This window comes from Lelliottia wanjuensis (assembly GCF_030238365.1).
GTDB classification, from domain to species: Bacteria; Pseudomonadota; Gammaproteobacteria; order Enterobacterales; family Enterobacteriaceae; genus Enterobacter; species Enterobacter wanjuensis.
On sequence record NZ_JASSOT010000001.1, the window covers coordinates 169,391 to 227,061 of the forward strand.

50 protein-coding genes and 1 pseudogene (1 of these 51 cut by a window edge) are annotated in these 57,671 nt (G+C 55.4%); 26 read left to right on the plus strand and 25 right to left on the minus strand.

All coding sequences use genetic code 11. From position 1 onward, the window contains the following. On the minus strand, positions 1-1,269 hold the 5' portion of the coding sequence (locus QQF33_RS00835) for a methyl-accepting chemotaxis protein (protein ID WP_282492955.1). Its footprint begins 267 nt before the window's first position; 1,269 of the gene's 1,536 nt are visible here — the first part of the coding sequence; its start codon is at positions 1,267-1,269; its stop codon lies beyond the left edge, outside the window. 1,042 nt (positions 1,270-2,311) lie between these two features. On the opposite strand from QQF33_RS00835, the gene QQF33_RS00840 reads away from it, so the two are divergent. From QQF33_RS00840 to QQF33_RS00895, 12 genes and pseudogenes are all read left to right on the plus strand, one after another. Beyond that, a complete protein-coding gene (locus tag QQF33_RS00840) occupies positions 2,312-3,313 on the plus strand; it encodes an LLM class flavin-dependent oxidoreductase (RefSeq protein ID WP_285148871.1) in 1,002 nt (333 codons plus the stop codon). Then, positions 3,310-4,431, plus strand: a complete 1,122-nt coding sequence (locus QQF33_RS00845; protein WP_285148870.1) for a M20 peptidase aminoacylase family protein — start codon at positions 3,310-3,312, stop codon at positions 4,429-4,431. The genes QQF33_RS00840 and QQF33_RS00845 overlap by 4 nt, the downstream gene beginning before the upstream one ends. 16 nt (positions 4,432-4,447) lie before the next feature. Then, positions 4,448-6,710: pseudogene (locus QQF33_RS00850) on the plus strand (NtaA/DmoA family FMN-dependent monooxygenase). Between the two features lie 9 nt (positions 6,711-6,719). Beyond that, the gene (locus QQF33_RS00855; protein WP_285157209.1) at positions 6,720-7,229 is read left to right on the plus strand and encodes a GNAT family N-acetyltransferase; all 510 of its coding nucleotides are present in this window, start codon (positions 6,720-6,722) and stop codon (positions 7,227-7,229) included. Positions 7,230-7,238: 9 nt separating this feature from the next. Next, positions 7,239-8,162 carry an amino acid ABC transporter permease gene (locus QQF33_RS00860; protein ID WP_282492959.1) on the plus strand — a complete coding sequence of 308 codons (924 nt, stop codon included), beginning with the start codon at positions 7,239-7,241 and terminating at the stop codon, positions 8,160-8,162. Then, positions 8,146-8,919, plus strand: coding sequence for an amino acid ABC transporter ATP-binding protein (locus tag QQF33_RS00865; RefSeq protein ID WP_095282096.1), 774 nt, complete (start codon positions 8,146-8,148; stop codon positions 8,917-8,919). Before QQF33_RS00860 ends, QQF33_RS00865 begins: the two co-directional genes overlap by 17 nt. A 9-nt stretch (positions 8,920-8,928) precedes the next feature. Continuing rightward, positions 8,929-9,816, plus strand: coding sequence for a transporter substrate-binding domain-containing protein (locus tag QQF33_RS00870; protein WP_285157210.1), 888 nt, complete (start codon positions 8,929-8,931; stop codon positions 9,814-9,816). A gap of 37 nt (positions 9,817-9,853) precedes the next feature. After that, positions 9,854-10,471, plus strand: coding sequence for a glutathione S-transferase family protein (locus QQF33_RS00875; RefSeq protein WP_285157211.1), 618 nt, complete (start codon positions 9,854-9,856; stop codon positions 10,469-10,471). Between the two features lie 35 nt (positions 10,472-10,506). Continuing rightward, positions 10,507-10,737 carry a tautomerase PptA gene (gene pptA / locus QQF33_RS00880; protein ID WP_095282093.1) on the plus strand — a complete coding sequence of 77 codons (231 nt, stop codon included), beginning with the start codon at positions 10,507-10,509 and terminating at the stop codon, positions 10,735-10,737. A gap of 197 nt (positions 10,738-10,934) precedes the next feature. Beyond that, a complete protein-coding gene (locus QQF33_RS00885; RefSeq protein WP_285157212.1) occupies positions 10,935-11,168 on the plus strand; it encodes a type II toxin-antitoxin system Phd/YefM family antitoxin in 234 nt (77 codons plus the stop codon). Positions 11,169-11,196: 28 nt separating this feature from the next. Next, complete coding sequence (locus tag QQF33_RS00890) at positions 11,197-11,532, plus strand: type II toxin-antitoxin system RelE/ParE family toxin (protein ID WP_285157213.1); 336 nt, start codon at positions 11,197-11,199, stop codon at positions 11,530-11,532. 186 nt (positions 11,533-11,718) lie between these two features. Next, a complete protein-coding gene (locus QQF33_RS00895; RefSeq protein WP_285157214.1) occupies positions 11,719-12,594 on the plus strand; it encodes an MBL fold metallo-hydrolase in 876 nt (291 codons plus the stop codon). 101 nt (positions 12,595-12,695) lie between these two features. On the opposite strand, the gene QQF33_RS00900 is transcribed toward QQF33_RS00895, so the two are convergent. Beyond that, positions 12,696-12,995 carry an ArsR/SmtB family transcription factor gene (locus QQF33_RS00900; RefSeq protein ID WP_103945957.1) on the minus strand — a complete coding sequence of 100 codons (300 nt, stop codon included), beginning with the start codon at positions 12,993-12,995 and terminating at the stop codon, positions 12,696-12,698. 160 nt (positions 12,996-13,155) lie between these two features. Here QQF33_RS00900 and fusA point away from each other — a divergent pair, with 160 nt between their 5' ends. Beyond that, positions 13,156-15,258 carry an elongation factor G gene (fusA, locus tag QQF33_RS00905; protein ID WP_285148864.1) on the plus strand — a complete coding sequence of 701 codons (2,103 nt, stop codon included), beginning with the start codon at positions 13,156-13,158 and terminating at the stop codon, positions 15,256-15,258. A gap of 21 nt (positions 15,259-15,279) precedes the next feature. Here the strand turns inward: fusA and QQF33_RS00910 are convergent, their stop codons facing one another. Next, positions 15,280-15,852 carry a flavin reductase family protein gene (locus tag QQF33_RS00910; RefSeq protein WP_285157215.1) on the minus strand — a complete coding sequence of 191 codons (573 nt, stop codon included), beginning with the start codon at positions 15,850-15,852 and terminating at the stop codon, positions 15,280-15,282. Between the two features lie 174 nt (positions 15,853-16,026). Here QQF33_RS00910 and QQF33_RS00915 point away from each other — a divergent pair, with 174 nt between their 5' ends. Together QQF33_RS00915 and nhoA are read left to right on the plus strand one after the other, a co-directional pair. Further along, positions 16,027-18,951: an HD domain-containing phosphohydrolase gene (locus QQF33_RS00915; RefSeq protein ID WP_390888456.1), complete on the plus strand. Its 2,925-nt coding sequence runs from the start codon at positions 16,027-16,029 to the stop codon at positions 18,949-18,951. Between the two features lie 87 nt (positions 18,952-19,038). Next, the gene (nhoA, locus tag QQF33_RS00920; RefSeq protein WP_285157217.1) at positions 19,039-19,884 is read left to right on the plus strand and encodes an N-hydroxyarylamine O-acetyltransferase; all 846 of its coding nucleotides are present in this window, start codon (positions 19,039-19,041) and stop codon (positions 19,882-19,884) included. Positions 19,885-19,978: 94 nt separating this feature from the next. Here nhoA and narI read toward each other — a convergent pair whose 3' ends face one another. From narI to QQF33_RS00950, 6 genes are all read right to left on the minus strand, one after another. Next, positions 19,979-20,659: a respiratory nitrate reductase subunit gamma gene (gene narI / locus QQF33_RS00925; RefSeq protein ID WP_282495162.1), complete on the minus strand. Its 681-nt coding sequence runs from the start codon at positions 20,657-20,659 to the stop codon at positions 19,979-19,981. Next, positions 20,656-21,351: a nitrate reductase molybdenum cofactor assembly chaperone gene (gene narW, locus QQF33_RS00930; RefSeq protein WP_285157218.1), complete on the minus strand. Its 696-nt coding sequence runs from the start codon at positions 21,349-21,351 to the stop codon at positions 20,656-20,658. Before narW ends, narI begins: the two co-directional genes overlap by 4 nt. Beyond that, entirely contained in the window at positions 21,351-22,895 is a 1,545-nt protein-coding gene (narH, locus tag QQF33_RS00935) for a nitrate reductase subunit beta (RefSeq protein ID WP_285144404.1), read from the minus strand. The genes narW and narH overlap by 1 nt, the downstream gene beginning before the upstream one ends. After that, positions 22,892-26,632, minus strand: a complete 3,741-nt coding sequence (locus tag QQF33_RS00940) for a nitrate reductase subunit alpha (RefSeq protein ID WP_285157219.1) — start codon at positions 26,630-26,632, stop codon at positions 22,892-22,894. Before QQF33_RS00940 ends, narH begins: the two co-directional genes overlap by 4 nt. Before the next feature lie 69 nt (positions 26,633-26,701). Continuing rightward, complete coding sequence (locus QQF33_RS00945; protein ID WP_282495166.1) at positions 26,702-28,093, minus strand: NarK family nitrate/nitrite MFS transporter; 1,392 nt, start codon at positions 28,091-28,093, stop codon at positions 26,702-26,704. Between the two features lie 211 nt (positions 28,094-28,304). Beyond that, a complete protein-coding gene (locus QQF33_RS00950; RefSeq protein WP_285148853.1) occupies positions 28,305-28,880 on the minus strand; it encodes a TetR family transcriptional regulator in 576 nt (191 codons plus the stop codon). Between the two features lie 115 nt (positions 28,881-28,995). Between QQF33_RS00950 and QQF33_RS00955 the strand changes: the two genes are divergently transcribed. Continuing rightward, entirely contained in the window at positions 28,996-30,483 is a 1,488-nt protein-coding gene (locus QQF33_RS00955; protein WP_285148851.1) for an MFS transporter, read from the plus strand. A 509-nt stretch (positions 30,484-30,992) separates the two neighbouring features. Here the strand turns inward: QQF33_RS00955 and QQF33_RS00960 are convergent. The 9 genes from QQF33_RS00960 to QQF33_RS01000 all read right to left on the minus strand — a co-directional run bounded on the left by QQF33_RS00960 (position 30,993) and on the right by QQF33_RS01000 (position 39,054). After that, complete coding sequence (locus QQF33_RS00960) at positions 30,993-31,880, minus strand: hypothetical protein (RefSeq protein ID WP_285148850.1); 888 nt, start codon at positions 31,878-31,880, stop codon at positions 30,993-30,995. An 11-nt stretch (positions 31,881-31,891) separates the two neighbouring features. Next, complete coding sequence (locus QQF33_RS00965) at positions 31,892-32,371, minus strand: Hcp family type VI secretion system effector (protein ID WP_285157220.1); 480 nt, start codon at positions 32,369-32,371, stop codon at positions 31,892-31,894. Positions 32,372-32,603: 232 nt separating this feature from the next. Continuing rightward, positions 32,604-33,830: a Zn-dependent hydrolase gene (locus tag QQF33_RS00970; protein ID WP_285148849.1), complete on the minus strand. Its 1,227-nt coding sequence runs from the start codon at positions 33,828-33,830 to the stop codon at positions 32,604-32,606. Continuing rightward, positions 33,827-34,309 carry an L-2-amino-thiazoline-4-carboxylic acid hydrolase gene (locus tag QQF33_RS00975; protein ID WP_282495173.1) on the minus strand — a complete coding sequence of 161 codons (483 nt, stop codon included), beginning with the start codon at positions 34,307-34,309 and terminating at the stop codon, positions 33,827-33,829. The genes QQF33_RS00970 and QQF33_RS00975 overlap by 4 nt, the downstream gene beginning before the upstream one ends. 17 nt (positions 34,310-34,326) lie before the next feature. Further along, positions 34,327-35,484, minus strand: a complete 1,158-nt coding sequence (locus QQF33_RS00980; RefSeq protein ID WP_285148848.1) for a branched-chain amino acid ABC transporter substrate-binding protein — start codon at positions 35,482-35,484, stop codon at positions 34,327-34,329. Positions 35,485-35,512: 28 nt separating this feature from the next. Then, on the minus strand, positions 35,513-36,232 hold the full coding sequence (locus QQF33_RS00985; protein WP_285157221.1) for an ABC transporter ATP-binding protein: 720 nt from the start codon (positions 36,230-36,232) through the stop codon (positions 35,513-35,515). After that, positions 36,225-36,992 carry an ABC transporter ATP-binding protein gene (locus QQF33_RS00990; RefSeq protein ID WP_285157222.1) on the minus strand — a complete coding sequence of 256 codons (768 nt, stop codon included), beginning with the start codon at positions 36,990-36,992 and terminating at the stop codon, positions 36,225-36,227. Before QQF33_RS00990 ends, QQF33_RS00985 begins: the two co-directional genes overlap by 8 nt. Beyond that, a complete protein-coding gene (locus QQF33_RS00995) occupies positions 36,989-38,095 on the minus strand; it encodes a branched-chain amino acid ABC transporter permease (protein ID WP_285157223.1) in 1,107 nt (368 codons plus the stop codon). Before QQF33_RS00995 ends, QQF33_RS00990 begins: the two co-directional genes overlap by 4 nt. Positions 38,096-38,103: 8 nt before the next feature. Further along, positions 38,104-39,054, minus strand: a complete 951-nt coding sequence (locus QQF33_RS01000) for a branched-chain amino acid ABC transporter permease (RefSeq protein ID WP_285157224.1) — start codon at positions 39,052-39,054, stop codon at positions 38,104-38,106. A 171-nt stretch (positions 39,055-39,225) separates the two neighbouring features. Between QQF33_RS01000 and QQF33_RS01005 the strand changes: the two genes are divergently transcribed. Next, the gene (locus tag QQF33_RS01005) at positions 39,226-40,164 is read left to right on the plus strand and encodes a LysR substrate-binding domain-containing protein (protein WP_285157225.1); all 939 of its coding nucleotides are present in this window, start codon (positions 39,226-39,228) and stop codon (positions 40,162-40,164) included. On the opposite strand, the gene QQF33_RS01010 is transcribed toward QQF33_RS01005, so the two are convergent. From QQF33_RS01010 to QQF33_RS01035, 6 genes are all read right to left on the minus strand, one after another. Then, positions 40,154-40,594: a GFA family protein gene (locus QQF33_RS01010; RefSeq protein WP_282495180.1), complete on the minus strand. Its 441-nt coding sequence runs from the start codon at positions 40,592-40,594 to the stop codon at positions 40,154-40,156. The two genes, QQF33_RS01005 and QQF33_RS01010, sit on opposite strands and share 11 nt — an antisense overlap. Before the next feature lie 79 nt (positions 40,595-40,673). After that, on the minus strand, positions 40,674-41,747 hold the full coding sequence (gene ompC, locus QQF33_RS01015; RefSeq protein WP_282495181.1) for a porin OmpC: 1,074 nt from the start codon (positions 41,745-41,747) through the stop codon (positions 40,674-40,676). A gap of 622 nt (positions 41,748-42,369) precedes the next feature. After that, on the minus strand, positions 42,370-43,248 hold the full coding sequence (yddG, locus tag QQF33_RS01020) for an aromatic amino acid DMT transporter YddG (RefSeq protein ID WP_285144418.1): 879 nt from the start codon (positions 43,246-43,248) through the stop codon (positions 42,370-42,372). A 70-nt stretch (positions 43,249-43,318) separates the two neighbouring features. Next, positions 43,319-43,744, minus strand: coding sequence for a glutaredoxin-dependent arsenate reductase (arsC, locus tag QQF33_RS01025; protein ID WP_285148838.1), 426 nt, complete (start codon positions 43,742-43,744; stop codon positions 43,319-43,321). An 11-nt stretch (positions 43,745-43,755) separates the two neighbouring features. After that, positions 43,756-45,045: an arsenic transporter gene (locus tag QQF33_RS01030; RefSeq protein WP_285148837.1), complete on the minus strand. Its 1,290-nt coding sequence runs from the start codon at positions 45,043-45,045 to the stop codon at positions 43,756-43,758. 44 nt (positions 45,046-45,089) lie between these two features. Next, positions 45,090-45,410: a metalloregulator ArsR/SmtB family transcription factor gene (locus QQF33_RS01035; protein ID WP_282495185.1), complete on the minus strand. Its 321-nt coding sequence runs from the start codon at positions 45,408-45,410 to the stop codon at positions 45,090-45,092. Positions 45,411-45,639: 229 nt separating this feature from the next. On the opposite strand from QQF33_RS01035, the gene fdnG reads away from it, so the two are divergent. From fdnG to fdnI, 3 genes are read left to right on the plus strand one after another with little or no spacing between them, the layout of a single operon-like run. Beyond that, entirely contained in the window at positions 45,640-48,687 is a 3,048-nt protein-coding gene (fdnG, locus tag QQF33_RS01040; protein ID WP_285148836.1) for a formate dehydrogenase-N subunit alpha, read from the plus strand. An 11-nt stretch (positions 48,688-48,698) separates the two neighbouring features. After that, positions 48,699-49,583, plus strand: a complete 885-nt coding sequence (gene fdxH, locus QQF33_RS01045) for a formate dehydrogenase subunit beta (RefSeq protein ID WP_282495187.1) — start codon at positions 48,699-48,701, stop codon at positions 49,581-49,583. Then, the gene (fdnI, locus tag QQF33_RS01050) at positions 49,576-50,232 is read left to right on the plus strand and encodes a formate dehydrogenase-N subunit gamma (RefSeq protein ID WP_285144423.1); all 657 of its coding nucleotides are present in this window, start codon (positions 49,576-49,578) and stop codon (positions 50,230-50,232) included. The genes fdxH and fdnI overlap by 8 nt, the downstream gene beginning before the upstream one ends. Positions 50,233-50,415: 183 nt before the next feature. Here fdnI and QQF33_RS01055 read toward each other — a convergent pair whose 3' ends face one another. Beyond that, positions 50,416-51,057, minus strand: a complete 642-nt coding sequence (locus QQF33_RS01055; protein ID WP_285144424.1) for a winged helix-turn-helix transcriptional regulator — start codon at positions 51,055-51,057, stop codon at positions 50,416-50,418. A 483-nt stretch (positions 51,058-51,540) separates the two neighbouring features. Between QQF33_RS01055 and QQF33_RS01060 the strand changes: the two genes are divergently transcribed. The 6 genes from QQF33_RS01060 to QQF33_RS01085 all read left to right on the plus strand — a co-directional run bounded on the left by QQF33_RS01060 (position 51,541) and on the right by QQF33_RS01085 (position 57,635). Continuing rightward, positions 51,541-52,065: a fimbrial protein gene (locus tag QQF33_RS01060; protein ID WP_285148835.1), complete on the plus strand. Its 525-nt coding sequence runs from the start codon at positions 51,541-51,543 to the stop codon at positions 52,063-52,065. Positions 52,066-52,142: 77 nt separating this feature from the next. Next, complete coding sequence (locus QQF33_RS01065) at positions 52,143-52,820, plus strand: fimbrial biogenesis chaperone (protein WP_285157226.1); 678 nt, start codon at positions 52,143-52,145, stop codon at positions 52,818-52,820. Between the two features lie 84 nt (positions 52,821-52,904). Then, the gene (locus tag QQF33_RS01070) at positions 52,905-55,442 is read left to right on the plus strand and encodes a fimbria/pilus outer membrane usher protein (protein WP_285148833.1); all 2,538 of its coding nucleotides are present in this window, start codon (positions 52,905-52,907) and stop codon (positions 55,440-55,442) included. Between the two features lie 89 nt (positions 55,443-55,531). Next, on the plus strand, positions 55,532-56,497 hold the full coding sequence (locus tag QQF33_RS01075; RefSeq protein ID WP_285148831.1) for a fimbrial protein: 966 nt from the start codon (positions 55,532-55,534) through the stop codon (positions 56,495-56,497). A gap of 55 nt (positions 56,498-56,552) precedes the next feature. Then, positions 56,553-57,086, plus strand: coding sequence for a fimbrial protein (locus tag QQF33_RS01080; RefSeq protein WP_285148830.1), 534 nt, complete (start codon positions 56,553-56,555; stop codon positions 57,084-57,086). A 42-nt stretch (positions 57,087-57,128) separates the two neighbouring features. After that, a complete protein-coding gene (locus QQF33_RS01085; protein ID WP_285148828.1) occupies positions 57,129-57,635 on the plus strand; it encodes a fimbrial protein in 507 nt (168 codons plus the stop codon). Positions 57,636-57,671: the final 36 nt, after the last annotated feature.

The window sequence follows — 57,671 nt, forward strand, 5'->3', positions numbered from 1 at the left end:
GTTGACGCTGGCGACGTTCTTCTCGATCAAGGTTTTGATCTCTTTCGCCGCCGACGCCGAATGCTGGGCCAGATTGCGCACTTCTGCGGCCACGACCGCAAACCCGCGGCCCGCTTCGCCCGCACGCGCCGCTTCCACGGCGGCGTTGAGCGCCAAGATATTGGTCTGGAAGGCGATGCGGTCGATCACGCCGATGATATCGACGATCTGGCTGTTATCTTTCGACACCGACTGCATCATACCGATGGTCTGCTTCATCGCCGTTTCACCGCTGTGGGCGCTGCTGCTGGTGCGATCCGCCATGTGGATCGCTTCCCCGGCGGTTTGCGCCGTTTGCTGTACGGCGCTGGCGATCTCCTCCACAGCGGCAGCGGTCTGCTGCAGATCGTCGGCGGTCTCTTCGGAGCGCGCCTGTAACGCCGCACCTTCTTTCGCCACCTGCTGGCTGATGGTGCTGATCCCGGCAATTTGGGTTCCCACATCATCCACCAGAGAATTTAAATTCAGCCCCGACTGATTCACCAGGCGCATCATCATGCCCACTTCATCGACGCGATCGAAATGGAAATAAGCGGGTTTCCTTCCGGAAACGACGTGCTGCATCTGATGGACAATCTTTTTCAGTGGGCGACAAATCTGGGCATTAAGATAAAACCCAAGCCCAATAAAGAGGGCAAGCAGCGCGCTGATTTGCAGAGCGCCTTGCGGTAATAAAAATGTAATAACAAAGACCAGCAGGGCGGTGGTCACTATTGCGTAATTGACTCTTTTTGCGGTGCTGATTTTTTTAAACAGCGAAAGAAAAGAAAATAAACCCCGACGGACCAGTAATCCTTTATAAAAACGATGACGGGTGAGCTGGTTATTTCTGACCCGCTGATAGAGATTTTCACTGGCTTCTATCTCGTCGCGCGGTGGGATATTCCGCACGGAAATATAGCCGGTCAGCGTGTCGTTTTGATACACCGGGGTGACGTTAGCGCGAACCCAGTAGTGATCGCCGTTACCCCGACGGTTCTTGACCAGCCCGGTCCAGCTCTGGCCCTGCTGTAAAGTGAACCACATATCGGCAAAAGCTTCGGGCGGCATATCCGGGTGACGAATGACGTTATGCGGTTCGCCAATTAGATGTTCTTCTTTATAGCCACTGGCTTCAATAAACGCCGAGTTGGCATAGGTAATATGGCTTTGCGTGTTGGTGGTCGACATCAGCGTCGACCCTTCGTTAAGTAAAAACTCGCTTTGTGTAACAGGAGTGTTATTTCTCATGAAAAACTCCATGGTGATGTCAAAAAAATAGAGAAGCCGCCCGAAAAATATTCAGGCAAGACAAAAGTTATTGTTGTGTTTATTACGGCCTGCGCATTCTTCCACAAAACAGGGTGAACAAGAAAGCACCTAAATTAAATATTTTTTATCTATTAAACTTTGCTTATGTAATGAAATTGAAAACAATTAGAGTCTTTATTTTTAATGGCGAATTTAATTTTTCCCTTAAGTTAAATATTAAGTGAGATATGAATATGACAGGGGCGCTGGGGAGCTGAAATGTCGTTTCATTAACATGAATGGAACGCGGTGTATACCCTATGCAGATTCAGAGGAATCGTTCCGTTCACTTCCAATTCTCTGCTTCCGGTCCATCTCTCTGCGGTGAACGTGTAAAGGGCGCTCGCCGCCGCGCCCTTTACAATCCCGGCTCCCGGCAAAGAAAATCGCCGCTTCGCGGTGCCCTCAGCTTATTCCTTACGGCTTTCGGGTCGGGCGCGATCCTGCATCCATGCAGGTCGCACCCTCTCGGCGCTTCCCTGCGCCTCGACCCGGCCTCCAGGAAACGCTTCGGCGATTTTCAGCCGGACTCGCGATCCCTCAACCTTCCTCACCGTATTCTCAACGGTCTGAATGTGGCACCGGTGTGGGTCCCCGCAGAAATCGGCGAACCGGAGGCCAGATGACAAGGGCTGGGCGCCAGGGATGGCGACCAGAGGCGAAACGAGACAGGAAGTCGAGTTGAGCCGACCGCAGGCAGATGGCCGGGAGGTGAGCGTAGTGCGAAGCACCGATTTCATGGCGGGGCGCGGGGATTGATAAGGGGGCCGCGCAGCCCCCTTATCACGTTCACAGGTTGTGAAGCGATTATATTCTGCTGAATATAAGGTGAACGGAAAAACCTCCGATGCTCAACATATCCCCCCAAACAAAAAGACCACCCATTTCTGATTTCCGGCAAACCAAATGTAAATTAATTGTTTCTCAGAGGTGAAATCCCCCTTTAATAATGACGACATGTTAAGTCAAACGAGAACACAACATGTCCTGGCGAATCAGCATTCTGGATAAAAGCCCCGTCGCGGTAAACGAAACGGCAGCCGATGCGCTGGCGCGCACCTTAAGTCTGGCAAAACAGGCCGAAGCGCTGGGTTTTCACCGCTTCTGGATTGCCGAGCACCACAATACCGCTCAACTGGCCAGCCCTTCTCCTGAGCTGCTCATTGCCTGGATTCTGGGACAGACAAAGCACATCCGCGTCGGCTCCGGCGGCGTGATGCTCCAGCATTACAGCCCCTATAAAGTGGCGGAAAATTTCAACGTGCTGGCATCACTTGCCCCAGGACGCGTCGATCTCGGTGTCGGCAAAGCGCCCGGCGGCTTGCCGCTCTCCACCCGCGCCCTGCAGGTGGGTTTGCATCAGGATGAGAAGGGCGATTTTGCCGATCAGCTGACTCAGCTGAATCACTGGCTCACGCCGTCGGCGGATGAGCAGGACGACAGCGTCAAAGCGACGCCGCTCCCGTCTGCGCCAGCGGAGAAATTCCTGCTGGGTGCCAGCGTGGAAAGCGCGCTGCTCGCCGCGAAACTCGGCTGGAACTTTGTCTTTGCCGCGCACCTCAACGGGGATGTGAATCTTCTGCGCGAGGTGCTGGAAACCTGGCGCGCCCACAGTGCGCTGAGTGTGACCGTGGCGGTGCAGGCGATCGTCGCACCGACCCAGGCGCAGGCCGATGCGCTGGCGGAAAAAGTGGAAGTGTGGGGCGTGGAGCTGGCGAACGGCCAGCGGGTGACCGTCGCCAGCGAAGAGCAGGCCTACGCCTTTGCGCGTCAGGCGGGAAGCGAACCGCTGCGGATCGCCCGTCGCGCCCAGTCGCTGATCAAAGGCACGGCGGAATCGGTACTCGACGAGCTGGAAACCCTGCATCAGACCTGGGGCATCGACGAATTTATTATCGATACGCCCGTGGCGGACGGCCTCGCCCGCACGCAATCCCTGCGTCTGCTGGCGCAAGCGAAATTCGCCGGGGAGGTGCTGGCATGAGCCTAGGACAACAGCTGATTGACTGGCGACGTGAACTGCATCGCCATCCTGAACTGTCAGGACAGGAAGTCGAAACCACCGCCCGTCTGCGCCAGTGGCTGTCGGACGCCGGGATCACCGTCCTGCCATACGATCTTCACACCGGCATTGTGGCTGAGATCGGCAAAGGGCAGAAACAAATTGCCCTGCGCGCGGATATTGATGCGCTGCCAATCGAAGAGCGCAGCGGCGTGGAATTCAGCTCGCAAAACCCAGGGGTGATGCACGCCTGCGGCCACGATATTCATACCAGCGTCATTCTCGGGGCGGCGTTGCAGCTTAAGGCCCGCGAAGCCTCGCTGCCCGGTCGCGTGCGTATTCTGTTCCAGCCCGCCGAAGAGAATTTTGGCGGTGCGAAAAGCCTGGTCCGCGCCGGGGCGTTGCAGGACGTGAGCGCCATTTTCGGGATGCACAACGAGCCGGGCCTTCCCGTCGGCGCGTTTGCCACGCGCGGCGGGCCGTTTTACGCCAACGTCGACAGGTTTGTGATCCGCGTGACGGGCAAAGGCGCCCACGCCGCTCGTCCGCATGAAGGGTCAGACGCGATCCTGCTCGCCAGCCAGCTGGTTACCGGCCTGCAAAGTGTCGCCAGCCGGAACGTCAACACGCTGGATTCCGTGGTGCTGAGCGTGACGCGCATCGAGGGCGGCAATACCTGGAACGTACTGCCGGAAAGCGTCGAGCTGGAAGGGACGCTGCGCACCCATCGCATCGAAGTGCAGCAGAACGTCAAAGCCCGCGTCGGCGAGATCGCCGCCGGGTTTGCCAGCGCTTTCAACGCTCAGATTGATATCACCTGGTACGCCGGACCGACGGCGCTGGTCAATGACGAGCGCTGGGCCGATTTTGCCACTTCGGTCGCGCGTGAAACCGGCTATGAAACCCAGCACGCGGAGCTGCATATGGGCGGCGAAGATTTTGCCGTCTATCTCCAGCATATTCCTGGCGCGTTCGTCAGTATCGGGAGTAACAGTCCTTTCGGTCTGCATCATCCGGGCTTTAATCCGGACGAGGCATTGATCGAACCCGCCGCGCACTATTTCTCGCAGCTTGCAGAAAAAGCACTCCATCAAATTTAACCACTAAGAGGTGAATATGTCTGCAACACGACAATTGCGTCTGGGAACGATATTGCATGGCGCATCCGGAAATATGTCCGCCTGGCGTCATCCGGCGGCTATCGCTGATGCGAGTATTAATTTTGATTTCGTCAAAGAGACGGCGTTAAAAGCAGAAGAGGGCAAGCTCGACTTTTTATTCGTTGCTGACGGCCTTTATATTAACGAGAAATCGATCCCGCATTTTCTTAATCGCTTTGAGCCGCTGACAGTCTTATCGGCGCTGGCGAGTCTGACCTCCCGACTTGGCCTGGTCGGCACGCTATCGACCTCTTACAGCGAACCTTTCACCGTTGCGCGCCAGTTTGCCAGTCTCGATCATCTGAGCAACGGCCGTGCCGGCTGGAACGTGGTGACCTCGCCGCTGGAAGGTTCGGCGAAGAACTTCTCTCGAGAGAAACACCCGGAACACGCCCTGCGCTATCGCATCGCCGACGAATATCTCGACGTGGTGAAAGGGCTGTGGGATTCCTGGGAAGAGGACGCTTTTGTGCGTAACAAACAGAGCGGACAATTCTTTAATCCAGAGAAATTACACACTCTGGATCATCACGGTGATTTCTTCCAGGTCGCCGGGCCGCTGAATATTGGCCGCACCCCGCAGGGACGTCCGATTGTATTTCAGGCGGGCGCATCGGATGACGGAAAAAAACTGGCGGCGAAACATGCGGACGCCATTTTCACCCATCACGACACATTAGAAGAAGCTCAAGCCTTTTATCGTGACGTGAAATCTCAGCTGGAATTACATGGCCGCCGTGCCGATGAACTGCATATATTCCAGGGCGTCAGCGTGATTGTCGGAAAAGATGCGGCGGACGTGGAGGAACAATATCAAACCACCGCCACGCTGGTGTCGATTAACGATGCGCTGAACTATCTCGGGCGCTATTTCGAACATCATGATTTTAGCCAGTATCCCCTCGACGAAGCGTTCCCGGATATCGGCGATCTCGGGCAGAACAGTTTCCGCAGCACCACCGATGAGATCAAACGCAACGCCCGCGAACGGAACCTGACTCTGCGCCAGGTGGCGCTGGAAGCAGCTTCTCCGCGCCCGCGCTTTTCCGGCACAGCGGAAGAGGTGGCCGATGGCCTGCAACAGTGGTTTGACGCCCATGCCGCCGACGGTTTCATCATTCAGGGCGGCACGCCGGACACCTTCCCGCGTTTTGTCGACAGCGTCGTTCCCGTTTTACAGGCGCGCGGCCTGTTCCGCACGGAATACCCCGGCACCACGCTTCGCGAAAGTCTGGGCTTAGACCTGCCAAAAAACCAGTTCACACAACAATAAGAGAAAATACGCTATGCAGAAATCATCGCTCGTTCTGGCGCTCGCGCTGGCCTTTACCCCTGCCGTCTGGGCAGAGAATGTGAATATTAACGGCACCGGTGTGAGCATCGAGGCCAATAAAACCCCGGTGAATACCACTAAAAACGGCGATGCCGTGGCGCAGTTGCCGAAGGATTATCGCTTTGCGGTGCCTGGGAAATTCACCGTCGCCGTGGCGGGGCTGAACCAGCCGCCGCTGACTGTTTTTTCAGATGACAACAAAACCCTGCTCGGCAGCGAAGTGGACGTCGCGCGTCTGGTGGCCGACAGCCTCGGGCTCGAGCTGAACGTGGTTCCGACCTCCTGGGAAGACTGGCCGCTCGGCGTGGCTTCCGGGAAATATGACGCGGCGATCAGCAACATCACCGTGACCAAAGAGCGCAAAGAGAAGTTTGATTTTGCCACCTATCGCAAAGATTCCCTCGGTTTCTACGTCAAATCGACCAGCCCGATAAAATCGCTTGAGAAGGCGGAAGACATCGCCGGGCTGAAGATTATCGTCGGGTCGGGCACCAATCAGGAAGCGATCCTGCTGGCGTGGAACGCCGAAAACCTCAAAAAAGGCCTCAAGCCGTTCACCCCTGTTTATACCAAAGACGACGCGGCTCAGACTCTGGCGCTCCAGTCCGGGCGCGCTGATGCCTACTTTGGGCCAAACGTGATTGGCGCGTGGAAAGCGGCGCTGACGGGCAAAACCAAACTGGTGGGCAGCGTGGACGGCGGCTGGCCGAAAGCGGCGCACATCGCCGTGACGCTGAAAAAAGGCTCTGGGCTGGTTGAACCGGTACAGACCGCGCTTAACGGCGTGATCAAAAACGGCGATTACGACAAAGTGCTGAACCGCTGGGGCGAAGGCGTCGAGCGTATTCCGAGCTCTGAAGTGAACCCGGCCGGACTCGGCGACTAAGGAGGCCACATGAGCGATCTTTTTCGCGACGTATCGCCGGAAGACGCCGATCTTCAGCCCATCATTGATGGGCTGTTCGGAGAGTACGCGGCGCGTTATGGCGATTACTTTTCCAAAGACGCCGAAATCGAACTGACCGAGTGGTATCTCGCACCGCAGGGGCTGTTTATCGTCCTGGAGCGCGACGGCGAGATCATCGCCACCGGCGCCTACAAACCCTTTGACGAACAGACGGCGGAAATCAAACGCATCTGGACCAATAAAACCCTGCGCCAGCAGGGGCTGGCCGCACGTGTGGTGCAGGAGCTGGAGCGCCGGGCGGTGCTGGCGGGTTACAGCGGTATATATCTCACAACCGGTTTTCGTCAGCCGGAGGCGGTGAAGTTGTATCTGAGCCAGGGCTACGCGCCGCAGTTCGATCTCGAACGCGACCCGGAAGAGTACAGCCAGCCGCCGTTTGACGGGCGTCTGCGCTTCACCAAAACGCTGGTACGCGAAGCGTTCAGTAAAACCGCATGAGGAACGACGATGAACAACAACGTTGAAACCATCAAAGTGGTCCCGGCGCGCTACCCGTGGCGCACCGTCGGGGCGATTGCCGCGCTGTTTGTGCTGGCCGTCGTCGTTCAGTCGGTGGCCTTTAATCCGCGCTGGGAATGGGGCGTATTCGCGCGCTGGTTCTTCGATCCGGTGATTCTGGAAGGGGTCGGGCAGACTCTGCTCCTGACCCTGATCGGCACGGCCCTGAGTGTGGTGCTGGGCGGGATGTTAGCCCTGGCGCGGCTGTCCTCGTCGTGGCTGTTGAGCAGCCTGGCGTTTGGCTACATCTGGCTGTTCCGCTCGCTGCCGCTGATCGTGGTGTTGATCATCCTCTATAACTTTTCATATCTGTACGACACGCTCTCACTCGGCGTGCCGTTCACCAGCATCACCTGGGGCAAATTTGAGACCATCAACGTGCTGGGGCAATTTTCCACCGCCGTGGTTGGCCTGACCCTGGTGCAGAGCGCCTACACCGCCGAGATCATCCGCGGCGGCTTTTTGGGCGTCGATCACGGGCAGTACGAAGCGGCCGCTGCGCTGGGTTTACCGGCCTGGCGTCGTACGCTGCGCATTATCCTGCCCCAGGCGCTGCGCACCATTTTACCGTCAGGGTTTAACGAGATTATCAGCCTCGCGAAAGGCACTGCGATGGTGTACGTCCTCGCGATGCCGGAGCTGTTCTACACCATTCAGATGATCTACAACCGCACCCAGGAAGTGATCCCGTTATTAATGGTCGGTGCGGCCTGGTATCTGGTCATCACCACCGTCTTATCCGCCATTCAGCATGTGGTAGAGCGCGGCCTGGCCCGCAGTGAACGCCGCTCGGCGGTGAATCAGTCTCGCGCCAGCGCACGCACCCGTTCCGTTACCCCAGCACAGGAGCCAATCCATGCCAGCCTCTCCTGAAGGACATATTTCGATTACCGGTGTCAGTAAGTTCTTTGGCCGCCACAAGGCGCTGGATAATGTCTCGCTCGAGATCCCGCCCGGTTCGGTGACGGTGATCCTTGGGCCCTCCGGTTCCGGTAAATCGACGCTGCTGCGCACCATTAACCATCTGGAGCGCGTCGACGAAGGGTTTATTCAGATCGACGGGGATTACATCGGCTATCGCCGCCAGGGCGACAAGCTGTATGAGCTGAAAGAGAAAGAGATCCTCAAACAGCGCGTTAACGTCGGATACGTGTTCCAGAACTTCAACCTGTTCCCGCATCTCACGGTGCTGGAGAACCTGATCGAGGCCCCGATTGCGCACAAACAATTAAGCCGCAAAGAGGCGGTCGAGCGGGCTTACGGCCTGCTGGATGTGGTGGGTCTGCGCGAAAAAGCCGACGCCTGGTCGCGCCATCTTTCCGGCGGGCAGCAGCAGCGCATCGCCATCGCCCGCGCGCTGGCCCTGCGACCGCGCGTGATGCTGTTTGATGAACCGACGTCGGCGCTCGACCCGGAGCTGGTGGGCGAGGTGCTCGACGTGATCAAAAAGCTCGCCCGATCCGGCACCACGCTGGTGGTGGTGACGCACGAGATCGGCTTTGCCCGCGAAGTGGCGGATCAGGTGGTGTTTATGGTCGACGGCAAAATTGTCGAGCAGGGCAGCAGCGACGAGGTGTTAAACCGTCCATCCCATGCGCGAACGCGCCAGTTTCTGTCGAAAGTGCTGTAAGGAGAGGGTATGAAATACGGATTTCTGGCGCTGCTGGGCGTCGTATCAGTAAGCCAGGCGAGTATCGATTTAAAAGCGAACGAGCAGCCGCTGCCTGTCGCCATCGATCGGGCGGCGATCGCGAAGATCCCGCGGGGGTATAAGTTTGTTGAGCCGGGCACATTGACGGTGGCGATTTCCGCCCTGAACTCTCCGCCGCTGGCGCTGCTCGCCAGCGATAACCGCACCCGCATTGGCAGCGACCCGGATATCGCCCGGCTGCTGGCGGGTAGCCTCGGGTTAAAACTCAAACTGGTGCCGACGGCGTGGGAGGACTGGCCCCTCGGGATCAGCTCCGGGCGCTACGACGTGGCGCTGGTGAATATCGCCGTGACCGAGCAGCGTAAAGAGAAGTTTGATTTCGCGACCTATCGGGTCGATTCCCTGGCCTTTTCGGTGAACTCCACCAGCGACGTGCAGTCGATCAAAAACGCCGAGGATCTGGCGGGCAAAAAAGTGATCGTCGGCTCCGGGACTAATCAGGAGCGCATCCTGCTCGGCTGGAACGAGGAGAACAAGCAGGCCGGGCGCGAGCCTGCGCTGCCGGTTTATCTGACGGATGACGCCTCAGGGAATTTGTATATCCAGTCCGGGCGGGCGGACGTGTTCTTTGGCCCGCAGTCGGTTTCGGCTTATAAAGCGGCGCTGACGGGTAAAACCCGCGTGGTCGGTTTGGGACCGAAAAAGGCCTACGTCGCCACCACGACGAAAAAGGGCAACGAGCTGGTGTATGCCCTGCAGGCGGCGCTCGACGGGGCGATTCAGCGCGGGGAGTATCAGCAGGTGCTGGCGCGCTGGGGCGAGCAGGGCGAGGGGGTGGCGCAGTCCGAGGTCAATCCGCCGGGCATCACCTACTGATGTTCTACACTTAGAATTTGTTCTGAGTGGGGGGAGTATGATTAACCTGTACGGCGTACCCGGCTGGGGATCGGCCATCAGCGAAGTGATGCTCACCCTGGGCGATATTCCCTATCGGTACATCAATGTGGAGGGGTTTGACTCGCCCGGCCCGCAGCGGGTGCTGCTGGAGAAGCTCAATCCTCTGTGTCAGGTCCCGACGCTGGAGCTGGAAAACGGCGCGGTGATGAGTGAAACGGCGGCCATCGGGCTGATGATTCTCGATCGTTGCCCGGATCTCGCGCCACCGGTGGGCCACCCGGACCGGGCGCAGTTCCAGCGCCTGCTGATCTGGCTGGTCGCCAATGTCTATCCTACCTTCACTTACGCCGACTACCCGGAACGCTGGACGCCCGACGCACCGGACCAGCTGCGGGAAAACTGCATGGCGTATCGCAAATTACTCTATCTGTGGCTGGATAACCATCTCAAAGCCGCGCCCTGGGCGTTCGGCGAGCAGCTTACGCTGATTGACGTCTACATCGCGGTGATGCGCACCTGGGGCCCGCGCCATGAATGGTTTGCCGCCAACACGCCGCATATTACCGCTATCGCCGATTCCGTCTGTCAGCTGCCAGAACTGCACAAGGTGTTAAAGGCCAACGACATTATCTGATATGTTGAAAAGCTCATCACAACAGGAGCCTGCACATGCCACACGTCGATATCAAATGTTTTCCCCGCGATCTGAACGAAGAACAAAAAACCGCCCTGGCAGCGGACATCGCCGAAGTGATAATTCGTCATTTCAACAGCAAAGACGCTTCCGTTTCCGTTGCCCTGAACCAGGTGCAACAGGAAGACTGGAAAGCGCAGGTCTGGGATACGGAGATCGGCCCGAAACTGGATGAGCTGATCAAGAAACCTGGGTATTCGATGTAAGATTTTTGCCGGGTGGCCTACAAAATCATCGGACCCGTAGGCTGGGTAAGGCGCAGCCGCCACCCGGCAAGGTTTTCAGATCTGCGCGACTGCTTCCAACACCGTTCGCGATATCAAAGTATCTTACTGTAGCGTCAATTGAACGCGGTCTATATATGGTCTATATTAAGACTTCATTGACGCACTAAGGACGGATCATGAAAGTCGAAACGATCAGTTTTATTAAGAAAAACGCGGCAACGCTGGATCTCTCGGAGCCCATTTTGGTGACTCAAAATGGCGTGCCCGCGTATGTAATTGAATCATATGACCAACAGCAGCAAAGAGAACAAGCCATTGCGCTGCTCAAACTGCTTACTCTGTCAGAAAAAGATAAATCAGAAGGGAACGTGCTTTCTAAGGAGCAGTTACTGGACGGTCTCGATAACTGAGTTCGACTAACGGATGAAGAGGTATGTGATGGATAACAACCAAAGAGTTTTCGAGTACACGCTGACAGCAAAACATTGCATAGATGATATCGTCAGTTTTTTGCGACGCATTGATGTTAAGCCACGTCCTGTCATTGCAGGCATTCTGGAGCAGTTCGAAAATACGGTCGGTCAGTTTCCACAGGGAGCACACATTTGCCCAGAACTGCTGAAAATTGGATGCGCAAAGTATCGCGAATTTAATACGCAGGATGGCTACAGAGTGCTGTATTCCGTCGAAAATTTAACAATTACGGTGCACGCCGTTCTGTCGCAACGCCAGGATATACAGCAATTGCTGTTCAGGCGTTTAGTTCTCGCCTGATCTTCGTTTCTCTTACCTCACCTGCAACAACGCATTCTCCCATCCGGCATTGTGAACGCAGAATTTTGTCTGCTCTCATCTGCAATAACGTTATCTCATTCGATAATAGCCTGAAACACATTTGCCACTTTTTATCGCCTCGTCAGAGGGTTATGCTGATCTGATTCACATTTTCGAGGTCACAACATGACGTTACTTCAGACATTTCAGGCACCCATGGTTAACCGTAAAAAAATTGGCAATATGCTGGTGACTATGCTCAGCGATGGGTATCTGGATGCTTCATTTGAACTTTTGTCGGGAATCGATGGTTCCAGAGCCGAAGCACTCCTTCAACAGCGTGGCGTCTCTCAATTGCCGCGCATAAATATCAACGTGTACGTTATTCAGACTGGTAATCAAACGATCCTCGTGGACAGCGGCGCCGGGAATTTTAAAGGCTGGGGCGGACGTTTGCCGGTCGCGCTGGCGGCGGCAGGGATTGACCCTCTGCAAATAGACACCATCCTGCTCACCCACGCGCATCCCGATCATATTGGTGGGATAGCCGGCCCGTTAAATACGCCACTCTTTCGCCATGTTGAAAGGGTGTATATCCACGAGAAAGAGATGGCCTTCTGGCGCAATCAAACGGTCCAGGCGAGTGCCCCTGGCGCGTTTAATCCTTCCTTCGCGCTTGCCCAGAATGCGCTTGCTGCTTACGAGCAGAAACTGGTGCCGTTCTCTCAGGAGGATATTGTGACGGGGATTCAGGCAGTTCCGTTACCCGGACACACCCCAGGCCATACCGGGTATCTGGTCGGTAGCGGTCAGGAGTCATTATTAATCTGGGGCGATATTGTACATTTCCCACATATCCAGGTTGAGCATCCAGAAGTGACCATTGCGTTTGATACCGATCCAGCCACCGCTGCGGCCACCCGTAAACGCCTGCTGGAAAGGATTGTCTCAGATAATATAAGCGTAACGGGCATGCACTTTAATTCACCGGTTACAGGTAGCGTGAAAAGAGATGATTCACATTTCACGCTGCAATATGACGGGTGGTCTCCAGAAGTTTAAAGTGGCAATTAAAGCCGGGTGGCGCTGACGCTTACCCGGCCTACAAATTCATCGGATCCGTAGGCCGGGTAAGGCGCAGCCGCCACCCGGCATAAAAACGGCTACATCACCCGCAACAACGTATCTAACAGCCCCGGAAAACGGGCGTCCAGGTCTTCTCTTCGCAACGAAATCATATTCTCGCGTCCCTGCGGGCGCTGCCAGATCACGCCGCTGTCACGCAGGACGCGCCAGTGGTGGGTCATTGTCGATTTGGCTATTTCTTCCGGACGCAGGGCGTTGCAGCTCAGTTCGCTGCCGTCGGCGAGCAGGCGGAGGATTTCCAGTCGCAGCGGGTTGCCGAGGGCTAACAGCACATTTTCCAGCGTGATTTGTTCAGGTTCGGGGTGGTTGGCAATCATAGACTTCCTGGGTTAGCGGGAAGGTGAGCTATCTTAATGATAGGCCCATCCTTAAAAAAATAGTTCGTATATACTCGTACAATAGGACTATTATAGCAGACGAACACACAGACGACCATTCCGGTCGTTCTACTCAAGTCAAACTGACTAAGGATTTATCATGCCCCGACCCGTCCCCCTCGAACGTTATCGCAACATCGGTATCTCCGCGCATATCGATGCCGGTAAAACGACCACCACCGAGCGCATTCTGTTTTACACCGGAATGAGCCACAAACTGGGTGAAGTCCACGATGGCGCGGCAACAACAGACTGGATGGCGCAGGAGCAAGAGCGCGGAATTACCATTACGTCCGCCGCCGTGAGCGCTTTCTGGCCAGGCATGGATCGTAATTTTGAACCGCACCGGATCAACATTATCGACACCCCAGGGCACGTGGATTTCACCATCGAAGTGGAACGCTCCATGCGCGTCCTCGACGGCGCGGTGATGGTCTATGACTCCGTCGGCGGCGTGCAACCGCAGTCGGAAACCGTCTGGCGGCAGGCGAATAAATATCACGTCCCGCGCCTGGCGTTCGTCAACAAAATGGACCGCCCGGGAGCGGATTTCTTCCGCGTGGTACAGATGATGATTGACCGCCTGAAGGCCAATCCGGTGCCGATTGTCATTCCTGTCGGTGCAGAAGAGCACTTCACCGGCGTGGTCGATCTCATCAAAATGCGCTCTATTTTATGGGACGACGCGACGCAGGGCATGACCTTTAGCTACGGGCCGGTGCCGGACGACCTGCTGAGCACCGCGAAGATCTGGCGGGAAAAAATGGTCTCCGCCGCGGCGGAAGCCACTGACGCGCTGATGGATAAATACCTGGAAACGGGTGATCTTGATGAAGCCGAAATCATCGACGGCCTGCGCCAGCGCACCATCAAAGGCGAGATCCAACCGATGCTGTGCGGCAGTGCCTTTAAAAACAAAGGCGTGCAGCGCATGCTCGACGCGGTTGTCGAACTGATGCCGTCGCCCCTTGACGTTCCGGCCATTGATGGCGTGGATGAAAAAGGGCAACACGCCGAGCGCCATCCGAGCGATGACGAACCCTTCTCGGCGCTGGCGTTCAAGCTGATGACCGACCCGTACGTCGGCCAGTTGACCTTTATCCGCGTCTATTCCGGCGTGTTGAGAAAAGGCGATGCGGTCTACAACCCGGTGAAAGGCAAGAAAGAGCGTATCGGGCGTATCGTGCAGATGCATGCCAACGACCGTCATGAAGTCGATGAACTGCGCGCGGGGGATATCGCCGCCTGCGTCGGGCTGAAAGATGTCACGACGGGCGACACCCTGAGCGATCCGGATCACCTGATCACGCTTGAGCGCATGGAGTTCCCGGACCCGGTCATTTCCCTGGCGATCGAGCCGAAAACCAAGGCCGATCAGGAGAAAATGGGGATCGCGCTGCAGCGTCTGGCGGCAGAAGATCCGTCGTTCCGCCTGCACACGGACGAAGAGTCAGGCCAGACGATCATCTCCGGGATGGGCGAGCTCCATCTTGAAATTATCGTCGATCGCATGAAACGCGAGTTTGGCGTCGAAGCGAACATTGGCCGCCCGCAGGTGACCTATCGCGAGACGCTACGCAAAGCGGTGAAAGAGATCGAAGGCAAATTTGTGCGCCAGTCCGGCGGGAAAGGGCAGTACGGGCATGTGGTTCTGAGCCTGGAACCCCTCGAGCCGGGCAGCGGCTTTAAATTTGAAGATGCCACCAAAGGCGGCGTGGTGCCGCGCGAGTACATTCCATCGGTGGAAAAAGGCCTGCGCGAAGCGATGAACAGCGGCGTGCTGGCGGGTTATCCGGTGGTGGACGTGAAAGCGACCCTGACGTTTGGTTCGTATCACGACGTCGACTCCTCGGAAATGGCCTTCCGCATGGCGGCGATCTTCGGCTTTAAAGACGGCGCGCGCAAAGCAGACCCGGCGATTCTGGAACCGGTGATGCACGTCGAGGTGGAAACGCCGGAAGAGTACGCCGGGAACATTATGGGCGATCTCTCTTCTCGTCGCGGAATGGTGCAGGGCATGGAAGAGCGGTTCGGCAGCCAGATTATTCGCGCTGACGTCCCGCTGGCTGAGATGTTTGGTTATGCGACCACATTGCGATCCATGTCGCAGGGCCGTGCAACCTACAGTATGGAGTTCCACCATTACGCCGAAGCACCGCGCAACGTGGCGGACGACATTATTGCCAGTCGCGCGAAAGGGTAGTTGTTATCTCAGCGCCGGAGTTTACTCCGGCGCTTTCACCATCTTCCCGCTAGTGACAAAAGTTCCCGCCCCCAGGTGATGCAAGGTATTCCGGCTGTCACTGTTGAACTGCCAGCGTCCGGCGACGAACGCCATTTCATCTGCGGCCGCGGCCACCACTTCGCCAAACAGCGTATCGTATTTCTCGGCGGCAGAGGTCGCAGGCAACAGGCGGCACTCCATCCACGCCAGACACTTCTCTTCAATCACCGGCAGGCCCAGCACCGGGCCATTCATCGCCGGTATTCCGTAGGCATTGAACTTGTCTTCATCGCGACCGCTGATGCTGCCGACGGCGTAGGTCCAGTTCGCCGCAGCGACACCCGGGATCACAATCCCAAACATCCCGCTGCGTTCAATCAGCTCACGGGACCACGCGCTTTTATCGACCACAATCGCAATCCGCGGTGGTTCAAATTCGACAGGCATTGACCAGGCGGCAGCCATCACGTTGCGTCGGTTTATGGTCTCGTCGCGGCTGGTGATCAACACCGTAGGGCCGTGATTCAGAAGGCGGCTCGCATGTTTTAATTCGACGGGGCGGAAGTGGCTCACAGGAACTCCTCAGACTGGGGCGATAGGGCATTAAACGACTGAACCGAGGGTGAAAGCAAGCGGCATCCGGTGTGCGCGGCTGAGAACAGAATTATCGCGGATCTACGACTAGCATATTTCCGGGTTATGCCATACTGATCAATGAGAAACACAGTTTCAGGACGCCCGGATATGCTGCCAGATACACTGTCCCGCCTGAAGTATCGCCATCCTTTGCATCTCCAGATTGCGACGCTTTTTACCCTGCTGATTGTCATTATTGGCTCGGTCATCGTTATGTTTAGCTACAGCCAGCTGACTCGCCTGACGGAAAACAGCACCAACCAGCAATATCAGAAAACCGGTGAGGCCGTTGCGACCGAACTGGATGCCGTGACGCGCGGGATGATGATGTCCGTCAATCTGCTTGCCGGTACGACGATCGCCGACGCCATCTCGCCCGAACAGCGCATGCTGTCCGTCGGGAAGTTGATCGACATATTGCGCCAGAACGACTACGCCAGTTCGGTTTATGTGGCCTGGCCTGACGGGGATTTTTTTATGTTGCGGCGCATAACAGAAGCCAATCGCCGCTTTTTCCAGGTGCCCGATAATGTGCAGTGGCTGGTGCAGAGCAACAGGCTGGTCGCCGGGAAATCTGAAAAGCGCTTGATGTCCCTCAACGAGCAGCTGCAGGTCATCGGCACGACAACGGTCGCTAACGATCCGTTCGATCCTCGCACACGTCCGTGGTTTATTCAGGCATCTAAAACCTCAGATCTTATCACCTCTCCCAACTACCGATTCCATAGCACCGGCGAGACCGGGTTTACCTACAGCAGGCGGGTGGATAACCAGCAGGCGGTGCTCGGGCTGGATGTCTCCCTGGCTTCTCTGTCTCAGTTTTTGAAACAGCAGGGATTACCCGCAGGCAGTCAGGCCGCCATTGTCAACGCGTCCAATGAAATGATCGCCAGCCAGCCGCCGCTCAACGGCGGTGAAAAGGGGTTCAATCAGCTGGAACGCTCGCCGGTGTTAAATACGCTTTCCGGCTTGCCCGCTGAAAATGCGGGTAAAAGCAGGCAGTTTAACGTCGACGGCCAGGACTGGTACGGTTCGGTGGTGAATATTGATAACAGCGGAAATCACTACCGGCTGATTATTGCCACGCCGTCTGCGCTTCTGACGGCAGACGCGAACGCGATCCGCAACAACGCCACCCTGATCGCCTTTGTTCTGCTGCTGCTCAGCCTGCCGGTAGTCTGGTACTTCTCCCGGCGGATCTCCAGGCCGCTGATCCGGCTGTGCAAAGATGCCGAAGCCATCAGTACGCTGACCTTCAATGAAGGTGACGCTGAGCATTCCGTCATTGAAGAGGTGGATGATTTGCACCGGGCGATGGCAAAAATGAAGCGCACCCTGAATCAATTTATCTCGATGGGCAACATCCTGTCGGCCAGAGATAATTTTCCGCAGCAGATGCAGGGGCTGCTGAATGAAACCACGGAAATCGCCGCCATGAACGGCGGGATTATTTATCTGGCGGATAAAACGCAGCATATCTTCACGCCCGTCGCCGTTAATCGCGAAAGCCAGACGTTGACTCAGCCAGAGATGGAGGCGATGCAGTTCGATGAGCGGGATACGCCTGCGTTCGCGCAAATCCGCGAAGGCCAGTCTGTCTGCGGCGTTTTTGATCTGCAATCAAATCCCACTGCCATGCCCGCTCCGCTGCGCGCCTTTTTGCAGTCTTATCATCGGGTCTCGTACATTGCCGTACCCATGCAGACCCACGACGGCCACCTGCTGGGATTCCTGCTGCTGCTCAACTTCTACGAGATGAACGCAGAACGCCAGGCGAAAAAAATGCAGCTGGTCAACGCCCTGATCGGCAGTATGTCTGTGGCTATTGAAACCCAGTACCTGCTGCAGGAGCAAAAGCATCTCCTGAATGCCTTTATCGAGCTGATCGCCGGTGCCATCGACGCCAAAAGCGCCTATACGGGCGGCCACTGTCAGAGGGTTCCTGAAATTACCAAAATGCTCGCCCGCGCTGCCGTGGAGGCGAAAGAGGGGCCATTTGCCAGTTTCACGCTCTCCGAAAATGAGTGGGAGGAGCTCCACACGGCCTGCTGGCTGCATGACTGCGGGAAAATCACCACCCCGGAATTTGTGGTGGACAAAGCTACCAAACTGGAGCTGATTTACGATCGCATCCATGAAATTCGCATGCGCTTTGAGGTGCTAAAACGCGAAAAAGAGATCGCCTCGCTGCGAAGCCGCATTCCGGACGCTTTGCTGGCAGAACCGGATCGACAGCTGGAAGAAGCGCTCCGGAAACTGGATGAGGATTTTTACTTTATTGCACAGTGCAATATTGGCGGCGAGTTCCTGCCTGACAGCGCTCTGGCGCGCATTCAGGAGATTGCCGGTTATCGGTGGACGCGAACCCTCGACGACACCGCGGGCGTTTCCAGCGCCGAGCTGGCGCGCAAAACCCGCCAGCCCGCACAACCGCTGCCCGTGCAAGAGCCCATCCTTGCCGATAAAGAAGAGCACGTGGTTTACCGTGATACCAAAAGTCATCTGCCAGAAAGCTACCAGTTCCGGCTGCGGGAACCCGAGCATCTCTACAACTACGGTGAGATTTACAACCTGTCGATCCGCAGAGGCACGCTCACGGACGAGGAGCGTTACAAAATTAACGAGCACATCATGCAGACCATCATCATGCTCAAAAAACTGCCTTTCCCACGAGCGATGGCCAATGTGCCGGTGATCGCGGGTGGCCATCACGAGCGCATGGACGGGAAAGGGTATCCTTATCAGCTGCGCGAAGAGCAGATGAGTATTCCGGTCAGGATGATGGCGATTGCCGATGTGTTCGAAGCGCTGACCGCGGCCGACCGCCCATATAAACCGGGGAAACGACTTTCAGAGGCGCTGAATATTATGGTGATGATGGTCAACGAGAATCATCTCAACCGGGATCTGTTTATTCTCTTCCTGCAATCCGGGGTCTGGAAAACCTACTCGACGGCCTTTTTGCAGGGAGCGAACGTGGATGAAGTCGATGTCGGGAAATTGCTGGATAAGGTGGAGCTCAGGATGGCAGTGTGACGGGGATAAAGATGAAAAGCACTTTTGCACCAGTGGATGCGCGAAAATAGTTTATAAACAGGGAATATCTCTATAAGGAACCCCACTATGTCCCCATTTCTGAGCGCTTATTTTGCCCGTATCGGCTGGCAGCAGCCGGTCTCCGTGCATATCGAGACCCTGCGGGCGCTGCATTTGAGCCACAACTGCGCAATTCCGTTTGAGAATATTGACGTGGTCATGACCCGCGAGATCCAGCTCGACGATCAAAGCGTGATGGACAAGCTGGTTTCCGCGCGCCGTGGCGGCTACTGCTTTGAGCAGAACGGATTATTCGAGCGCGTGCTGCGCGAAGTGGGCTTTGAGGTGCGCAGCGTGCTCGGGCGCGTGATTCTGGCGAATCCGCCGCAGATGCCGCCTCGTACGCATCGTCTGCTGCTGGTGGAACTCAACGGCGAGCGCTGGATTGCGGATGTCGGATTCGGCGGCCAGACGCTGACCGCACCGATTCGTCTCATCACCGGGGAAGAGCAGGCCACGCCGCACGGCGTTTACCGCCTGATGAATGAGAACAACGACTGGGTGTTGCAGTTCCGCCATCATGAGCACTGGCAGTCGATGTACCATTTCGACCTGGCGACGCAGTATTTCACCGATTACGTGATGGGTAATTTCTGGTCCGCCCACTGGCCGCAGTCCCATTTCCGCCACCATCTTCTGATGTGTCGCCATCTGCCGGACGGCGGCAAGCTGACGCTGACCAACTACCACTTTACCCACTGGCAGGGCGCTCGCGCTGTGGAAACGGTCAATTTGCCGGATGCCAGTGCGTTGTATACCGTGATGCAGGAGCGTTTTGGGCTGGGCGTGGACGATCCGAAACACGGGTTTTCATTGACGGAATTAACAGCGGTGATGGCGGGGTTTGATACCCATCCGGAAGCGGGGAAATAACGGTCAATGTCGGGTGGCGGCTTCGCCTTACCCGACCTACAAAACCGGACAAACTAAACCGTAGGCCGGATAAGCGCAGCGCCATCCGGCGCAATCAGCGCCGCGATCTCACCACCTGATACCGTCGCGTCAAATACTCCACCGGTGCGCTCCAGACGTGCACCAGCCTGGTGAACGGGAACAGCAGGAAGATGGTCATCCCGAGTACCAGATGCACGCGGAAAATATAGGCCACGCCGTCGAGATGCGCCGATGCGCCGCCGTGGAAAGTCACCACCGCCTGCGCCCAGTCGACCAGTTTCAGCATTTCACTCCCATCCGGATGCTGCGCGGAGAACGGAATCGTCGCCAGGCCGAGAATACACTGCACCAGCAGCACGCAGAGGATCAGGATATCCGCCGTCGAAGAGGTCGCGCGGATACGCGGATTGGTTAAACGCCTCACCAGCAACCCCGCGCCGCCGACCAGCGTCAGCACGCCGCAAACCCCGCCGAGGATCATCGCCATCAGCTGTTTCTGCGACATCGGCAGGAACCACGAATAGACCCAGTGCGGCGTCAGCATCCCGAAGGCGTGGCCGAAGAAGATCCCCAGAATGCCGATGTGGAACAAGTTCGACCACAGCACCATCCCGCGTTTATCCAGCATCTGGCTGGACGACGCACGCCAGGTGTACTGCCCGTAGTCGTAGCGCAGCCAGCTCCCCAACAGGAACACCGTCCCGCACAGGTACGGGTAGATGTCGTAAAAGAAGACGTTCAGATAGTGCATCATTTCGGGCCTCCGGCGCTGACGTCCACGTACTGAGGCGCGACGTCCTGGCTAAAGCGTCGTTGATATTGCTGCATCGGCGAGCTGTCGCACGCCGTGGCGTTGTCCTCGATAAACTTGACCTGTTCCTCTTCCCACACGGCGTCCAGCGCCTGACGGGTGTCATCCCGCTGTTCCGTCGCTACCTGTTTCGTGACGCTGTCACTTGTCAGTTTGCTGGCCGCAAGCGCCAGCAGAGCGTCAAACAGCTGATACTGCGGCACATCGCGCTGCTTCAGCCGCCCGCCGATCAGCGCCAGAATCGGCGCGACATTCTGCAAACCCTCGCGCGCCTCGTCGTCAGGAATGATGCTCAGATACTCCAGATAGAGCGGCAGATAGTCCGGCAGCTCACGGCAGTCGAGGGCTAAACCGGCTTTCTCGTACTGGCCCATCAGATCGACCATCGCCTGGCCGCGATCGCGGGACTCGGCGTGAACATGCTCGAACAGCAGGAGCGACGTCGCGCGCCCGCGCTCGAACACCTCACACCACTGCGCCTGTTTATCGAGCAGCGCCGCGCCAAGATGCTGCTGCGCAAACGGCAGCAGCTGCGGCGCGTCCTGGGCGATCAGGGAGAGGGCTTCGTCGCGACTCTCCCAGAGCGCCTCGTCCGGATATTCAATGAGCAGGGCGATAATTTTCAGAATGCGCATTACTCTCCCTCCCCGTGTTCACGCACCTCGGAAATATTGATGGCGTCAATGCGCTGGCTGTTGAACAGATTGAATTTGGTGTCGGAGCCGTGGCAGCCGTCGCCGAAGGTAAAGCCGCAGCCGTTTTTCTCCGGGAAGGCATCGGCGGCCATTTCACGGTGGCTGGTTGGGATCACGAAACGGTCTTCGTAGTTGGCAATCGCCAGGTAGCGGTACATCTCTTCCACCTGTTCCACGCTCAGGCCCACTTCGTCGATGGCGCGGGTATCGGTCACGCCTTCCACGGTTTGCGAGCGTTTGTAGTGGCGCATCGCCATCATGCGTTTCAGGGCGCGCAGCACCGGGCCGGTATCGCCCGCACTCAGCATATTCGCCAGATACTGCACCGGAATGCGCAGGCTTTCGACGGCAGGCAGAATGCTGTCGGTCTGCGGCAGACCACCGGCGTCGGCGTAGGACTGGATCGGTGACAGCGGCGGCACATACCAGACCATCGGCAGGGTGCGATATTCCGGATGCAGCGGCAGGGCCAGCTTCCAGTCCATCGCCATTTTGTAGACCGGCGAGCGCTGGGCCGCTTCGATCACGTTCTGCGGGATACCCTGTTTCAACGCTTCCTCAATCACCGCCGGATCGTTCGGGTTCAGGAATACGTCGCACTGACGCTCGTACAGATCCGTTTCATGCTCGGTGCTGGCTGCTTCTTCAATGCGATCCGCGTCGTACAGCAGCACGCCAAGATAGCGAATGCGCCCGACGCAGGTTTCCGAGCAGACGGTCGGCTGACCGGACTCAATGCGTGGATAGCAGAAAATGCATTTTTCCGACTTGCCGCTCTTCCAGTTGAAGTAGATTTTTTTGTACGGACAGCCGCTGATGCACATGCGCCAGCCGCGGCATTTGTCCTGGTCGATCAGGACAATGCCGTCCTCTTCGCGCTTATAAATCGCGCCGCTCGGGCAGGTGGCGACGCAACTCGGGTTCAGGCAGTGCTCGCACAGGCGCGGGAGGTACATCATGAAGGTGTTTTCGAACTGGCCGTACATCTCCTTTTGCATCTTGTCGAAGTTACGGTCGCGGGCGCGTTTCTCGAATTCGCCGCCGAGCAGCTCCTCCCAGTTCGGGCCGCCGACGATTTTGTCCATTCGTTTACCGCTAATCAACGAGCGCGGACGCGCGGTCGGGAGATGATCGCCCTCCGGCGCGCGGTGCAAGTCCTGATAGTCAAAGGTGAAAGGCTCGTAATAGTCGTCGATGCCTGGCAGCGACGGGTTGGCGAAGATTTTCGACAGCACGCCCACGCGTCCGCCGAGGCGCGGCGTCAGTTTCCCGGTGATCCCGCGCACCCAGCCGCCTTGCCACTCCTCCTGGTCTTCCCAGTTTTTCGGATAGCCGATGCCCGGTTTGGTTTCGACATTGTTAAACCACGCGTATTCCATCCCTTCGCGCCCGGTCCAGACGTTTTTGCACGTCACCGAGCAGGTGTGACACCCAATGCATTTGTCGAGATTCAGTACCATGCCGACCTGTGAGCGTATTTTCATTTTTTCGCCTCCTGTACCTGATCCCGACCTTCGCCATCCAGCCAGTTAATGTTTTTCATCTTGCGGATCATGATGAATTCGTCGCGGTTCGAGCCGACGGTGCCGTAGTAGTTAAAGCCGTAGGCCAGCTGCGCGTAGCCGCCAATCATATGCGTCGGTTTCGGGCAGACGCGAGTGACGGAGTTGTGGATCCCGCCGCGCCGTCCGGTCACTTCCGAGCCCGGTATGTTAAGAATGCGCTCCTGGGCGTGATACATCATGGTCATGCCCGGCGGCACGCGCTGGCTGACGACCGCGCGGGCGGTGAGGGCGCCGTTGGCGTTGAAGGCTTCGATCCAGTCGTTGTCTTCAATGCCTAACTCGCGGGCATCCGTTTCGCTGATCCAGACGATCGGCCCGCCGCGCGACAGGGTCTGCATCAGCAGGTTTTCGCTGTAGGTGGAGTGAATGCCCCATTTCTGGTGCGGCGTCAGGAAGTTCAGCGCTTTTTCCGGGAAACCGTTCGGCGGAATTTCGCGCATGTGGGTCACGCTGCGGGTGTCGATCGGCGGACGATAGGCCACCAGGCTTTCGCCAAAGGCGCGCATCCACTGGTGATCCTGATACAGTTGCTGACGCCCGGAGAGGGTACGCCACGGGATCAGCTCGTGGACGTTGGTGTATCCGGCGTTATAGGAAACATGCTCGCTCTCGATGCCGGACCAGGTCGGGCTGGAGATGATTTTGCGCGGCTGGGCCTGGATATCGCGAAAACGAATCTTCTCGTCTTCTTTGTTGATCGCCAGATGGGTATGGTCGCGTCCGGTAAATTCGGCGAGGGCTTTCCAGGCTTTGACCGCCACGTGGCCGTTGGTTTCCGGGGCAAGCGACAGGATCACCTCCGAAGCGTCGATGGCCGTATCGATCAGCGGACGCCCTTTGCACGGGCCATCGAGCTTGACGTAGTTCAGCTTGCCGAGGAAATCGACTTCGTCCTGGGTGTTCCAGGAAATACCTTTCCCGCCGTTGCCGAGCTTGTCCATCAGCGGCCCGAGCGAAGTAAAGCGCTCGTACGTTTCCGGATAATTACGCTCGATAACAGCGATGTTCGGCGCGGTTTTACCGGGGATCAGATCGCATTCACCTTTGCGCCAGTCCTGAATATCAAAGGGCTGCGACAGCTCCGCCGGGGAATCGTGCTGCAACGGCTGCAATACCACGTCAGTTTCTGTACCCAGATGGCCGACGCACACTTCGGAAAACACTTTGGCGATGCCTTTGTAGATATCCCAGTCGCTGCGCGATTCCCACGCCGGATCCACGGCTGCCGAGAGCGGGTGAATAAACGGATGCATATCCGAGGTATTCATGTCGTCTTTCTCGTACCAGGTCGCGGTCGGCAGGACGATGTCCGAGAACAGACAGGTGCTGGACATGCGGAAATCGAGGGTCACCAGCAGGTCAAGCTTGCCTTCGATGGCCGCAGTTTGCCACTCCACCTCTTCCGGTTTGACGTCGTCGGTCGAGCCGAGATCGTCGCCCTGAATCCCGCTCTCGGTGCCGAGCAGGTATTTAAGCATGTACTCGTGGCCTTTCCCGGAGGAGCCGAGCAGGTTTGAGCGCCAGACGAACAGATTGCGCGGGTGGTTTTTGCCGTTGTCGGGCTGTTCGCAGGCAAAGCGCAGATCGCCCGATTTCAGCGCCTGCACCGTGTACTCCTGCGGGGACATTCCGGCGGCATCGGCGCGGGCTTTGATGTGCAGCGGGTTGAGCGACAGCTGCGGGGCGGACGGCAGCCAGCCCATCCTCTCGGCGCGCACGTTAAAGTCGATCAGGTGCCCGGTGAATTTCGACGGATCCGCCAGCGGGGAGAGCAGCTCCTGGGCGGTGAGTTTTTCGTAACGCCACTGGCTGGCGTGGTTGTAGAAGAACGAGGTGCTGTTCATCTGGCGCGGCGGGCGGTTCCAGTCGAGGGCAAACGCCAGCGGCAGCCAGCCGGTTTGTGGGCGCAGCTTCTCCTGACCGACGTAGTGCGACCAGCCGCCGCCGCTTTTGCCGACACAGCCGCAGAAGACCAGCATATTGATCATCCCGCGGTAGTTCATGTCCATGTGATACCAGTGGTTCACCCCCGCACCGAGGATGATCATCGAGCGACCGTGGGTTTTGTGAGCGGTATCGGCGTACTCGCGGGCGATCTGCTCGATATGACGACGCGGCACGCCGGTGATCTGCTCGCCCCAGGCCGGGGAGTAGGCTTTGATTTCGCTGTAATCTTTAACGGCGTTGGCATCTTCCAGACCGCGATCGAGGCCGTAGTTCGCCAGAATCAGATCGTAGACGCTGGCGACCTGCTGCTGACGGCCATCGGCCAGCGTCAGGGTTTTCGACGGCACTTTGCGGATCAGCACCCGGTCCTGTTTCACGCTGCGAAAATGCGGGTTTTCGTTGCCGCCAAAGTAGGGGAAGGCCACGTTCGCAATATTGTCGTGAGTAATCAGCAGCGAGAGCGTCAGCTCAGTTTCCTGTCCTGCTGCCAGCGATTCGAGGTTCCATTTACCTTTTTCGCCCCAGCGGAAACCAATTGAGCCGTTCGGCGCGACCAGCCCTCCGGCGATATCAAAGGCCACGGTTTTCCATTCAGGATTGTTCTCCTCGCCCAGACCCTCGGCCAGATCCGAGGCGCGCAGCATCCGTCCCGGCACCAGACTCCCGTCGTCACGCGCATCGAGCATCACCAGCATCGGCATATCGGTATAGCGGCGGCAGTAGTTGAGGAAGTAGTCGCTGGGGTTATCGAGGTGAAACTCGCGGAGGATCACGTGGCCCATCGCCATGGCCAGGGCGCTGTCGGTGCCTTGTTTCGGGGCCAGCCACTGATCGCTCAGCTTGGCAACTTCCGAGAAGTCCGGGGTGATAGCGATGGTTTTGGTGCCTTTGTAGCGCACTTCGGTGAAGAAGTGTGCGTCCGGTGTGCGCGTCTGCGGCACGTTCGAGCCCCAGGCGATGATGTAGCTGGAGTTATACCAGTCGGCGGATTCGGGGACATCGGTCTGCTCGCCCCAGGTCATCGGCGAGGCGGGCGGCAGGTCGCAGTACCAGTCGTAGAAACTCAGACAAGTCCCGCCGAGCAGCGAGAGATAGCGCGTCCCGGCGGCGTAAGAGACCATCGACATCGCCGGGATCGGCGAGAACCCGGCGACGCGATCCGGGCCGTAATGCTTAATCGTCCAGACGTTAGCGGCGGCAATCAGCTGGTTAAGCTCTTTCCAGTTCGAGCGAATAAATCCGCCGTGGCCGCGCGCTTTTTTGTAGCTGCTGGCCTTCTGCGGATCGCTCATGATGGCGTTCCACGCCAGCACCGGGTCGCTGTGCTGGCCCAGCGCTTCGCGCCACAGCTCGATCAGTTTTCGGCGCACCAGCGGGTATTTCAGGCGGTTGGCGCTGTAGAGATACCAGGAGTAACTCGCCCCGCGCGGGCAGCCGCGCGGTTCATGGTTGGGTAAGTCGGGGCGGGTGCGGGGGTAGTCGGTTTGCTGTGTTTCCCAGGTCACCAGGCCGTTTTTGACGTAAATCTTCCAGCTGCAGGAGCCGGTACAGTTCACCCCGTGGGTGGATCGCACTATTTTGTCGAACTGCCAGCGCTGGCGATAACTGTCTTCCCAGTCGCGGTTGGTGTGCATCACCTGACCGTGCCCGTCGGCGAAGGTCTCGCCTTTTTGTTTGAAATACCGGAAGCGATCCAACAATTTACTCATGACGTTTCTCCTGACGGGGCGACGCCCACCCCGTGGTTACACTGCTCACAAATGTGTCGATCTGAATTGTTATGATTTGACGTGTTTCTGTCGGCGGCCATAGACCAGCCAGGTGACGAACACGCAGACGATATAAAACACGAGGAAGACTTTCATCGCGCCGACGGGCGAACCGGTCATTGCCAGCGAGGTACCGAATGCTTTAGGAATGAAGAAGCCGCCGACCGCGCCGATGGCGGAAATAAACCCGAGCGCCGCGGCGGTGTCCGACACCGCTTCCTGCTGGGCCTGCTCTTCGCTGCCGCCGCGCAGTTTGACGTTGTAGATGGTGATCTGGCGGAAGATCACGGCAATCATCTGGAAGGTGGAGCCGCTGCCTAAACCTGCGGTGAGGAACAGGCCCATAAACACCAGATAGAAGGCGGTGAAGTTGCCAGAGCCGGAGCCGGGGAGCGTCAGGAACAGCAGGGCGCTGAAGACGGCCATCAGGATAAAATTCACCAGCGTGACGCGCACGCCGCCGAGTTTGTCCGACACCACGCCGCCCGCCGAACGTGCCAGCGCGCCGATGAGCGGGCCGAAGAAGGCGAGATGGAGGATGTTCACATCCGGGAACTGGGTTTTCGCCAGCATCGCAAAACCGGCGGAAAAACCGATAAAGGAGCCGAAGGTCGCCAGATAGAGCAGGCTCAGCAGCCACAGATGCGGCTGTTTCAGCACCGGCAGTTGGCTGGCAATCGAGGCTTTCGAACTGGCGATATCGTTCATGCCGAAAAAGGCGGCGAGAGTGGCAATCAGCAGCAGCGGTGCCCAGATCCAGGCGGCGTTGGCCAGCGACAGCACAGAGCCGTCCTCCTGTGGCACGCCGTGGACGCCGAGAAAGGCGAACATCGGCAGGAAAATCACCGCCGGGGCCACCATCTGCATCACGCTGACGCCCAGATTACCCAACCCACCGTTAATCCCCAGCGCGCTGCCCTGTTTGGCTTTCGGGAAGAAGAAGCTGATATTACCCATGCTGGAGGCGAAGTTCGCCCCGGCAAATCCGCACAGCAGGGCGATGGTGATAAAGACCCAGTACGGCGTGGCGCTATTCTGTACGGCGATCCCGAGCCACACGCAGGGAACAATCAAAATCACGGTGCTTAATATTGTCCAGTAACGACCACCAAATATCGGCACCATAAAGGAATAGGGGACGCGCAATATTGCGCCAGAGAGGGAAGGTAATGCGGTTAACATGAAAAGCTGATCGGTGGTGAAATTAAAGCCGACTTTATTAAGATTGACCGCAACAGCACTAAATAACATCCAGACGCAGAAGGCGAGGAGCAGACAAGCGACCGAGATACACAGATTTCGTCGCGCGATGTGTTTGCCTTTATTTTCCCAAAATGCCGCGTTTTCAGGTTTCCAGTTATTTAAAAGATAATGATTATTTTTCTCACTTTGTTGTGACATATCGCCCTCGTACTTACCCGTAAAAAACAGAAAAGAGAAGTGAAAACAGTCAGATGGCTGACGTTATGCGATTAAGATTTTTGGAATTTTTCAGATGCTTCTGAAAGGATAGATAAGAAAGCGAATCCCTGAGTTTGTTAGGGGGAAGATGATTCGCTTTATGTGTTACCAATTGTAAAATATTGCGGTTTTTAATACTCAGAAAGGAGTATTAAAACAATTCAAGGGTAATTAATTTATCCAGATGGCTATTAAAGGCCGCGTCATCCATTTCTGGCATATTTAACACATAGATACCGTCCAGTCCGCAGACTAAACCAATCAATCGCCAGGCGATATTCTCTGCGCGATCGGAGAGGGTAAAGGCGTTTGCCTCTGCACCCGCGCGGATAATGGCGACAGTTTCCTGATGCCACATTTCCATCGTCACCACATAGGCGCTTTTAATTTCCGGATCGCGACTCGCGAGGATCTGCGCTTCCCGCCACAGGCGGATGTAGGGCTCGAACGCGCCGTCATCGCTGCCGAGCATGGCGTGCAGGCGCTGTCGCCAGTCGGCGTTTTCACCGACGATTTCGGCATCCAGCAGATCGCGAATCAGACGCACAAAGGCCAGAGATTTGAGCTCCCCGGCGCTGGCAAAATGGTGATGTACCTGCCCGGAAGCAATACCGGCCTCGCCGGCAATGCGCCGCACGGTCATGGCGCTAAACCCTTCGCTCAACGCGACGCGCATCGCGGCCTGCAGGATATCTTCCCGCCGTTCGTCCTTGCTCAAATAGCTCATTTCAACTCACTCTCAATGGCGACGAAACGAGTGTAACAAAAAGCTGGACACACGTTCAACTTTCCGTAGGATCGCATCCTGGACACGTGTCCAGATTCAGTTGAAAGGGAAATTTATGTTTCAAAGGTGGTTAGCGTTAGTGATTATCGTGCTGGTCTATATTCCGGTCGCGATTGACGCAACGGTACTGCATGTCGCCGCGCCGACGCTGAGTATGACGCTCGGGGCCAGCGGTAACGAATTGCTGTGGATTATTGATATTTACTCGCTGGTGATGGCGGGCATGGTGCTGCCAATGGGCGCGCTTGGGGATCGCATTGGCTTTAAAAAGCTGCTGATGCTCGGCAGCGTGCTGTTCGGCCTTTCGTCCCTGGCCGCGGCGTTTGCCCCGTCCGCCGCCTGGCTGATTGCCGCCCGTGCGACGCTGGCGATTGGCGCGGCGATGATTATCCCGGCGACCCTGGCGGGTATTCGCACCCTGTTTGTCGAGGCGCGTCACCGCAATATCGCGTTAGGCGTCTGGGCCGCGGTCGGTTCCGGCGGGGCGGCATTTGGTCCGCTGGTCGGTGGCCTGCTGCTGGAGCACTTCTACTGGGGATCGGTGTTTTTGATCAACGTCCCGATCGTGGTGGTTGTGGTCGCCCTGGCGGCGCACTTCGTACCGAAACAGCAGGGACGCCCGGAGCAGACGCTCAACATCTCTCACGCCCTGATGCTGATCGTGGCGATTTTGCTGCTGGTCTACAGCGCTAAAACGGCGCTGAAAGGCACACTTTCTCCGGCGATCGTGACGGGAACCCTCCTGACCGGCGCGGTGTTGCTCTTTATCTTCGTGCGCACCCAGCTGCGGGCCAGCAAGCCGATGATCGACATGCGCCTGTTCTGCCATCGCATTATTTTGAGCGGCGTGGTGATGGCGATGACCGCGATGATCGCCCTGGTGGGCTTTGAACTGCTGATGGCCCAGGAGCTGCAGTTCGTGCATGGCTTTACGCCGTTTGAGGCCGGCATGTTTATGCTGCCGCTGATGGTCGCCAGCGGTTTCAGCGGGCCGATTGCGGGCGTGCTGGTGGGTAAACTCGGGCTGCGACTGGTCGCGGCGGGCGGTATGGGGCTGAGTGCGGTGAGCTTTATCGGGCTGTCGATGCTCGATTTCAGCACCCAGCAGTGGCAGGCCTGGAGCCTGATGGTGCTGCTCGGTTTCAGCGCCGCAAGCGCATTGCTGGCGTCAACCGCTGCGATCATGGCGGCAGCGCCAAAAGAAAAAGCGGCCGCAGCAGGTGCGATCGAAACCATGTCCTACGAATTAGGCGCGGGTCTGGGGATCGCGATTTTCGGTCTTCTGCTCACCCGTAGCTTCTCGGCCTCCATCGACCTGCCGCAGGGGTTGAACGGTTCCCTGGCTGAAAAAGCCGCGTCGTCCATCGGTGAAGCGGTGAAAGTCGCGCAGGATCTCTCGCCGACGCTGGCCGAAGCCACTATCGAGGCCGCCAAAACCGCGTTTATCACCTCGCACAGCGTCGCACTCGGCAGCGCGGGTGCCATGCTGCTGATACTGGCGACCGGGATTTGGTTTAGCCTGGCGAAGGTGGAGCAGAGGTAAAAATAACCCCGACAACATAACTTTGGCTGTCGGGGTTATCATTTAGATTAACCTAAATCATGGTTAACGATGGTTTTGCAAATGGCTGGGTCAGTGGCGAAATAATGAGACAGCATTGGGATGGGCTTGCATGAACTAAAGGAACTCATAAAGATAATATAAAAATAAACAAAGAGGGAAACTATATTAAATAGAACTAAGAATAATATCGATAGCATTGCGAGGAGATTTCCAGAAAAAGCAAAAACCTTTGGCACTTGATTGCCTATAGTAAAGGGAACACATGCGATCATTATAATTCCGTATACTAGCATAGGTGCAAATGATAACATTGCCAAATGTCGACCATCAAACCAAAAGAAATTACTATCGCTAAAAAATAGCATAAAATCATGGTATGGTATATTGATAGAGAAATAGAGAAGCATACTTAGTATTGCTATGAGGACGAATGAAATCGTGGTGTATGCTGTTTTAGTTATTATTTTAATAAGCATGATTATCTCCATTTAATAACTTATAAAGAAGGAAGAGGGTAAGCCAGTATTCATGTATTGATTGTTCCATTCTAATATTTTTTGTTCTTTTACTAATAACTCATTTATTTTTTCTTTTAATGTCGTGGACCATCCATTCTTTTCGTCCAGTCTGTTTAATGTCTTGTTTAAGTACACACTGGTAATGATGAGAAACCCGGCAGTGAGAATAACAGGGGCGCTAATTAGCGTAAACAAAAAACCAACAGCCCCAACAATTACGCAGGAAATAATTGTTTTTGCCGCATCTGCAATGACATCACCAAAAAAAACAATGAGCGTGTAATCATTTTTGAAAATCAATTCCATTGCCCTAAATGCGAGAGAAAAATAAACACAAAACTTTGCACCCTGATAAATGCTGTAAGTCATTCCGCGCCAGCCTATGCCCAATTCCAGTAACTGCATATTACCAGCGCGATAGCGGGTACCTTTTAAAATCCGTCTCAAGCTGGGATATCCGTTAATTTTGATATAAGAAATTCCACCATAGCGGCAGGCCTTAGCCGTTATCCCCAGACCTTTTAAATTAAATTGAAGCTGGTTAGCCTCATCAAGGTACGTTGAAAAGCCAGCGAAATTATGCGCTCCATCCCAGATGTCTTTTATGTTTCCTCCACCCAGCGTGTAGGAAAAGAAATCGTCCGTCTGCCCCATCAGATCGCTCAATACTCCCCGCGCTTCCGCCAGGGTTAGCAACATGAAATATTGAGTGTTTTTCTCCAGCAGTTGTTCGATTTGTGGGAGAGCATCAATATAGGGATGGTTTGGGATTAGCTGATTGATGGGCTGTTGCCCGCGCAACATATCGCCCATGTAGCCTGCCCAGGTATTGTCTCTTAAAGGATCAAAGTTTTTCATATTTGCTTTCCCTAGAAAATGTTTTCTTCCCACAGACTATAGGTGCTGGTGCCTGCATTAACATGTTCCCAGCTAATGGATTTATAGCTGAATGAAACTCTGTCCTGTGCTTCCTTTCCATTCTGTGACACTGAGCGGGGAATATGTAAATCCAGTTCAGCAATCCGCGCATCCGTGAGTTTTAAACGGTAATAACACTCCATGCATCCGGCTTTGTCAGTGCGATAAAAATCGAACACGCAGCTGAGGGATTCGTTATCCGTTATGGCTTTTGCTAATAATGGAGAGGATTTATCAAGGGGTTTAACAATAGAGACGTTGTGGTGATTCACGTTCCGTTCTCTTGAAAGGGTGTGGGAGAGAGAATAAACGAGTATTTGATCGCCGTGCGCAACTTGCGCTTTATTACCGACAGATGCCTGAGTCAGACATCCGGAAGAGATTAATCCCTGTATTTCACCTACCAGCGTAAGATAAACTAACCCTGCCATATGATTATTCCTTTTTCATTCATTCCATTTATAAGTGCATTACTCATCATATTGAAGTGAAACGCTGAACGATTATTCAGCGTTCATTTTTAGCAGGCAATGTGAAAAAAGGAAAAATGAGGAGGTTGTTAAATATACAGCATGAATAGTCAAAAAAGCCCGGATGCGCGAAGCTTACCAGGCCTACAAATCACATCCAACCCGTAGGCCGGATAAGCGCAGCGCATCCGGCTTATTTTTCGAGTGCTGCGCTCAACACGCTATGCAGCAACACGTTCGCCCCTTTCTCTGACCACTCGGGCAGGATCTTTTCCGCTTCGTTGTGGCTGATGCCTTTTTCGCAGGGAATAAAGATCATGCTCGCCGGGGCGATTTTGCTGATATAGCAGGTGTCGTGCCCGGCACCGGAAACCATCGGTTTTGCCGAATAGCCGAGGGCTTCGACCGCTTTTTCACTGCGCGCCAGACAGGCTTCATCGAACGCGATCGGCGCGTAGTCGAAGATCCGCTCAACATTTGCCGTGACTCCTCGCGTCGCCAGCCCTTCAGCGGCTTCACGCAGCGCCACTTCCATTGCTTCCAGCACCTCGCTTTGCGGATGACGAAACTCCACGCTGCACACCACGCGTGAGGGCACGACGTTGCGCGAGTTCGGCGTGACCTGCGCCATGCCGATGGTCGCGCGACCGTCCGGTTTGTGCTGATAGCCGATCTCTTCCACCATCAGCGCCAGCTCGGCGAAGGCAGTTAACGCGTCGCGGCGGCTGTGCATCGGCGTGGTGCCTGCGTGGGCGGCAAAGCCGTCCAGCGTCAGGGTAAACCAGCGCTGGCCCATCGCGGCGCGCACCAAACCGATATCAATCGCTTCGTCTTCCAGAATCGGTCCTTGCTCAATGTGCAGTTCGTAGCAGGCGTGAACCGGAAACGCGCGGGCAGGCTGGGTACCGCGATAACCGATCGCATCCAACGCTTCGCCGACGGTCACACCCGCGTTATCCGCGCGGGCGAGGGCGTATTCCTCGCTAAACTGCCCGGACCAGACGCCGGAGGCAAGCATCGCCGGGGCGAAGCGGGCGCCTTCTTCGTTGGTCCAGTTTACCAGCACGATGTCGCGCTCAGTTTCCACCTGGTGGTCGTTCAGGGTGCGCAGCACTTCCAGCCCGGCCAGCACGCCGTAGATCCCGTCGTAATTGCCGCCCAGCGGCTGGGAATCCATATGCGAGCCGGTCATCACCGGCGGCAGGTCGCGGTTTTTTCCGGCGCGGCGAATAAACATATTGCCCATGCTGTCGACGTCACAGGCAAATCCCGCCTCCAGCGCCCAGTCGCGCAGCAGATTGCGCGCGATGCGGTCTTCTTCGCTCAGGGCCAGACGCGTCACGCCGCCCGCGGGCGTGCCGCCGATTTGCGCCATCATCGCAAGCGTGGACCACAGACGCGGCGCATCGATGCGGATCATGCTTTGTCCTTTTTGGTCTGATAGCGGAAATCACAGCATTTTCCGCCCTGCATAATGGTGGTGGTGCGCGTCAGTTCCACGTCCGGCGCGTAGCCGACGATGAATTTCTCATCGCGGGCGCAGGAGAGCAGGTGGCCGATCTCGCCGAGCCCCATCTCGTGATACATCTCGGCGTAGCGGCAGCGCGTCACGTTGTAGTTGTACTGCTGGTCGTCGGCGTCGATCACTTTCACGTCCAGCGCGTTGTCTTTTTCCCAGAGATATTGCAGGGCGATAAAGCTTTTCACGTCCGCGCCGTTCGGCTCCTGGCGGGCAAAATGCGCCCCGGCGTCAATTGCAGCCTGTTCAATGGCTTCGCCAATCACCGCCTGGGCGCGGGTTTTCCCTATCTCGCGCACCAGGATCTCGTAAATGGGTTTAATAATTTCTGCTTCTATTTTGCGGCGGGCGAGAATGCCCAGCTCATTGTTATCGCTCATCACATTGCCTCACTGCGTTACTTCGTTTTTGCGCCGCCCAGAACGGTTTGCGGCTGCCATTTCCCGTCGACCACTTTGTAAACGGTAAAGGACGGGGATTTCAGGTTGCCCTGATCGTCGAAAGCGATCTGGCCGGTGACGCCGGAATAGCTGATGGCGCGCAGGGCGGGCAGGTACTCAGACGGATCGACGGAGTCGGCTTTTTCCATTGCCGCCACCAGCACGCGGGTGGCGTCATAGGCGAACGGGGCGTGCAGTTCGATATGGGTGTGGTAGCGGGACTGATAAGCCTGCTCGAAGGCTTTGCCGCCCGGCATCTGGTCGACCGGCAGTCCTGGCTCCAGCGCCACTACGCCTTCGCCTTCTTTTTGTGCCAGCTGCAGGAAGGTCTGGCTAACGAAGCCGCCCGCGCCCATCAGCGTGGCGTTCATATTCAGCTGCTTGATGCGACGCGCCAGCGGAGCAGCCTGGCTATCCACGCCGCCGAAGAACACCAGATCGGCGTTTTTGCTGCGAATGGCGGTTAACACGGCGCTAAAATCGACGGTTTTGTCGTCAACGTACTGACGGTCAACAATCTTCACGCCCTGAGCTTCCAGCGATTTGATGAATTCATCTGCCAGGCCCTGGCCGAAGGCGGTGCGGTCGTCGATCACCGCGATGCGTTTGGCTTTCAGGGTTTTCACCGCATATTCGCCCGCGAACTGGCCGCCGTCATCGTCGTGGCCCATTACGCGAAAACTGGTGTCAAAGCCCTGTTTGGTATAGGCGTGACCGGTGGCGACTGGCGCGACCTGGGCGATCCCGGCGTCATGATAGACACGCGCCGCCGGAATGCTGGTCCCGGTATTCCAGTGGCCGACCACGCCTGCCACGCCGCTGTCGACCAGACGCTGCGCGACGGCCACGGCGGTGCGCGGGTCAGACTGGTCATCTTCGGACTGCAGTTTGAAGGTCACCGCTTTGCCGCCGATGGTCGGGTGCTGTTTGTTGATGTCATCGATCGCCAGCTGTGCGCCGTTCTCCAGATCTTTCCCGATACGCGCGGAAGGGCCGGTGAGCGGGCCTGCCAGGCCGATGATGACGGTTTCGCTCTGGGCCGCCCATGAGGCGGAGGAGGCAAAACCACTGAGCAAAAGCGCGGCGCTGAGCGCACTGATTTTTAAGGTTTTCATTATAATTTCCCTGGTGTTGGTTGGTGTGTTAAACGGGCATTTCGCCCAAATAAATCTGTGCAATCTGGTCGTCATCGAGCAGCGCTTTGGATTCGCCGTGATGCACGATGCTGCCGCTGTCCATCACCCAGGCCTGGTCCGTCACTTCCAGCGCCAGCCGGGCGTTTTGTTCAATTAGCAGCAGGGCCACGCCGCGTTCGCGCAGCCCTTTGATAACCTGAAAAATGTTCTCGACCATTTTCGGTGCCAGACCCATCGACGGCTCATCGAGGATCAACAGGCGCGGGCGGCTGAGCAGGGCGCGGTTCAGCGCCAGCAGCTGCTGTTCACCGCCGGAAAGCAGCCCGGCGAGCTGATGCTGACGTTCGCCGAGGCGAGGGAAACGGTCGAAAATCTCGTCCATTTCTCTTTTTACTGTGACAGTGTCACGGCGCAGCCAGGCACCCATTTGTAAATTCTCCAGCACCGTCATGCGGGCGAAGATGCCGCGACCTTCCGGGACCATCACCAGCCCGTCGCGCAGCAAGGCTTCGGCTTTGCGTTTACGCACCGGCTGGCCGTTAAACAGAATGTTGCCGCCGAAGTTTTCCAACCCGGTGATAGCGCGCACGGTTGAGCTTTTGCCCGCGCCGTTAGCACCGATCAGCGTTGCCTGTTCGCCTTCCTGCAGGGTGAACGATACGCCGCGCACCGCCTGAATCCCGCCGTAATGCACGTCCAGGCGTTCGACTTTGAGTAATTCAGACATGGGCGTTGCCTCCAAGCCAGGCGGCGATCACCGCCGGGTCACGTCGTACCGTGTCGGGCGTGCCGACGGCCAGGGTTTTGCCGTAATCCAGCACCGTGAGGCGATCGCAGATCCCCATCACCAGCTTGACGTCGTGCTCTATCATCAACAGGGTTTTGCCGTCGTCACGAATACGGGTGAGCAGTTCGCCGAGAGCGTTTTTCTCAGCGGCGTTCATGCCCGCAGCCGGTTCGTCGAGCGCCAGCAGCAGCGGGTCGGTCGCCAGCGCGCGGGCGATCTCCAGTCGACGCTGATGGCCGTATGCCAGGTCACAGGCGCGATAGTGGGCGAATCGGGCGATCCCGGTATACTCCAGCCAGTGCCAGGCCAGCTCGCGGGTTTGCGCCTCTTCAGCGCGAGCGCGTTGATGGCGCGTTAGTGCCGCCCAGAGCCCGTTGCGGGTGCGCACATGGCGACCGACCATCACGTTCTCCAGCACCGACATTTCGTTAAACAGGCGCACGTTCTGAAAAGTGCGTGCGATACCGGCGGCGGTGACTTTGTCGATCTGCTTCGGGAAATAGGGTTTATCGGCAATCGAAAACTCGCCGCTGTCCGCCGGATAGAGGCCGGTGATCAGGTTGAAACAGGTGGTTTTGCCTGCGCCGTTGGGGCCGATCAGGCCGTAGATTTCGCCCTTGTTGATCGAGAGAGAAACATCGTCGACGGCGGTCAGACCACCAAAGCGTTTAGACATATTGCGCACGGTTAACAGGCTCATGCCTTGACCTCCTTGTGACGGACCGGCCAGATCCCGGACGGACGCAGGAGCATCACCAGCACCAGCGCCAGGCCGTAGAACAGCTGGCGCAGAATTTCCGGGTCGATCAGCACGGTGCCAAACAGCGCCTGCTGAACGGGGGCCGCCTGGCTGCGCAGGATTTCCGGCAGGGCGGTCAGGAGCACCGCGCCGAGGATCACGCCAGGGATATGGCCCATCCCGCCGAGTACCACCATCGCCAGCACGGCAATGGACTCTTGCAGGGTGAAGGATTCTGGCGACACGAAGCCCTGGAAAGCACCGAACAACGCACCTGCGACGCCGCCAAAGGAGGCGCCCATCGCAAAGGCCAGCAGCTTGTAGTTGCGCACGTTGATGCCCATCGCGCGGGCCACGTCCTCATCTTCACGAATCGCGTGCCACGCCCGGCCAATGCGCGAGTGTTGCAGGCGCAGGCAGACAAAAATAATCAGCACAATCACCAGCATCAGCAGGTAGTACCACAGCCACAGAGCCGGGACTTTCATGCCAAACCAGTGATAGACGCCGCTAAATTTCAGGCCAAACAGATTGAGGGTATCGACGCCGGTAATGCCTTTCGCGCCGTTGGTGATGTTCACCGGGCGGTCGAGATTGCGCATCAGAATGCGGATGATCTCCCCGAAGCCGAGGGTGACAATCGCCAGATAGTCGCCGCGCAGTTTTAGCGTCGGCGCGCCGAGGATAATGCCGCACACCGCCGCGACCAGCGCCGCCAGCGGGATGATCAGCAGGTATGAAGTGTGCAGCCCGTCCGGGAACCAGACGCTGAGGATCGGGAAGACCTCCAGCAGATGCGGGGAGGCCAGCAGTGCCGCCAGATAGGCCCCAACCGCGTAAAAGGCGATAAAGCCCATATCCAGCAGGCCGGTGTAGCCGACGACAATGTTCAGCCCGAGCGCCAGCATGATGTACAGCAGCGCAAAGTCGATCACGCGCACCCAGTAGTTGCCGCCGATCTGGCTAGCGAATATCGGCGCAACCAGCAGGGCGATGACGAACAGCGTCATGCCGGACCAGAAGCGGCGCGAAGAGGCAGGAGCCTGGAGTGATGTGGTTGTCATAATTTTCCCTACGCCCTGTGCGCCACGCGTTCGCCCAGCAGACCTGCCGGACGGAATACCAGTACCAGAATCAGCACAATGAAGGCGAAGACGTCCTGATAGTTACTCCCGAACACGCCATTTGTCAGTTCACCCAGATAGCCTGCGCCCAGCGCTTCGATGATCCCGAGTAAAATCCCGCCGATCATCGCGCCGCGAATATTGCCGATTCCGCCCAGCACGGCGGCAGTGAAGGCTTTGATGCCGGGCAGAAAGCCTATCGAGAAACTGGCGTTGCCGTAGTTGCTGGCCATCATTACGCCTGCGAGGGCGGCGAAGATGCCGCCGATGGCGAAGGTGAGCGTGATAATGGCGTTGGGGTTGACGCCCATCAGCGTGGCGACGCGCGGGTTTTCCGCCACCGCGCGCATCCCGCGCCCAAGACGGGTGTATTCCACGAGCAGCCACAGGCCGATCATCACGATCAGTGCCAGTGACACAGTGACGATGCCTGTGACCGTCACAATGGCCGGAGGATGGTCAACGCTGCCCGAGGTGACGGCAATGGCGTCCATCGGCAGGATCTGCGGGAACATCAGCGGGTTGCGCGTCCAGATAATCATCGCCACGGTTTGCAGCAAGACGGAGACGCCAATCCCGGAGATCAGCGGCGCCAGACGCGGGGCGTTGCGCAGGCGGCGGTAGGCGAAGCGCTCCACCGCCATCGCCAGCAGGGCGCAGACGGCCATGGCAATGACCAGCGCAAAGCCGAGCTGCAACAGCTGCGGCATATGTGGGAACGTGCTGTTCAGCGCGTTCAGGGCCGACAGCGTGGTGAGCGCGCCGACCATCAAAATGTCGCCATGGGCGAAGTTAATAATGCGCAAAATGCCATACACCATCGTATAGCCCAGCGCGATCAGCGCGTAGATGCTGCCCAGCATCACGCCATTGATCAGTTGTTGTATCAGTGTATCCAATGTGTTTACCCGACAGATTGCTCTTTCAGCGGGTAACATCCGACAATTGAATTAAATTGTAAAATACGCATATATTATTTCTTATGATATTTCGAGATTGATTTATCACAATGATTTTAAAGAGAATAGTTAATCGTCACCTGGGCGAAAAGAGACCAATAAAATCAACATATGAATAAAACAGAACAATCACTCCTGCTGCCTGCGTATGCCGAAAGCCGTCTTGCAAACGATCCGCCCCTGCGGGCCGTACGCGCTTTCGAGGCGATCGCCCGGCTGGGGAGCGTCACCCTGGCGGCGCAGGAGCTGGCGATATCGCCCTCTGCCGTGAGTCATCAGCTGAAGGTGCTGGAAGGGTATCTGCAAATGCCGCTCACGGAGCGTCAGGGGCGCAGGCTGATCCTGAGCCAGCAGGGGCGCGACTATTACCGCTCGATCCGCGCGGCGTTTAACGTCCTGCGCCAGGCGACGGAGCACCTGGTGGAGCAGGCCCAGACGCGTCAGGTGACCATCAGCCTGATCCCGCTGTTTGGCATGGGCTGGTTTATTCCGCGTCTGCCCGCCTTTATGCGCGCCAACCCGCAGACGGAAATTAACGTTGTGTATGCCAACCATCGCAACTATCTCAGCGACGCCTCGGATATGTCGATTCGCTTTGGTAACGGCCAGTGGGCGGGGTATCAGAGCGAAAAACTGATTTCCGGGCAGATGGTGCCGGTGTGCAGCCGGGCGTTTTTGCGCATTCACGGGCATATCGATACCCCGGAACAGCTGCTGCAAATGCCGCTTCTGCACGATGAAGAGCGCAGTACCTGGCAACAGTGGTTTATCCAGCAGGGCGTGAAACGGACAGCGCGCAAGAGTGGTCCGCTGTTTGAGGATGGATTACTAACTCTGGCGGGCGTTCAGGCGGGGCTCGGCTGTGCGCTGATGCGCGAGCCGCTGATCGCACCCTATCTGGAGAGCGGCGAGCTGGTGAAAATCTTTGACGCCCCCATCGATGACGGGCGCGATTATTATCTGTGCGTCCGTCAGGATTCGGACATGACCGAGGATGGCAAACTACTGCAAGCCTGGCTCCGGCGTGCGGCGGGCAGCGCTACGGTGTAAACGAGCAGTGCTTATCCAGGGCTTCGATTTCGGTGCCGCTGAATCGTGCGTACTGGCCGGTGAGTCGCCAGAAGGCCGGTTGCGTTTCCGTATAGATTTCGGCGGCCAGCACCAGGCGACGACGATCGTCTTCGTTCAGCTCGAGCAGCGTCCAGGGGACAAAATAGCGCCCGGTGGGGGTGAGTTCAAACCACAGCGGACAGCCGCAGCCGGGGCAGAACCAGCGTTCACCGCGCGCAGATGAAGAGAAGTGCGATGGGGCAATCGAACCGCTTTCGACAATGGGTTCGCCCTGGGTTTCCAGATACATGGCAATACCGCCCGACCACTTCTGACAGTTGGTGCAGTGGCAGGCATAGACATCGAGCGCTTCGATGTTGACGCTAAAATGGCTCATCCCGCACAAGCAGCGTCCCGTATAGAGATGCATGGCGTACTCCTTTATCACGCCTGATGACTGCGATAAAAAAAGCCAGCCGCAAGGGCTGGCTTTTTTAACAGACGAATTCTTAGAACTGGTAAGTCAGACCCAGTGCAACGATGTTGTCGGTGCTTACACCAGCAGCTTTGGTGAAGGCATTGTCATCAACCAGGTTGATTTTGTAGTCAACGTAGGTGGACATGTTTTTGTTGAAGTAGTAAACGGTACCCACTTCAATGTATTTCACCAGATCCTGGTCACCGTAAGAACCGATGTCCTTACCTTTGGACTGCAGGTATGCCAGGGAAGGACGCAGACCGAAGTCGAACTGGTACTGGGCAACCGCTTCGAAGTTCTGAGTTTTGTTCGCAATGTAACCGTCACCGAAGTTGGTCATGTTGCGGGTTTCAGAGTAGGTGGTTGCCAGGTAGATGTTGTTCGCATCATATTTCAGGCCAGCAGCCCAAACTTCTGCGTTTTCGCCGCCTGCGTTCAGGTTGCTTGCAGCGCGAACCTGGTTGTCAGTACGGTCAGATTTCGCATAGGTAGCACCCACGCCGAAACCGTCCATTTCATAGGTAGAAGACAGACCCCAGCCATCGCCGTTTGCGGTGGTGATGTCACGGTCGTCGTTTTTACCCTGGTACTGTGCAGCGAAGTTCAGGCCGTCAACCAGACCGAAGAAATCGCTGTTACGGTAGGTTGCAACACCGGTAGTACGGCCAGTCATGAAGCCGTCAGTCTGAGTCCAGGTGTCTCCGCCGTATTCTGGCAGAACGTCGGTCCATGCGCCGATGTCGTAAGCCACGCCGTAGTTACGACCGTAGTCGAAAGAACCAAATTCGTTGAATTTCAGGCCAGCAAACGCCAGACGGGTTTTGTTGCCTTTATCGCCGTTGGATTCGTCGTTGTTGCCTTTGAACTCATATTCCCACTGGCCGTAACCGGACAGCTGGTCGTTGATCTGAGTTTCACCTTTGAAGCCCAGACGCACGTAAGTTTTGTCGCCGTCGTTGCTGGTGTCGTCAGAGAAATAGTGCAGACCTGTTACTTTACCGTACAGATCCAGCTTGTTACCGTCTTTGTTAAAGACTTCAGCCGCGTTTACCGCGCCTGCAGCCAACATTGTAGTCACTGCCACTGCAACTAATTTAAGTTTCATTTTAATAATCCTTATAATTTTCTTTGGCTATCTGCCTTTGCCATTAATAAACAATTTCTAAACGAGGTCGTTCGTCAATGGCATGCTATTTTTAAGAATGTTGTAGCCTCATTTCAATAATAAGTTTCAAAACATTGCTGATAATTTCAATTAGTGTGACGTGGGTCCGATAAAACGGCCAATATTACGCGGAATTGATTAATTATTATTCTGATATTGAGTATTTTCTTAGAAAAATAATATGGTATCGCATAGTTTTAGTGGGGTTTTATTTATCAGGGGGATTATCAATCATTGCGGATGTATGGCGGTTTAAAAATAAGCTGCGCGAACGGTAAATCAGTGGGTTACGTAGTTAGCGTTGATATAACAGACAGCTAATGGTGAAATATTCAGTCATAAACTATTGCGGCGTAGGTTATATCTACGGGGATTATTAGAGGCTAACTAATCCCGCTGCGTTGTCAATTTGTGTCAATATAAATGTAAAAGGAAGTTTCAGGGCGGAGAGATATAAACAGAATTTAAATGTAAACACTATGTTAATTATAAATAACCGGAGGCGGGATCACATTTTATTTGGGTGAGGAATACAGCAGGGGGAAAATCCCCCTGAAAACGGTTATTTTCGCGTCGCATACCAACACAGCAACGAGCCCGCACACACCATCAGCGCCCCTTGCCAGAAGGTGAAGGACAGCGGGGCGTTGAGCAGCACGGCGGCCAGCGCAGCGGAGAGGACCGGTGTGAAATAAGAGACGGTGGCAAGCACTGACACATTCCCGTGCAGAATACCAATATTCCACGATGCGTAACCGAATCCGAGCGCAATCCCGCACATCAGCAGTTTAATCACCACCGGTACGCTAAATACCATTTCCGGCTGATCGCTAAACAGATATTTCATCCACAGCGCCAGCGCGGTGAGTAAAACGAACAGCGTGATACCGTTCTGACCTTTGGCATATTTACTGGTCACCGTGCAGTACGCCGCCCAGATAAATGCACCGGCAAATGCCAGTCCGTAGCTCAGGGGATTGGAGATCACATTGGCGGTAATTTCATCGATATGCAGACCATTCTCACCGCCTAATACCCAGCAAACGCCGAGCAGCGCGAGCAATAATCCAGGGATAATCCACAGGTTCGATTTTTGACCGTTAAACAAAATAGCGAACACAATCGTCAGGCTCGGCCAGAGATAATTCACCATTCCGACTTCAATCGCCTGATGGCGGGTATTGGCGTAACCCAGCGAGAGGGCGAGACATATTTCGTAGCTGACGAATAAGACGCTGCCCGCAATAAGATAGCGGGGTGAGAAGCGTCTGATATCCGGAAATCCCACGGTGACTAAACAGAGTAACCCGCTGAGGGTGTAAATCATTGCCGCACCACCGACGGGCCCCAGTCCTTCGCTCACGCCGCGAATGAGCCCGACCATCGTGCTCCACAGCACAATGGCGGCGAGTCCCGTCAGTGTTGCTCTTTTCCTGTCCATTATTTCCCCAAAGACCTGTTCATCCAGGGGCAATTTTATAGCACTGTTTCAGGCGCTTGCGCGAATGAATCTAGCGGATCCGTTTGCCGGACGCATCAACGACTTTCTCACCGTCCTCTTTGGTGAACGCCCCTTGCTGAGTTTGCGGCAGAATATCCAGCACCACTTCCGAAGGGCGGCACAGACGAGTGCCAAGCGGCGTCACCACAATCGGGCGGTTGATCAGAACAGGGTGCTGGAGCATAAACCCGATCAGCTGTTCATCCGTAAAACGCGCATCGGCAAGATTCAGCTGTTCATAAGGCTCAACGTTTTTGCGCAGCAGAGCGCGCACAGGAATACCCATGTCGGCGATCAGTTTCACCAGCTCATCGTGCGACGGCGGGGTGTCGAGATAGTAAATGATGTTCGGTTCAGTGCCGCTGTTGCGGATCATCTCCAGGGTGTTGCGCGACGTGCCGCAGGCCGGGTTGTGATAGATAGTAATGTTGCTCATAGGATATCTCATTACGCAGTGACAGAGAGCCGCAACGCCAGCGCGGCCAGAGTGACGAACAGGACCGGCAGGGTCATGACAATGCCGGTACGGAAATAATAGCCCCAGGTGATGGTCATATTTTTCTGGGAAAGCACGTGCAGCCACAGGAGTGTCGCCAGACTACCAATCGGGGTGATTTTCGGACCTAAATCGCAGCCGATGACGTTGGCATAGATCATCGCCTCTTTAATGACGCCCGAGGCGCTGCTGGCGTCTATCGACAAGGCGCCAATCAGGACGGTCGGCATATTGTTCATGATGGACGACAAAAAAGCGGTCAGGAAACCGGTGCCGAACGTCGCTGCCCATAAACCTTTATCGGCGAGGAGATTCAGCAATCCGGAGAGGTATTCCGTCAGGCCAGCATTGCGCAGGCCATAAACCACCAGATACATCCCCAGCGAGAAAATGACGATCTGCCACGGCGCGCCGCGCAGGACCTTTCCGGTGTTAATCCCGTGACCTTTTTTGGCGACAGCGAACAGCACCGCCGCGCCGGTGGCGGCAATCGCGCTGACGGGGATTCCCAGCGGCTCCAGCACGAAGAAGCCAACCAGCAGAGCCACCAGCACAACCCAGCCCGTTTTGAAGGTGGCCAGGTCTTTAATCGCGCTGGCTGGCGTTTTCAGCAGCGCCACGTCATAGGTCGCCGGAATGTCCTTGCGGAAAAAGAGATGCAGCATTGCGAGCGTGGCGGCGATCGCGGCGAGATCAACGGGGATCATGATGGACGCATAGTCGGTAAACCCGAGCTGGAAGAAATCCGCCGAAACGATATTCACCAGGTTGGAGACGATAAGCGGCAGGCTGGCGGTGTCGGCGATAAACCCAGCGGCCATCACGAAGGCCAGCGTCGTACCTCGGCTGAAGCCGAGGGCGTGCAGCATGGCAATCACGATCGGGGTCAGGATCAGCGCGGCACCGTCGTTAGCAAAGAGTGCCGCGACAGCGGCACCGAGCAGCACAATCCAGGTGAAGAGCAGGCGTCCGTGTCCGTTTCCCCTGCGGGATACATGCAGCGCCGCCCATTCGAAAAAGCCGGACTCATCGAGCAGCAAACTGATAATAATCACCGCAATAAAGGTTGCCGTCGCATTCCAGACGATATTCCAGACCACCGGAATATCAGCGACGTGAATGACGCCGAACATCAGCGCCAGCGCCGCGCCAACACTCGCGCTCCAGCCAATACTCAGTCCTCTGGGCTGCCAGATGACCAGGATCAGCGTCAGGACAAAAATACTCCCTGCCAGTAACATGTGTGACTCCAACAGATATGTTTTAAAGAATGTGTTTATTTCAGTTAGCAAGACGATGACGAAGATTTTGCCAGCCAGGCGCGGACATCATCCCGCAGACATAGCCAGCTCGACGTAATGGTTTCCGCCGCCCAGGCAGGCATGTGCGGGGATAAGCGGTAGTGGATCCATTTCCCTGCGCGGCGGTCAATCACCAGCCCTGACTCGCGTAAAATCGCCATGTGGCGCGAGATTTTTGGCTGCGACTGCCCGGTGGCCCCGCAGAGATCGCAGACGCACAGCTCTGCGGATTCCCGCAGAAGCATGACGATCGCCAGACGGGTTTCATCCGACAGAATTTTGAACAGCTGAACGGGATGTTGCATGTGTTTGCCCAGATGAGTTTGAGTACACATATGGTAAATCATATGTGTAACGTTGAAAACCCACTTTCATCAAAGAACATATAAGAAGCTAACCCTAAAGGATTACGCGAAGCCGCCAGGGCGGACTATTAAGGGGGCGAAGATCGTGGAGATTGATTTGACGCAAAAAAATCAGGGGCTTTGCTGATAGTTTGCGGCGCGAAGTCTCCTGAAAATAACGAGGACAACGATGGACGTCAGCCGCAGAAAGTTTTTTAAAATCTGCGCGGGCGGTATGGCCGGAACCACAGCTGCGGCGTTGGGCTTTATGCCTAAAATCGCGCTGGCTCAGTCGCGCAACTACAAATTACTGCGCGCCAAAGAGATCCGTAACACCTGCACATACTGCTCCGTGGGATGTGGGCTATTGATGTATAGCCTGGGCGATGGCGCGAAAAACGCCAAAGAAGCGATTTACCATATTGAAGGGGACCCGGATCATCCGGTGAGCCGCGGGGCTCTGTGCCCGAAAGGCGCAGGCCTGCTGGACTATGTCCACAGCGACAACCGCCTGCGTTACCCGGAATATCGCGCGCCTGGCTCCGACAAATGGCAGCGTATCTCCTGGGATGATGCCTTTAACCGCATCGCCAAATTAATGAAAGCCGACCGCGACGCCAACTTCGTCGAGAAGAACGCGCAGGGCGTGACCGTGAACCGCTGGCTTTCCACCGGGATGCTCTGCGCATCTGCGGCAAGTAATGAAACCGGCATGCTGACGCAAAAATTTGTGCGCTCACTCGGCATGCTGGCGGTAGACAACCAGGCGCGCGTCTGACACGGACCAACGGTAGCAAGTCTTGCTCCAACATTTGGTCGCGGTGCGATGACCAACCACTGGGTTGATATCAAAAACGCTAACGTCGTGGTGGTGATGGGCGGTAACGCCGCTGAAGCCCATCCGGTGGGATTCCGCTGGGCGATGGAAGCGAAAAACAACAATGATGCGACGCTGATCGTCGTCGATCCGCGCTTTACGCGTACGGCATCGGTGGCGGATATCTATGCGCCGATTCGTTCCGGTACGGACATTACGTTCCTGTCTGGCGTGCTGCTGTATCTGATCGAAAACAACAAAATCAACGCCGAATACGTCAAACACTACACCAACGCGAATCTGCTGGTGCGGGAAGACTTTGCCTTTGATGACGGGCTGTTCAGCGGCTATGACGCAGAAAAACGTCAGTACGACAAATCCTCCTGGAACTATCAGTTCGACGAAAACGGCTTTGCGAAACGCGATGAAACCCTGACCGATCCGCGCTGCGTGTGGAACTTGCTGAAACAGCACGTTTCTCGCTATACGCCGGAGGTGGTGGAAAACATCTGTGGCACCCCAAAAGCTGACTTCCTGAAAGTGTGTGAAGTGCTGGCCTCCACCAGCGCGGCGGATCGTACCACCACCTTCCTGTACGCCCTGGGCTGGACGCAGCACACCGTCGGTGCGCAAAACATCCGTACCATGGCGATGATTCAGCTGTTGCTCGGCAATATGGGCATGGCGGGCGGCGGCGTGAACGCCCTGCGCGGACACTCCAATATTCAGGGCTTAACGGATCTGGGGCTGCTCTCCACCAGCCTGACCGGCTATCTGACGCTGCCATCGGAAAAACAGACGGATCTCCAGACCTATCTCACCGCTAGTACGCCAAAAGCGACGCTGCCGGACCAGGTGAACTACTGGAGCAACTATCCGAAGTTCTTCGTCAGCCTGATGAAATCTTTCTACGGCGATGCGGCGCAGAAAGAGAACGACTGGGGCTTTGAGTGGTTGCCGAAATGGGACCAGGCCTACGACGTCATAAAGTATTTCAACATGATGGACAAGGGGAACGTCACGGGCTACATCTGCCAGGGCTTCAACCCGGTGGCTTCCTTCCCGGACAAAAACAAAGTCGTGCGCAGTTTGAGCAAGCTGAAGTACATGGTGGTGATCGATCCGCTGGTGACTGAAACCTCCAACTTCTGGCAGAACCACGGCGAGATGAACGATGTCGATCCGGCGTCGATTCAGACCGAAGTGTTCCGCCTGCCGTCGACCTGTTTCGCGGAAGAAGATGGTTCGATTGCCAACTCGGGCCGCTGGCTGCAGTGGCACTGGAAAGGTCAGGATGCACCGGGCGAAGCGCGCAACGACGGCGAAATTCTGGCCGGGATTTACCACCGTCTGCGCGATATGTATCGCACCCTGGGCGGTAAAGGCGTAGAGCCGCTGCTGAAAATGAGCTGGAACTACAAGCAGCCAGATCATCCGGAATCGGAAGAGATTGCCAAAGAGAACAACGGCGTAGCGCTGGCGGATCTCTATGATCCGAACGGCAATCTGCTGGCGAAAAAAGGTCAGCTGCTGAACAGCTTTGCGCTGCTGCGCGACGACGGTACTACCGCGTCCTCCTGCTGGATTTACGCCGGGAGCTGGACCGAGCAGGGCAACCAGATGGCCAACCGCGATAACGCCGATCCGTCAGGATTAGGCAATACGCTAGGCTGGGCATGGGCATGGCCGCTCAACCGTCGCGTGCTGTACAACCGTGCCTCTGCGGACATCAACGGCAAGCCGTGGGATCCGAAACGCAGCCTGATCGAATGGAACGGCACGAAGTGGGCGGGGAACGATATCCCGGACTTCAACACCGCGCCGCCGGGCAGCAAAACCGGGCCGTTTATCATGCAGCCGGAAGGTCTGGGGCGTCTGTTTGCCCTCGACAAACTGGCGGAAGGGCCGTTCCCGGAACACTACGAGCCGATGGAAACGCCGCTCGGCACCAACCCGCTGCACCCGAACGTGGTGTCGAGTCCGGTGGTTCGCCTGTACGAAGACGACGCGCTGCGCTTAGGTAAGAAAGATAAGTTCCCGTACGTCGGGACCACCTATCGTCTGACCGAGCATTTCCACACCTGGACTAAGCACGCGCGGCTCAACGCCATCGCTCAGCCGGAACAGTTTGTCGAAATTAGCGAAACCCTCGCGAAGTCGAAAGGCATCAGCAACGGCGATCGCGTGAAGGTGAGCAGCAAACGCGGCTTTATTCGCGCGGTGGCGGTGGTGACGCGTCGTCTGCAGACGCTCAACGTCAACGGCCAGCAGGTCGAGACCGTTGGGATCCCGCTGCACTGGGGCTTTGAAGGGGTGGCGCAAAAAGGCTATCTCGCCAACACCCTGACGCCAAACGTCGGCGATTCCAACTCGCAAACGCCGGAATATAAAGCGTTTCTGGTCAACATCGAGAAAGCGTAAGGAGCGATCGAATGGCAATGGAAACACAAGACATTATCAAACGCTCCGCCACCAACGCCATGACGCCCGCGCCTCGTGCGCGGGATTACAAAGCGGAAGTGGCCAAGCTGATTGATGTCTCCTCCTGCGTGGGCTGCAAAGCCTGCCAGGTGGCCTGTTCGGAGTGGAACGATATCCGCGACGAAGTGGGGCACTGCGTGGGGGTTTACGATAACCCGGCCGATCTGAGCGCCAAATCCTGGACGGTGATGCGCTTTAGCGAAACCGAGCAGAACGGCAAGCTGGAGTGGCTGATCCGCAAAGACGGCTGCATGCACTGCGAAGATCCGGGCTGTCTGAAAGCGTGCCCGTCCGCGGGTGCGATTATTCAGTACGCCAACGGTATCGTCGATTTTCAGCAGGATAATTGTATCGGCTGCGGGTACTGCATCGCCGGGTGTCCGTTCAACGTGCCGCGTCTGAACAAAGATGATAACCGGGTATACAAATGCACCCTGTGCGTGGACCGCGTCAGCATCGGGCAGGAGCCTGCCTGCGTGAAGACCTGTCCGACCGGCGCGATTCATTTCGGTACCAAGAAAGAGATGCTCGACGTGGCGCAAGAGCGCGTCGATAAGCTCAAAGCGCGCGGGTACGACAACGCGGGGATCTATAATCCGCAGGGCGTCGGCGGTACGCATGTGATGTACGTTCTGCATCACAACGACCAGCCGGAGCTGTATCACAATCTGCCGAAAGAGCCGGCGATCGACACCTCAATCAACCTGTGGAAAGGGGCGCTGAAACCGCTCGCGGCAGCCGGTTTTATCGCCACCTTCGCCGGGTTGATTTATCACTACATCGGTATCGGGCCGAACAAAGAGGTGGATGACGACGAGGAGGAGCATCATGAGTAAGTCGAAGATGATTGTGCGCACGAAGTTTGTCGACCGCGCCTGTCACTGGACGGTGGTCATCTGCTTCTTCCTGGTGGCGGTGTCCGGGATTTCGTTCTTCTTCCCGACGCTGCAGTGGCTGACCGAAACCTTCGGCACACCGCAGATGGGGCGTATTCTGCATCCGTTCTTCGGCGTGCTGATCTTCGTGGTGCTGATGTTCATGTTCGTGCGCTTCGTGCATCACAACATCCCGGATAAGCAGGACATTCCGTGGCTGAAGGGGATTGTCGAAGTGCTCAAGGGCAATGAGCACAAAGTCGCGAAAGTCGGTAAGTACAATGCCGGACAGAAGATGATGTTCTGGACCATCATGAGCATGATTTTTGTGCTGCTGGTGACCGGGGTGATTATCTGGCGTCCGTACTTTGCGCATTACTTCCCGATTCAGGTGATTCGCTACAGTCTGCTGATCCATGCGACCGTCGCCATCATTCTGATCCACGCCATCCTGATCCATATGTATATGGCGTTCTGGGTGAAAGGGTCGATTAAAGGAATGATCGAAGGGAAGGTGAGCCGCCGCTGGGCGCAAAAACACCACCCGCGCTGGTATCGTGAGGTCGAAAGACTGGAAGCGAAAAAAGAGAGTTCGGAAGGGATGAAGTAAGTTTTATCCCCGCACGGGAGATGACCACCGTGCGGGGATAAGAGATACAGAGAATAGGCTTTAAAAATAATGAATTAAAACCGGTATTCTCGATAAAAACATTTCATGCTTTGGTTGTATTGAAAAAATAATCTAATAAGATTTAACTTAAATCCACGTAATAAACAGTCATTTATCTTTGTTTTAATACTTCGCGGGCAGGGATGTCATGCCTTTTAAAATCCCATTCTCTAATACGATATATCCTCCAGCCTTCAGCTGAGCGAGGATACGCATAATGCCGCTGCGTGAAAGCTGCGTTTTACTGCGAATATATTTTTCTGCCGTAATGTTTTCTCGGATACTTTCAGGCGAGTCCATCAACTCAAGTAATTGAAAACGAATGGCTTCATAGGCATTTGTCGGCGTGACGTGAGTCATATGCACGAACAACGAACTCACCATAATCTGCATATGTTTGGCGAAGAGATCCCACAGATTATGCTTCTCCACGATCTTCATCAGCTCGTCATACTCCAGAACTGCAATTTCAGAGACAGCGGCCACCCGGAAAGAGAGCTCCATATTCCCGGTTTCCGGGACAATCCCGCGGATGCAAGGGGCTTCAAAAGCGCCTAACAATACGTCCTCTGGCTGACGATAAAGATGAATAATTCCCGTGCGCACGAGATAGCAATATCGTTTTTCCTGCGCATTAAACCTAAACCACGTACCGACAGGCTGGGTTTTATACTTTACATAGGGCTCAAGTGCGTTAAGAAACGTGCTGACATAGGGAGAGCGTATAAGGTTAAGCGAGGGCGGTGGGACGGTTTTTTTTGTCATGATTGCAAATTTGATTAAAATATTATTTAAAGACTATAGCATAGTCTCCAGACAGCAACAATTAGCACCCTTACGCGTTCGAAGCTGGGTATCTTTTAGAGCGGATAACGTGTTGAAAGGCCGGGCGTAGCAGAGGTTTTCAGGAAAATCCACCTTAAGTCGCGATAAAAATCTTGTCACTATTATATGAAAAATAAGCAGAAATTGCTTTGTGGGTGAGAGTCTACTTTTAGACTCTGGCTCCATGGCAAGATTATTTGTTTTCTATCAAAATGGCCTCCGTCGAAATGATAAAGTTTTTAGCAATTAATTTTGCTTTTCTTTTTGGCATACCGAGAGATTGTCTGCTTAATGCGCCGCATGAGTGAAATGACAGTCATCTTATTTGAAAATAAAGTTAACTGAAAATAAAAGCGTTGTCGGACATTAACGTGTGAATGTCAGCGCTCGATATTTTGGCAAATAATTCCCCAGGATTGACCTATGAAAAAGATTTTCATTGCCTCCGCTATTGCAGCGGTATCTGTATTGTCTTCCGCCGCTGCACTGGCTTCTGACGGCACCATTAATTTTACCGGTGAAGTTCTGGATTCTGCTTGTACGGTTGATATTGGTGCCAATAACACCATGGAAGTGACGCTGGGCAGCGTAGCGAAAACGGCCTTTACCGGTAAAGGTTCTACCGCGTCTTATTCCAAGTTTAATCTGAAACTGACCAAGTGCCCGGCTACTGTGACCAGCGCTTCCGTTAAGTTCGAAGGCACTAACTATGCTGGCGATGACAGCGTGCTGGCCCTGACGGAAGAAGATGGCGTGGCAACGGGTGTGGGCGTGCAGATCTCTGACGCATCAAACAAAGTAGTAGAACTGGGTACCGCCACCGCGAGCACCACGCTGGCCGCTGGCGACAACGTTCTGCCGTTCTATGCGCGTTATATCCAGCAAGCTGCTGCAGTGACTGCCGGCCCGGCAAACTCTGTTGCTCAGTTCACGCTGAACTACAACTAATAAGTTTTCTTTAAAGAAGAAAATTTGTCATACGGGCTGATATTTATTAGCCCGTTATTTTTCTTAAAGGCGAAAAAATGAAAGTATTCCATAAAACTGTACTGGCGGGCCTGTTGGCCGTTTTAGGATCGACTGCTGCGCATGCGGGTGTTGTTATTGGTGGTACTCGCGTAATTTATGACGGTAGCAAAAAGGAAGCTTCACTGAGTGTCAACAATGCCGACAACGTTCCGTATCTTATTCAGTCATGGATTGATATGCCTGATGGTGGCGCTGAGAAAGCTCCCTTTATTATTACCCCTCCACTGTATCGTCTCGATCAGGGGCAGAAGAACGTGATGCGTATTGTTCGCGCCGGGAATCTTGCCGAAGATAAAGAATCAATGTTCTGGCTGAATGTGAAATCTATTCCGTCTGCCGAGAAAAAAGAAAATACGCTCCAGGTCGCCGTGAAGACCCGAATTAAACTGATTTACCGTCCTGAATCCCTGAAAGGAACGTCGCCAGAAAAAGTGGCTGATAAATTAACCTGGCAGAAATCTGGGAATGATATTCAGGTGACCAACCCGACCAGTTATTACATGAATTTTAATGAAATTGATGTCAGCGGTAAAAAACTACCTGACGTGACTTATGTTGCTCCAGGCTCAACGGCGCGCTTCGCGCTGCCAGCGGGCGTCAGCGGCGGTCAGGTTGAGTTTAAACTGATCAGTGATTTCGGTGGCACAGGCGCAGTACACAAAGCAGCAATGTAGTATTAACCATCTGGTTAATTTTTAAATTACAAGGTAGTTCGATTAATACAGGGTTCGACCTGTATTTTAAGGGGCATTATTTTAATGAGTTCTGAATTCAAACGTGTACATTTTAGATATGCGCGTCTGGCGGTTCTGATTGCATTTTCTTTATCATCGACAATGCACGCAGGCTACGCCCGCGAATATTTTAACCCGGCGCTGCTGGAAGTTGATAACCCCACTTCAAAAGGCACCGATCTTTCTGCCTTTGAAGCGGGTTCCCAGGCACCAGGTAAATATCGTGTCGACGTTATTATCAATGACCAGATGGTTGATACACGGGAAATTGAATTCAAATCTGTTCCCTCGGCAAATGGCGATGAAATACTGCAGCCCTGCATCTCCATTGGCTTATTACAAAGCTACGGCGTGAAAACCGATCTGTTCCCGGAACTAGGTAAAGAGGGCGAGTGCGCAAATCTGGCCGCGATCCCGAAAGCCAAAGCCGAATTCATGTTTGGCTCGCAGAAGCTGGTGCTGAGCATTCCTCAGGCGGCGCTTTCTCCGCAGGCTCGTGGCTACGTTGCGCCGGACATGTGGGATGAAGGGATCCCCGCGCTGCTGCTGAACTACAGTGTCAGCGGGGATAATACTTCGTCACGTCATGGTGAGGGGCAGAACAGTAACAGCCAGTACGCGAACCTGCGCCCTGGTCTGAACCTGGGGCCGTGGCGTTTACGTAACTACACCACCTGGAACCGTGATACGAGCGGGCAGGATAAGTGGGACACGGTGTATACCTATGTCCAGCGCAACATTATTGCCCTGAAAAGCCAACTGACGATGGGCGACAGCTCATCGCCGTCCGACGTGTTTGACAGCATTCCATTCCGCGGTGCGCAGCTGGCCTCCGACGATGACATGCTGCCGGACAGCCTGAAAGGCTACGCGCCAGTGGTTCGCGGCATCGCGCGGACCAATGCGCAGGTGGTTATCCGCCAGAACGGCTATGTGATTTATCAGAGCTACGTGGCGCCAGGTGCATTCGAAATTACCGATATGTATCCGACCGGTGGCTCCGGCGATCTGAATGTGACGGTGAAAGAAGCGGACGGCAGCGAGCAGAACTTTGTCGTGCCATTTGCTTCTGTTCCGGTATTGCAGCGTGAAGGTCATCTGAAATATAGCCTGACGGCCGGTCAGTACCGTTCCTACAACAGTGAAGTTGATAAAACGCCGATGGGCCAGGCGACCGCAATCTACGGCTTGCCGCACGGCTTCACGTTGTACGGTGGTTTCCAGGAATCCAGCCCGTATCAGTCTATTGCGGTGGGTGTGGGTAAAAACATGGGTGATATCGGCGCAATTTCTACCGATGTGACGCAGGCGTGGTCTACGCCGAAGGATCAGGCGAAAGAGAGCGGTCAGTCATGGCGAATTCGTTACGCCAAAGATTTCGCAGATACGGGCACCAACTTCTCGATTGCCGGTTATCGCTATTCCACTGCGGGCTATTACGACATGCAGGAAGTGCTGGATTCCTACGGTGACAGCAGCGCGCTGCAGGATCGTCGTCGTAACCGTGCCGAAATGACCGTAAGCCAGACGCTAGGTAAGGGCATGGGCGCCCTGACAATCAGCGGCGTGAAAGAAGATTACTGGAACAGCGGTAAGTCTATGGAATCTCTGGGCCTGGGGTATAACAACTCCTGGAACGGAATCTCTTACGGCCTGAACTACACCTACAACAAAAATGGCTACGGTACGGGCGATAACAGCGATACGCAGTATGACAAAGACCAGATCTTTGCCTTTAACATCAGCATTCCACTGGATCGCTTCCTGAGTAATACCTATGCCAGCTACAGCCTGAACACCAGTAAAGAGGGCAATACCACCCATACCGTTGGCATGAACGGTTCGGCGATGGAAGGTAACGCCCTGAGCTGGAACGTGCAGCAAGGCTACGGTACTGACGGGGTAGGCAATAGCGGTAACGTGAACGCGGATTATCGCGGTACCTATGGTGAGATGAACGGCGGCTACAGCTATGATAACAACTCAGAGCGCATGAACTACGGCATTTCCGGCGGGATTCTGGCTCATGAAAATGGCGTGACCTTCGCCCAGCCGTTTGGTGAAACCATCGCCCTGGTGAAAGCGCCGGGTGCGAAAGGGGTAGAAGTCTCCAATCAGACCGGTGTCAGCACTGACTTCCGCGGTTATACCGTCGTCAGCAATATTTCGCCGTATCGCAAGAACGATATTGCGCTGGATACGGAAAGTATGCCGGATGATGTGGAACTGGAGTTAACCACCAAAACGGTGATTCCAACTCGCGGAGCGGTAGTGCGTGCGGAATATAAAGCGAATGTGGGTATGCGCATATTGATGACCTTAATTCGTGCGAACGGTCAGCCGGTTCCATTTGGCGCCACGGTAACTGTAGATGGTGATAACACTGCTCAAGGATTTATCGTTGGGGATGCTGGTCAGGTTTATTTAAGTGGTCTCAATGAGCAAGGAAATTTACACGTTCTTTGGGGTAAAGGAAGTAATGAGCAATGTCATGTGGCTTTCAATAACTCGAAAGTAAAAGATCAGAATTCCGTAGCGACTGTCACTGAATCATGTAACTAGTCCTGTAACAGAATCCCCTTGATATAGGGGGATTCATATGAGTTGGATGCATCGTCATATTTAATATGGCTATGATCCAGGAGAAAAATGTGAGTCTCATTAAATCGAAATTAATCATTTTTGCAGCATGTATTATCATGTCATCTTCCGTATTTGCTCAATCCTGTAAAGTGGCGACGCTCAGGACGTCCAAGGCGGCGTCTGGAAGTGTTGTGGTTCAAAGAGATGCGCCTGTCGGTACAATTATTTTTGAAGGCGCTACGCAACCCGTAAGCGATTATGCTGATGGATGTGATACCAATGTAACACTGAAATTCTCGATGACCTATATGTCGGCAACAAAAAGTGCTTATGGCGAACATGTTTATGATACAAACGTGCCTGGCGTTGGAATAATATTTGCTACATCAGGGCAAGCCCAAACATATTTTGATAATCCTGCCAATATACTCAATTTCAATGTTGGAACAGGGGGGGTCATGAACTGGGATGGTGGTAATATAAAATATATTAAAACAGGCCCCATCGGATCAGGAACGCTGGCAGCAGGTACTTTAGGTGAATTAGCTTTACTTGGGTTTGATGGCGCTTATCATACCGCTATTGATTTTAATATGGATGCGGCAGTAATCACTTCACTTGCCTGTTCAATCACCACCCCAAAACTAACATTTCCGCTGGGTACAGTACCGGTATCTGAGTTTGGAGAAACCATAGGTTTTACGCCAGTTGAAACCAATTCGCAGAACCTGGGATTAGATTGCGATGCTGACGCTAATATTAACGTTCAATTAAGTGGTACACAAAATCCTGATGTTTCCGACGCTAGTGTTCTGGCGTTGAATGGGCAAGGTACAGATGGTGTGGCATCGGGGCTCGGCGTGCAATTACTTTATAACGATGCGCCTCTAAAAATTAATGAAAGTATTGTGATGAAAAAATCCGCTGGTGGGCAAGAGATGTTGCCAATTGTCGCACGTTATTATCAGACTAAATCGACGGTGATGCCCGGTGACGCCAGCACATCCGCAACGCTCACATTAACGTATCAATAATATCAGTAGCGGCTATTAACTGCGTTATTACATAATCTATTTCAAAGGTATTACTATGAAATCTACCCATTTATTCTCGACCCTTGCGATTACCCTTTGCGCGACATTATTGACCGCGAATGTTTTTGCCGCCAACAGTGTCAGCATTGACATCAAAGGCAAAGTCATCGCCTCACCCTGTACCACCGTAAACGGTGGTGAAGCCACCAAAGCCGTTGCTTTGGGCGACACCATCGGCGCAGATACCTTAGCCACCGCGGGATCCGGTACTCCTCTGGTGAAATTCGAACTTCCTCTGACGGGCTGCCCGGCTGGCACCACGAATATCAAAGCCACCTTCAGTGGCACGGCGGACGGCACCACCACTACGATGTGGAAAAACACCGCGGCGACACCGGCGCCTAACACTGCCATCGAACTGTCAAACCAGACGGGCAGCGCACTGATCAGCAACGGATCCTCCATTACTGAGGCTGTCACCTCCGGTACCGCCACATTCAAACTCCAGGCTCGCGCATATTCTGCAGCGGGCTCGGCTACCCCGGGTGATATTGAATCGGTGATTGTTGCCACCTTCGAATATCAGTAATACCAGGCTCTGTATTGTCATAAAAATATTCAGGAGAGATTCATGAAGGGATATCTGGCAGCAGTGGTTTTGCCATTAATACTTGCAGGCGGAGCGGCACACGCAGCGGGAACCAGTATCGATGTCAAAGGACGCGTTGTTGCCAATCCTTGCACGGTGGATACCGATTCAGTGAAGAAAAATATTACGGTGCCCTCTACTCAGGCGCATGCCCTGATTGACCCCGCCAGCGGCGGGGACTGGGTTAATTTTTCTCTCGACGTGAATAAATGCCCGGTCTATCTAAAAACCGTGACGGTGACCTTTACCGGCCCGGCTGATAAAGATGACGCCACAACCTATCAGAATACAGGTGACGCAAAGAATGTATCCTTGCAGTTGGCTGCCAGTGACATCAATTACGGCAACGGCAGCACTCTGCAGGTCAACGTGGATCAATCTGCGCACAGCGCGACATTCCCGCTCGCTGCCAGAATGTACTCCGCCAAAGGTGGGGCTACCCAGGGCTCTTTTGGCGCAGTCGTCAATTTCGATTTTACCTATCAGTAATCGCTCCGCACCTGGAATGTGCTCCAGGTGCGGCAC

Bases quoted from the DNA above. Each gene is read 5' to 3' on its own strand.
- narH (WP_285144404.1), bottom strand. From the start codon at position 22,895: ATGAAAATACGCTCACAGGTCGGCATGGTACTGAATCTCGACAAATGC.
- QQF33_RS00865 (WP_095282096.1), top strand. From the start codon at position 8,146: ATGCCAGCCTCTCCTGAAGGACATATTTCGATTACCGGTGTCAGTAAG.
- QQF33_RS00890 (WP_285157213.1), top strand. From the start codon at position 11,197: ATGGATAACAACCAAAGAGTTTTCGAGTACACGCTGACAGCAAAACAT.
- fdxH (WP_282495187.1), top strand. From the start codon at position 48,699: ATGGCAATGGAAACACAAGACATTATCAAACGCTCCGCCACCAACGCC.
- QQF33_RS00965 (WP_285157220.1), bottom strand. From the start codon at position 32,371: ATGGCAGGGTTAGTTTATCTTACGCTGGTAGGTGAAATACAGGGATTA.
- QQF33_RS01010 (WP_282495180.1), bottom strand. From the start codon at position 40,594: ATGCATCTCTATACGGGACGCTGCTTGTGCGGGATGAGCCATTTTAGC.
- pptA (WP_095282093.1), top strand. From the start codon at position 10,507: ATGCCACACGTCGATATCAAATGTTTTCCCCGCGATCTGAACGAAGAA.
- QQF33_RS00950 (WP_285148853.1), bottom strand. From the start codon at position 28,880: ATGAGCTATTTGAGCAAGGACGAACGGCGGGAAGATATCCTGCAGGCC.
- QQF33_RS00955 (WP_285148851.1), top strand. From the start codon at position 28,996: ATGTTTCAAAGGTGGTTAGCGTTAGTGATTATCGTGCTGGTCTATATT.
- QQF33_RS00995 (WP_285157223.1), bottom strand. From the start codon at position 38,095: ATGACAACCACATCACTCCAGGCTCCTGCCTCTTCGCGCCGCTTCTGG.
- QQF33_RS01060 (WP_285148835.1), top strand. From the start codon at position 51,541: ATGAAAAAGATTTTCATTGCCTCCGCTATTGCAGCGGTATCTGTATTG.
- QQF33_RS00860 (WP_282492959.1), top strand. From the start codon at position 7,239: ATGAACAACAACGTTGAAACCATCAAAGTGGTCCCGGCGCGCTACCCG.
- QQF33_RS00885 (WP_285157212.1), top strand. From the start codon at position 10,935: ATGAAAGTCGAAACGATCAGTTTTATTAAGAAAAACGCGGCAACGCTG.
- yddG (WP_285144418.1), bottom strand. From the start codon at position 43,248: ATGGACAGGAAAAGAGCAACACTGACGGGACTCGCCGCCATTGTGCTG.
- ompC (WP_282495181.1), bottom strand. From the start codon at position 41,747: ATGAAACTTAAATTAGTTGCAGTGGCAGTGACTACAATGTTGGCTGCA.
- QQF33_RS00845 (WP_285148870.1), top strand. From the start codon at position 3,310: ATGAGCCTAGGACAACAGCTGATTGACTGGCGACGTGAACTGCATCGC.
- QQF33_RS00855 (WP_285157209.1), top strand. From the start codon at position 6,720: ATGAGCGATCTTTTTCGCGACGTATCGCCGGAAGACGCCGATCTTCAG.
- QQF33_RS00900 (WP_103945957.1), bottom strand. From the start codon at position 12,995: ATGATTGCCAACCACCCCGAACCTGAACAAATCACGCTGGAAAATGTG.
- QQF33_RS00985 (WP_285157221.1), bottom strand. From the start codon at position 36,232: ATGTCTGAATTACTCAAAGTCGAACGCCTGGACGTGCATTACGGCGGG.
- QQF33_RS00875 (WP_285157211.1), top strand. From the start codon at position 9,854: ATGATTAACCTGTACGGCGTACCCGGCTGGGGATCGGCCATCAGCGAA.
- QQF33_RS01080 (WP_285148830.1), top strand. From the start codon at position 56,553: ATGAAATCTACCCATTTATTCTCGACCCTTGCGATTACCCTTTGCGCG.
- QQF33_RS00870 (WP_285157210.1), top strand. From the start codon at position 8,929: ATGAAATACGGATTTCTGGCGCTGCTGGGCGTCGTATCAGTAAGCCAG.
- QQF33_RS01065 (WP_285157226.1), top strand. From the start codon at position 52,143: ATGAAAGTATTCCATAAAACTGTACTGGCGGGCCTGTTGGCCGTTTTA.
- QQF33_RS00960 (WP_285148850.1), bottom strand. From the start codon at position 31,880: ATGAAAAACTTTGATCCTTTAAGAGACAATACCTGGGCAGGCTACATG.
- QQF33_RS01070 (WP_285148833.1), top strand. From the start codon at position 52,905: ATGAGTTCTGAATTCAAACGTGTACATTTTAGATATGCGCGTCTGGCG.
- QQF33_RS01085 (WP_285148828.1), top strand. From the start codon at position 57,129: ATGAAGGGATATCTGGCAGCAGTGGTTTTGCCATTAATACTTGCAGGC.
- arsC (WP_285148838.1), bottom strand. From the start codon at position 43,744: ATGAGCAACATTACTATCTATCACAACCCGGCCTGCGGCACGTCGCGC.
- QQF33_RS00975 (WP_282495173.1), bottom strand. From the start codon at position 34,309: ATGAGCGATAACAATGAGCTGGGCATTCTCGCCCGCCGCAAAATAGAA.
- QQF33_RS01005 (WP_285157225.1), top strand. From the start codon at position 39,226: ATGAATAAAACAGAACAATCACTCCTGCTGCCTGCGTATGCCGAAAGC.
- QQF33_RS00840 (WP_285148871.1), top strand. From the start codon at position 2,312: ATGTCCTGGCGAATCAGCATTCTGGATAAAAGCCCCGTCGCGGTAAAC.
- QQF33_RS01055 (WP_285144424.1), bottom strand. From the start codon at position 51,057: ATGACAAAAAAAACCGTCCCACCGCCCTCGCTTAACCTTATACGCTCT.
- QQF33_RS00945 (WP_282495166.1), bottom strand. From the start codon at position 28,093: ATGTCACAACAAAGTGAGAAAAATAATCATTATCTTTTAAATAACTGG.
- fdnI (WP_285144423.1), top strand. From the start codon at position 49,576: ATGAGTAAGTCGAAGATGATTGTGCGCACGAAGTTTGTCGACCGCGCC.
- QQF33_RS00990 (WP_285157222.1), bottom strand. From the start codon at position 36,992: ATGAGCCTGTTAACCGTGCGCAATATGTCTAAACGCTTTGGTGGTCTG.
- QQF33_RS00895 (WP_285157214.1), top strand. From the start codon at position 11,719: ATGACGTTACTTCAGACATTTCAGGCACCCATGGTTAACCGTAAAAAA.
- QQF33_RS00980 (WP_285148848.1), bottom strand. From the start codon at position 35,484: ATGAAAACCTTAAAAATCAGTGCGCTCAGCGCCGCGCTTTTGCTCAGT.
- QQF33_RS01035 (WP_282495185.1), bottom strand. From the start codon at position 45,410: ATGCAACATCCCGTTCAGCTGTTCAAAATTCTGTCGGATGAAACCCGT.
- QQF33_RS00940 (WP_285157219.1), bottom strand. From the start codon at position 26,632: ATGAGTAAATTGTTGGATCGCTTCCGGTATTTCAAACAAAAAGGCGAG.
- fusA (WP_285148864.1), top strand. From the start codon at position 13,156: ATGCCCCGACCCGTCCCCCTCGAACGTTATCGCAACATCGGTATCTCC.
- narI (WP_282495162.1), bottom strand. From the start codon at position 20,659: ATGATGCACTATCTGAACGTCTTCTTTTACGACATCTACCCGTACCTG.
- nhoA (WP_285157217.1), top strand. From the start codon at position 19,039: ATGTCCCCATTTCTGAGCGCTTATTTTGCCCGTATCGGCTGGCAGCAG.
- QQF33_RS00970 (WP_285148849.1), bottom strand. From the start codon at position 33,830: ATGATCCGCATCGATGCGCCGCGTCTGTGGTCCACGCTTGCGATGATG.
- QQF33_RS01030 (WP_285148837.1), bottom strand. From the start codon at position 45,045: ATGTTACTGGCAGGGAGTATTTTTGTCCTGACGCTGATCCTGGTCATC.
- narW (WP_285157218.1), bottom strand. From the start codon at position 21,351: ATGCGCATTCTGAAAATTATCGCCCTGCTCATTGAATATCCGGACGAG.